Annotated in this window: 51 protein-coding genes, 1 tRNA gene and 1 rRNA gene (1 of these 53 cut by a window edge); 27 read left to right on the top strand and 26 right to left on the bottom strand. The window is 61.6% G+C overall.

Annotated elements, in window-relative coordinates:
- Nucleotides 1–86 (top strand): 5S ribosomal RNA (gene rrf, locus MK745_RS05275); the annotation flags it as partial.
- 116 nt (nucleotides 87–202) lie between these two features.
- Here the strand turns inward: rrf and hpaH are convergent.
- Genes hpaH through hpaE form a run of 3 tightly spaced genes read right to left on the bottom strand, consistent with a single transcriptional unit; the run spans nucleotide 203 to nucleotide 3,378 of the window.
- A complete protein-coding gene (gene hpaH, locus MK745_RS05270) occupies nucleotides 203–1,003 on the bottom strand; it encodes a 2-oxo-hept-4-ene-1,7-dioate hydratase (RefSeq protein WP_243612222.1) in 801 nt (266 codons plus the stop codon).
- Complete coding sequence (locus MK745_RS05265; protein WP_243612231.1) at nucleotides 1,000–1,857, bottom strand: fumarylacetoacetate hydrolase family protein; 858 nt, start codon at nucleotides 1,855–1,857, stop codon at nucleotides 1,000–1,002. The genes hpaH and MK745_RS05265 overlap by 4 nt, the downstream gene beginning before the upstream one ends.
- A 12-nt stretch (nucleotides 1,858–1,869) precedes the next feature.
- Nucleotides 1,870–3,378, bottom strand: coding sequence for a 5-carboxymethyl-2-hydroxymuconate semialdehyde dehydrogenase (gene hpaE / locus MK745_RS05260; protein ID WP_243612221.1), 1,509 nt, complete (start codon nucleotides 3,376–3,378; stop codon nucleotides 1,870–1,872).
- Between the two features lie 135 nt (nucleotides 3,379–3,513).
- On the opposite strand from hpaE, the gene MK745_RS05255 reads away from it, so the two are divergent.
- Both MK745_RS05255 and MK745_RS05250 read left to right on the top strand, forming a co-directional pair.
- On the top strand, nucleotides 3,514–3,891 hold the full coding sequence (locus tag MK745_RS05255) for a 5-carboxymethyl-2-hydroxymuconate Delta-isomerase (protein WP_243612230.1): 378 nt from the start codon (nucleotides 3,514–3,516) through the stop codon (nucleotides 3,889–3,891).
- A gap of 111 nt (nucleotides 3,892–4,002) precedes the next feature.
- Nucleotides 4,003–4,191 (top strand): DUF4229 domain-containing protein, encoded by a 189-nt coding sequence (locus MK745_RS05250; RefSeq protein WP_243612220.1) that lies wholly within the window; start codon nucleotides 4,003–4,005, stop codon nucleotides 4,189–4,191.
- Here MK745_RS05250 and MK745_RS05245 read toward each other — a convergent pair.
- Nucleotides 4,188–4,949: an alpha/beta fold hydrolase gene (locus MK745_RS05245; RefSeq protein ID WP_243612229.1), complete on the bottom strand. Its 762-nt coding sequence runs from the start codon at nucleotides 4,947–4,949 to the stop codon at nucleotides 4,188–4,190. The genes MK745_RS05250 and MK745_RS05245 overlap by 4 nt on opposite strands.
- Nucleotides 4,950–5,039: 90 nt before the next feature.
- Here MK745_RS05245 and MK745_RS05240 point away from each other — a divergent pair, with 90 nt between their 5' ends.
- Entirely contained in the window at nucleotides 5,040–5,414 is a 375-nt protein-coding gene (locus MK745_RS05240; protein WP_243612219.1) for a hypothetical protein, read from the top strand.
- Here the strand turns inward: MK745_RS05240 and MK745_RS05235 are convergent.
- Entirely contained in the window at nucleotides 5,371–6,210 is an 840-nt protein-coding gene (locus MK745_RS05235) for a DUF817 domain-containing protein (protein WP_243612228.1), read from the bottom strand. The two genes, MK745_RS05240 and MK745_RS05235, sit on opposite strands and share 44 nt — an antisense overlap.
- A gap of 191 nt (nucleotides 6,211–6,401) precedes the next feature.
- Complete coding sequence (gene glyA, locus MK745_RS05230; RefSeq protein WP_243612218.1) at nucleotides 6,402–7,694, bottom strand: serine hydroxymethyltransferase; 1,293 nt, start codon at nucleotides 7,692–7,694, stop codon at nucleotides 6,402–6,404.
- 178 nt (nucleotides 7,695–7,872) lie between these two features.
- Here glyA and MK745_RS05225 point away from each other — a divergent pair, with 178 nt between their 5' ends.
- On the top strand, nucleotides 7,873–8,634 hold the full coding sequence (locus tag MK745_RS05225; RefSeq protein WP_243612217.1) for an NAD kinase: 762 nt from the start codon (nucleotides 7,873–7,875) through the stop codon (nucleotides 8,632–8,634).
- Between the two features lie 290 nt (nucleotides 8,635–8,924).
- Here MK745_RS05225 and prpE read toward each other — a convergent pair whose 3' ends face one another.
- Nucleotides 8,925–10,817, bottom strand: a complete 1,893-nt coding sequence (gene prpE, locus MK745_RS05220) for a propionate-CoA ligase PrpE (RefSeq protein ID WP_243612216.1) — start codon at nucleotides 10,815–10,817, stop codon at nucleotides 8,925–8,927.
- 234 nt (nucleotides 10,818–11,051) lie between these two features.
- Nucleotides 11,052–13,331, bottom strand: coding sequence for an NADP-dependent malic enzyme (locus tag MK745_RS05215; RefSeq protein ID WP_243612215.1), 2,280 nt, complete (start codon nucleotides 13,329–13,331; stop codon nucleotides 11,052–11,054).
- A 149-nt stretch (nucleotides 13,332–13,480) separates the two neighbouring features.
- Between MK745_RS05215 and MK745_RS05210 the strand changes: the two genes are divergently transcribed.
- The 6 genes from MK745_RS05210 (at nucleotide 13,481) to MK745_RS05185 (ending at nucleotide 19,405) form a co-directional block, all read left to right on the top strand.
- Nucleotides 13,481–13,879 (top strand): cytidine deaminase, encoded by a 399-nt coding sequence (locus MK745_RS05210; protein ID WP_243612214.1) that lies wholly within the window; start codon nucleotides 13,481–13,483, stop codon nucleotides 13,877–13,879.
- 7 nt (nucleotides 13,880–13,886) lie between these two features.
- A complete protein-coding gene (locus MK745_RS05205) occupies nucleotides 13,887–15,191 on the top strand; it encodes a thymidine phosphorylase (RefSeq protein WP_243612227.1) in 1,305 nt (434 codons plus the stop codon).
- Nucleotides 15,191–16,390, top strand: a complete 1,200-nt coding sequence (locus tag MK745_RS05200; RefSeq protein WP_243612213.1) for a phosphopentomutase — start codon at nucleotides 15,191–15,193, stop codon at nucleotides 16,388–16,390. The genes MK745_RS05205 and MK745_RS05200 overlap by 1 nt, the downstream gene beginning before the upstream one ends.
- The gene (locus MK745_RS05195; RefSeq protein ID WP_243612212.1) at nucleotides 16,387–17,367 is read left to right on the top strand and encodes an adenosine deaminase; all 981 of its coding nucleotides are present in this window, start codon (nucleotides 16,387–16,389) and stop codon (nucleotides 17,365–17,367) included. Before MK745_RS05200 ends, MK745_RS05195 begins: the two co-directional genes overlap by 4 nt.
- A complete protein-coding gene (gene upp / locus MK745_RS05190) occupies nucleotides 17,364–17,996 on the top strand; it encodes a uracil phosphoribosyltransferase (RefSeq protein ID WP_243612226.1) in 633 nt (210 codons plus the stop codon). Before MK745_RS05195 ends, upp begins: the two co-directional genes overlap by 4 nt.
- A gap of 128 nt (nucleotides 17,997–18,124) precedes the next feature.
- The gene (locus tag MK745_RS05185) at nucleotides 18,125–19,405 is read left to right on the top strand and encodes an SPOR domain-containing protein (RefSeq protein WP_243612211.1); all 1,281 of its coding nucleotides are present in this window, start codon (nucleotides 18,125–18,127) and stop codon (nucleotides 19,403–19,405) included.
- A 29-nt stretch (nucleotides 19,406–19,434) separates the two neighbouring features.
- Here MK745_RS05185 and MK745_RS05180 read toward each other — a convergent pair whose 3' ends face one another.
- Nucleotides 19,435–20,451, bottom strand: a complete 1,017-nt coding sequence (locus MK745_RS05180) for a hypothetical protein (RefSeq protein WP_243612210.1) — start codon at nucleotides 20,449–20,451, stop codon at nucleotides 19,435–19,437.
- A gap of 259 nt (nucleotides 20,452–20,710) precedes the next feature.
- Between MK745_RS05180 and MK745_RS05175 the strand changes: the two genes are divergently transcribed.
- A complete protein-coding gene (locus tag MK745_RS05175) occupies nucleotides 20,711–21,199 on the top strand; it encodes an AAA family ATPase (protein ID WP_243612209.1) in 489 nt (162 codons plus the stop codon).
- 42 nt (nucleotides 21,200–21,241) lie between these two features.
- On the opposite strand, the gene MK745_RS05170 is transcribed toward MK745_RS05175, so the two are convergent.
- A complete protein-coding gene (locus tag MK745_RS05170; protein WP_243612208.1) occupies nucleotides 21,242–22,867 on the bottom strand; it encodes an AMP-binding protein in 1,626 nt (541 codons plus the stop codon).
- A 153-nt stretch (nucleotides 22,868–23,020) separates the two neighbouring features.
- Here MK745_RS05170 and MK745_RS05165 point away from each other — a divergent pair, with 153 nt between their 5' ends.
- On the top strand, nucleotides 23,021–23,887 hold the full coding sequence (locus MK745_RS05165; RefSeq protein ID WP_243612207.1) for a DMT family transporter: 867 nt from the start codon (nucleotides 23,021–23,023) through the stop codon (nucleotides 23,885–23,887).
- Nucleotides 23,888–24,055: 168 nt separating this feature from the next.
- A complete protein-coding gene (locus MK745_RS05160) occupies nucleotides 24,056–24,709 on the top strand; it encodes a Hint domain-containing protein (RefSeq protein WP_243612206.1) in 654 nt (217 codons plus the stop codon).
- A 76-nt stretch (nucleotides 24,710–24,785) separates the two neighbouring features.
- Here the strand turns inward: MK745_RS05160 and MK745_RS05155 are convergent, their stop codons facing one another.
- From MK745_RS05155 to MK745_RS05130, 6 genes are all read right to left on the bottom strand, one after another.
- Nucleotides 24,786–26,978, bottom strand: coding sequence for a 3-hydroxyacyl-CoA dehydrogenase NAD-binding domain-containing protein (locus tag MK745_RS05155; protein ID WP_243612205.1), 2,193 nt, complete (start codon nucleotides 26,976–26,978; stop codon nucleotides 24,786–24,788).
- 11 nt (nucleotides 26,979–26,989) lie between these two features.
- On the bottom strand, nucleotides 26,990–28,201 hold the full coding sequence (locus tag MK745_RS05150) for an acetyl-CoA C-acetyltransferase (protein WP_243612204.1): 1,212 nt from the start codon (nucleotides 28,199–28,201) through the stop codon (nucleotides 26,990–26,992).
- A 15-nt stretch (nucleotides 28,202–28,216) separates the two neighbouring features.
- Nucleotides 28,217–28,852, bottom strand: a complete 636-nt coding sequence (locus MK745_RS05145) for a glutathione S-transferase family protein (protein ID WP_243612203.1) — start codon at nucleotides 28,850–28,852, stop codon at nucleotides 28,217–28,219.
- 387 nt (nucleotides 28,853–29,239) lie between these two features.
- Nucleotides 29,240–31,015: an acyl-CoA dehydrogenase C-terminal domain-containing protein gene (locus MK745_RS05140; RefSeq protein ID WP_243612202.1), complete on the bottom strand. Its 1,776-nt coding sequence runs from the start codon at nucleotides 31,013–31,015 to the stop codon at nucleotides 29,240–29,242.
- 16 nt (nucleotides 31,016–31,031) lie between these two features.
- Nucleotides 31,032–31,433 (bottom strand): MerR family transcriptional regulator, encoded by a 402-nt coding sequence (locus tag MK745_RS05135; RefSeq protein ID WP_243612201.1) that lies wholly within the window; start codon nucleotides 31,431–31,433, stop codon nucleotides 31,032–31,034.
- A 258-nt stretch (nucleotides 31,434–31,691) separates the two neighbouring features.
- On the bottom strand, nucleotides 31,692–32,066 hold the full coding sequence (locus MK745_RS05130; protein ID WP_243612200.1) for a MerR family transcriptional regulator: 375 nt from the start codon (nucleotides 32,064–32,066) through the stop codon (nucleotides 31,692–31,694).
- Nucleotides 32,067–32,182: 116 nt separating this feature from the next.
- On the opposite strand from MK745_RS05130, the gene MK745_RS05125 reads away from it, so the two are divergent.
- From MK745_RS05125 to MK745_RS05115, 3 genes are read left to right on the top strand one after another with little or no spacing between them, the layout of a single operon-like run.
- Nucleotides 32,183–32,605 carry a PaaI family thioesterase gene (locus MK745_RS05125; RefSeq protein ID WP_243612199.1) on the top strand — a complete coding sequence of 141 codons (423 nt, stop codon included), beginning with the start codon at nucleotides 32,183–32,185 and terminating at the stop codon, nucleotides 32,603–32,605.
- On the top strand, nucleotides 32,605–33,117 hold the full coding sequence (locus MK745_RS05120; RefSeq protein WP_243612198.1) for a PaaI family thioesterase: 513 nt from the start codon (nucleotides 32,605–32,607) through the stop codon (nucleotides 33,115–33,117). The genes MK745_RS05125 and MK745_RS05120 overlap by 1 nt, the downstream gene beginning before the upstream one ends.
- A complete protein-coding gene (locus MK745_RS05115) occupies nucleotides 33,110–34,426 on the top strand; it encodes an MATE family efflux transporter (RefSeq protein WP_243612197.1) in 1,317 nt (438 codons plus the stop codon). Before MK745_RS05120 ends, MK745_RS05115 begins: the two co-directional genes overlap by 8 nt.
- A gap of 7 nt (nucleotides 34,427–34,433) precedes the next feature.
- On the opposite strand, the gene MK745_RS05110 is transcribed toward MK745_RS05115, so the two are convergent.
- Nucleotides 34,434–34,622 carry a DUF6324 family protein gene (locus MK745_RS05110; protein WP_243612196.1) on the bottom strand — a complete coding sequence of 63 codons (189 nt, stop codon included), beginning with the start codon at nucleotides 34,620–34,622 and terminating at the stop codon, nucleotides 34,434–34,436.
- Between the two features lie 150 nt (nucleotides 34,623–34,772).
- Between MK745_RS05110 and MK745_RS05105 the strand changes: the two genes are divergently transcribed.
- Nucleotides 34,773–34,849, top strand: a tRNA-His gene (locus tag MK745_RS05105).
- Between the two features lie 10 nt (nucleotides 34,850–34,859).
- Here the strand turns inward: MK745_RS05105 and MK745_RS05100 are convergent.
- Nucleotides 34,860–35,159 carry a DUF6476 family protein gene (locus MK745_RS05100; RefSeq protein WP_243612195.1) on the bottom strand — a complete coding sequence of 100 codons (300 nt, stop codon included), beginning with the start codon at nucleotides 35,157–35,159 and terminating at the stop codon, nucleotides 34,860–34,862.
- Between MK745_RS05100 and MK745_RS05095 the strand changes: the two genes are divergently transcribed.
- Complete coding sequence (locus MK745_RS05095) at nucleotides 35,158–36,183, top strand: RluA family pseudouridine synthase (protein ID WP_243612194.1); 1,026 nt, start codon at nucleotides 35,158–35,160, stop codon at nucleotides 36,181–36,183. The two genes, MK745_RS05100 and MK745_RS05095, sit on opposite strands and share 2 nt — an antisense overlap.
- Here MK745_RS05095 and MK745_RS05090 read toward each other — a convergent pair.
- Nucleotides 36,180–36,827: a DUF4386 domain-containing protein gene (locus tag MK745_RS05090; protein WP_243612193.1), complete on the bottom strand. Its 648-nt coding sequence runs from the start codon at nucleotides 36,825–36,827 to the stop codon at nucleotides 36,180–36,182. The two genes, MK745_RS05095 and MK745_RS05090, sit on opposite strands and share 4 nt — an antisense overlap.
- Nucleotides 36,828–37,101: 274 nt before the next feature.
- Here MK745_RS05090 and rpoH point away from each other — a divergent pair, with 274 nt between their 5' ends.
- The gene (rpoH, locus tag MK745_RS05085) at nucleotides 37,102–37,998 is read left to right on the top strand and encodes an RNA polymerase sigma factor RpoH (protein WP_243612192.1); all 897 of its coding nucleotides are present in this window, start codon (nucleotides 37,102–37,104) and stop codon (nucleotides 37,996–37,998) included.
- A gap of 377 nt (nucleotides 37,999–38,375) precedes the next feature.
- On the opposite strand, the gene MK745_RS05080 is transcribed toward rpoH, so the two are convergent.
- Nucleotides 38,376–38,714: a hypothetical protein gene (locus MK745_RS05080; RefSeq protein ID WP_243612191.1), complete on the bottom strand. Its 339-nt coding sequence runs from the start codon at nucleotides 38,712–38,714 to the stop codon at nucleotides 38,376–38,378.
- Nucleotides 38,715–38,724: 10 nt separating this feature from the next.
- Nucleotides 38,725–39,897, bottom strand: a complete 1,173-nt coding sequence (locus MK745_RS05075; protein WP_243612190.1) for a dipeptidase — start codon at nucleotides 39,895–39,897, stop codon at nucleotides 38,725–38,727.
- 100 nt (nucleotides 39,898–39,997) lie between these two features.
- Between MK745_RS05075 and MK745_RS05070 the strand changes: the two genes are divergently transcribed.
- Complete coding sequence (locus tag MK745_RS05070; protein ID WP_243612189.1) at nucleotides 39,998–40,267, top strand: DksA/TraR family C4-type zinc finger protein; 270 nt, start codon at nucleotides 39,998–40,000, stop codon at nucleotides 40,265–40,267.
- 244 nt (nucleotides 40,268–40,511) lie between these two features.
- Nucleotides 40,512–40,982, top strand: a complete 471-nt coding sequence (locus MK745_RS05065) for a VOC family protein (RefSeq protein ID WP_243612188.1) — start codon at nucleotides 40,512–40,514, stop codon at nucleotides 40,980–40,982.
- Here MK745_RS05065 and MK745_RS05060 read toward each other — a convergent pair.
- Both MK745_RS05060 and MK745_RS05055 read right to left on the bottom strand, forming a co-directional pair.
- On the bottom strand, nucleotides 40,979–41,455 hold the full coding sequence (locus MK745_RS05060) for a GNAT family N-acetyltransferase (RefSeq protein ID WP_243612187.1): 477 nt from the start codon (nucleotides 41,453–41,455) through the stop codon (nucleotides 40,979–40,981). The two genes, MK745_RS05065 and MK745_RS05060, sit on opposite strands and share 4 nt — an antisense overlap.
- Nucleotides 41,456–41,546: 91 nt before the next feature.
- Nucleotides 41,547–43,367: a M3 family oligoendopeptidase gene (locus MK745_RS05055; protein WP_243612186.1), complete on the bottom strand. Its 1,821-nt coding sequence runs from the start codon at nucleotides 43,365–43,367 to the stop codon at nucleotides 41,547–41,549.
- A 129-nt stretch (nucleotides 43,368–43,496) separates the two neighbouring features.
- Between MK745_RS05055 and MK745_RS05050 the strand changes: the two genes are divergently transcribed.
- Nucleotides 43,497–44,327, top strand: coding sequence for a fumarylacetoacetate hydrolase family protein (locus MK745_RS05050; RefSeq protein WP_243612185.1), 831 nt, complete (start codon nucleotides 43,497–43,499; stop codon nucleotides 44,325–44,327).
- Nucleotides 44,328–44,330: 3 nt separating this feature from the next.
- Here MK745_RS05050 and MK745_RS05045 read toward each other — a convergent pair whose 3' ends face one another.
- Nucleotides 44,331–44,756, bottom strand: a complete 426-nt coding sequence (locus MK745_RS05045; RefSeq protein WP_243612184.1) for a MarR family winged helix-turn-helix transcriptional regulator — start codon at nucleotides 44,754–44,756, stop codon at nucleotides 44,331–44,333.
- Between the two features lie 72 nt (nucleotides 44,757–44,828).
- On the opposite strand from MK745_RS05045, the gene MK745_RS05040 reads away from it, so the two are divergent.
- Nucleotides 44,829–45,269, top strand: a complete 441-nt coding sequence (locus MK745_RS05040) for a hypothetical protein (protein WP_243612183.1) — start codon at nucleotides 44,829–44,831, stop codon at nucleotides 45,267–45,269.
- A 108-nt stretch (nucleotides 45,270–45,377) separates the two neighbouring features.
- The gene (locus MK745_RS05035) at nucleotides 45,378–46,220 is read left to right on the top strand and encodes an isocitrate lyase/PEP mutase family protein (RefSeq protein ID WP_243612182.1); all 843 of its coding nucleotides are present in this window, start codon (nucleotides 45,378–45,380) and stop codon (nucleotides 46,218–46,220) included.
- A gap of 6 nt (nucleotides 46,221–46,226) precedes the next feature.
- Here MK745_RS05035 and MK745_RS05030 read toward each other — a convergent pair whose 3' ends face one another.
- Together MK745_RS05030 and MK745_RS05025 are read right to left on the bottom strand one after the other, a co-directional pair.
- Complete coding sequence (locus MK745_RS05030; protein WP_243612181.1) at nucleotides 46,227–47,192, bottom strand: alpha/beta fold hydrolase; 966 nt, start codon at nucleotides 47,190–47,192, stop codon at nucleotides 46,227–46,229.
- A gap of 8 nt (nucleotides 47,193–47,200) precedes the next feature.
- On the bottom strand, nucleotides 47,201–47,491 hold the full coding sequence (locus MK745_RS05025; protein WP_243612180.1) for an SCP2 sterol-binding domain-containing protein: 291 nt from the start codon (nucleotides 47,489–47,491) through the stop codon (nucleotides 47,201–47,203).
- A 127-nt stretch (nucleotides 47,492–47,618) separates the two neighbouring features.
- On the opposite strand from MK745_RS05025, the gene MK745_RS05020 reads away from it, so the two are divergent.
- Complete coding sequence (locus MK745_RS05020) at nucleotides 47,619–48,125, top strand: tetratricopeptide repeat protein (RefSeq protein ID WP_243612179.1); 507 nt, start codon at nucleotides 47,619–47,621, stop codon at nucleotides 48,123–48,125.
- Nucleotides 48,126–48,145: 20 nt separating this feature from the next.
- Nucleotides 48,146–48,532: the 5' end (the start) of a helicase-related protein gene (locus MK745_RS05015; protein WP_243612178.1), read on the top strand. It continues 2,406 nt past the right edge of the window; only the first 387 of its 2,793 coding nucleotides appear in the window; the start codon lies at nucleotides 48,146–48,148; its stop codon lies off the right edge, out of view.

The raw sequence follows: 48,532 nt of genomic DNA, 5'->3' as shown, positions 1-48,532 counted from the left end.
CGGTCCCATCCCGAACCCGGCCGTTAAGCACCGTCGCGCCGATGGTACTGCGTCTCAAGACGTGGGAGAGTAGGTCACCGCCAAACCTAGTAAGAACCAAATAACAAATTTGTACCTCTCTGAATGATGAAATCAGAATTGCTTCAAGCGCTCCTGACACGGAGCGCTTTTTTGCGTTTTCAGAGCCTTTCCAGACGCGTTTTCAGGAAAAACTGATCTCGACGGAGCCGAAATCTCCGAAATCAGCTGAGATTTGCGATCCGGGTGGGCATTCAATCGGGCGAATGAAGCTCCCGGCCAAGATGATATGTCCTGCTTCGATCTTCTGTCCGTATGCCGCCATGCGACGTGCAAGCCAGACGACGCTTTCCACTGGATCATTCAGCACACCGGCGCCGAGCCCTGTTTCTTCAACCTCGTTATTGCGGCTGACGATTGCGCCGATCCAGCGAAGATCAAGGGATGTGGGAGCAAAACGCTCTGTCCCGAGAACTACGCCGGCGTTTGCCGCGTTGTCGCTGATCGTGTCGAGCACGTTCCTAGACTGGCCTGTTGCGGGGTCTTTTCGAAGAATGCGCGTGTCGAGGATCTCAAGTGCAGGAGCAACCGCCTCGGTCGCCGCGAGGACGTCCTCACGGCCGATATCGTTTCCGGAGAGCGTGTCTTTCATAAGGAATGCGATCTCGGCTTCGATGCGCGGCTGAATGAAACGGCCGGCGGGCACGTCTTCACCTGATTGAAAGAGCATGTGGTCAAAGAGAATGCCGCTATCGGGAATATCGATCCCAAGAGCGTTCTGCATGGCTTTTGAGGTTAGGCCAATCTTCCAACCAATCACATTGCAACCAGCAGCACGTTTCTGAGCGTAGATTTCACCTTGGATCGCATAGGCATCATCCATGGTCATATTCGGATAACGTAAAGACAAGAGATCTATCTGGTGACCGCTGGCTTCGGCCTTTAGCAAGTCGGTCGCAGCGCGTTGATGCTCTTCAGGCGTCATATCTCGTCCTCCACGCCATTGCGCAGGCAGCCAAGGCCCTCGACCTTGATCTCAACCACATCCCCCGGTGCAAGGTAGCGCGGCGGATCGAAGCGCGCGCCGGCCCCGGTAGGCGTTCCTGTCACGATGATATCGCCAGGCTTAAGGGTCATGAACGTCGAGATATAGGCGATCTCTTCCCGGATTGGGAACATCATATTGGCGAGGTGATCGTCTTGGCGAAGCTCTCCGTTGACCCAGGTCTGAAGCCGCGCCTCATCGAGTTGTGCGGGATCCTTGAACGGGACGAGCCATGGCCCCATTGCGCCAGAGTGGTCCCAGTTCTTGCCTTGAGTGACATTGAACTTCGCATGGCGCACCCAGTCTCGGATCGTGCCCTCGTTACAGAGGGTCAGAGCCGCGATGTGGTCATATGCATCCTTGGGGTTGATGCGCCGGCCAGCCTTGCCGATGACGATGGCGACTTCGCCCTCGTAGTCGAGTGTGTGATTCTCGGGAGGGCGCACAAGATTCTGTTCGTGGCCGGTAAATCCGCTCGCGAAACGAGGGAATAGCGACATATGCTTTGGTTGTGCGCTCCCGTCTTTGTACTCGGCATTGCGGTCCGGAAAGTTCACTCCGACGCACAGAATGCGTTTCGCATTGGGAAGGGGCGCGCTGTAGGTGAATGTCCCCGGTGCGTGCGTGCGTTCTGCGTCCTTCGCGGCGTCTTGAAGCGCACTCCATCCATTCGCCTCGATGGCATCGAGCAGGGTTGGCCATTGAGGGAACCTTTTGCTCAGGTCTGAAAACCCGTATTCCCGGATCACGCCATAGTGCTGTTGATCCTTTGCGGTAACTGTTGCGATTTGGATCATCATCTCTCCTTACACGCCGAGACGCGGAATATGGTGGTCACCCATCGCGAATCCGATGTGTTTTTGCTCCATGTAGAATTCGAAGGACCAATCGCCTCCGTCGCGTCCGATCCCGCTTGCTTTGACGCCGCCAAAGGGAGTCGGTAGGTGTCGAACGTTCTCGGAGTTTACCCAGATCATTCCGGCCTCAAGTCTATCCGAGAAGCGCAGTGCGCGGGTCAGGTCATTGGTCCAAAGGTATCCGGTCAGCCCATACGGTGTATCATTGGCGATGCGCAGCGCCTCGTCTTCGTCTTTGAACGCGATTGAAGTCAGGACCGGTCCAAATATCTCTTCGCGCGCGATCCGCATGTCGTTCTTTGCGTCCGTAAAGAGCGTGGGTGGAACGAAGTATCCATCGCTCTTTATTGGTGCGCCGCCCGCTGCGATGGTCGCGCCGTCTTCCTTTGCAATATCGAAATAGGACGTGACCTTTGCGAAATGCTCTTCCCCGATGAGTGGGCCAATGACGGTTTGTGGGTCAAGGGGATGCCCGACTTGGATCGCGTTGACGCGTTCGATCAATCGAGCCTCAAAGTCTTCTCGGATACTCTCCTGAACGAGTAGTCTTGACGAAGAGGTGCAGCGTTCACCGTTGATGGAGTAGATCATGAAGGTCACCGCATCGAGGGCGCGGTCTAGGTCGGCGTCTTCAAAGACGATAACGGGGTTCTTTCCGCCCAGTTCAAGGTGCACACGCTTGAGCGTGTCGGCCCCCTGTTTTTGGATCAGGCTACCAGTACGGCTTTCACCGACGAAGGCAATGGCGCGAATATCTGGGTGCTCGCAGAGGGCCTTACCAGCATCCTCGCCAAAGCCATTCACCATGTTCCAGACCCCTGGCGGAAGACCGGCATCTTCTGCGATCTCGACAAGAAGGCGGGCCGAAAGAGGCGAGAGCTCAGCGGGCTTGTGCACAACCGTGCATCCCGCTGCCAAAGCGGGTGCGATCTTCCATGTCGAGAGCATGAAGGGCGTGTTCCAAGGTGTTATGACGCCGACCGGGCCGAGGGGCACACGGGTTGTGACATTCATCAGGGTCGGAGAGCGCAAGTTCTGCCCATCGCGCGCCGAGGTGACCTGATCTGCGAAGAACCGGAAGTTCTCAGCGCCGCGAATGGCGGCTTTGGACATGAAGCGCAGTGCTTGGCCGGTATCCCAGCACTCGCAAAGCGCTATTTCTTCGGCACGGGCTTCGATGCCGTCCGCGATCTTGAGAAGGATTTTCTTCCGTTCGAGAGCGGGCATGTCGCGCCACGCTGGAAAGGCCTCTTGCGCGGCCTTCGCGGCGGCGTCGATATCTGTCGCGTCTCCTCGTGCGACGTCGCAAATCACGCTCTTGTCGACCGGCGAATGGGTCGTGAAGGTGCCACCCGAACCCGCGCAGTCCTTACCGGCGATCCTGTTTTGGATGCCAGAGACGCGAAAGCGGTCCAGATGCGTTGCCAGATTCTCGAGGTTTTCTGCTAGGGTCGACATAAGGGTTTTCGCCTCTCCATGAAATTAGTTAATATGTTAAGTGATATTTCCGATTCCTGTCAACACTTCGGTAAGCACTGCTATCTCGTGGAGGGTTCGAGAGCTGCATGCTTGGATATGAATGAGGAGGCTGCGTTGCCACATTTCACGATAGAGTACTCCGCGAATCTTGACAGTGACCTAGATGTTTCCGCCTTCTGTGAGGTGATCCGGGCTGCGGCTGCAGAGATAGAGACCTTTCCGACAGCGGGTATTCGGGTCCGGGCGTTTCGCGCGGAGCATTTCGCCATCGCGGACGGGGATGGGAAACACGCCTTCATCGACATGTCGATCCGGTTGCGAGAGGGACGGACGCAGGATGTCATGGAGGATGCGACGGCGCGGATATTCGCGGCGGCTGAGGCGTTCGTGGCTCCAATCATGGCACAACGGTCGCTTGCCTTGTCGCTTGAGATGCGGGAGATCAACGCCTCTCTGTCGCCGAAGACGGGAACCATTCGGGATCATATCTAAGAACCGTCAAAAGGCATATGCGCGACATCCCTTTCTGACGTAGATCAAAGCGCATGTCGGCGAAGGGGATAATGATCGTTCGTGGAAACGCCCTAGCAAGAGGCCCGGACCATGTTTCGCCTATCCCTTATTTTGCACCTTTTCATCGGCTCTACCATTGCCGGCAGCGCGATGATCGCTGCCCTCACGATGGGGTACGATACGCTGACCCCCGTCATGTGGTCGGCGATCGCAGGGTTTATCGTGTCTTTTCCGCTCTCCTATCTGGTCGCGAAAAAGCTTTACGAAACCGGCGCTTAAGCCGCATCTAGCCAGGCCTTCAACGTCTGAATGAATTCGCGGGGTTTTTCGGCGTGAAGCCAGTGCCCCGCGCCAATGATCTTTGCAAAGCGTGCGTTCGGGAAAAGAGTGCGGATGGTCGCGCGGTGCTCCGATTTGACATAGTCGGATTCGGCCCCGCTCAGGAACAGGGTGGGGCCTTCATAGATTCCCGTTGTACCCGGCCAGCCAATGATCTTTGGCATCTCCTTCTCTAGAACATCGAGGTTGAGGAGCCATTTCTTGGTCTCAATATCAAGGGACTGCGTAAAGAAGCTTCGCAGTGCGGCCTCGTTCACATGTGCCTCAAGGGCTTTCATCGCATCAGAGCGTTTTTCGATCTTGGCAAGGTCGACGGCTTTCATTGCGGCAATGTGCTGGCTCTGATCATGGCTATAGGCGACGGGTGCGATATCCGCGACGACGAGGCGATTGACCAACTCAGGACGCGTGAGGGCAAGGACCATCGCCGCCTTACCACCCATTGAATGGCCAAGCACGTCCATCGGGCCGTCCTGCGCGGCGATCACTTCGGCGAGGTCGGCGGCCATGTCCTCGTAAGAATGCGTATCAAACCAAGGGCTTGCACCGTGATTGCGTTGATCGACCGCGATGACGCGGCGCGTTTGGGCCATGCGCTTGGAGATCGCCCCCCAGTTGCGTCCCGAGCCATAGAGGCCATGGACGATCAAAAGGTCGGGGAGGTCGGTGCGGCTTCCGTATTCGAGCGTGTTCAGCATGTATTGGAGATAGCAATTCGTCATCTCGCGCACCAGTCCTGTTGAGAGGTGCGAGTCGCTCGGCTAGGCTAGCGGAAGGGAGGATTTGGTGTGATTGACCCGGTGGAGATTCAACGCAAAAACGCGGCGCTTGCGAAACTTGCGGGCAAGAAGTTCTCTTTTGAACCCAAAGGTTTGGGCCATGCAATGCGCAAAGTGGGGCGGCGTCTTCCTGCAAAGATGCACGCTCATGCGCGTGCTTTGGTTGAGGCAGAACAGAAAGCCGGGCACCCAAAGATCCGTATGCAGCTCAAGGCCGAACCCGTGGAAAAGGCCTATGAAGCTTTGCACGGCGCGCTCGAGGCGCTTGATCCGGCGGATATGCGAAAGGGATTGATCCTGTCGACGCTCGGCATGGTGTCATTCCATGTGATTGCTGTTTTCACGCTTCTGATCGTGGTCCTTGTTTGGCAAGGCTTTCTGTGAGGGGTGGGGTATAGGGCTCTGGCGAGAGAGCATCGCGCAAGACCAGAGTCACCGTCACAAAACTCACGTAGAGCAAGAGATACCACGAGCCCATTTTGGCAAAACTCACCATCTCGCCAGCGCTTTGCCCGGTATAGAGCCATATGCGGGTCATGGTTCCGATGTTCTCGGCCAACCAAAGGAAACCACTCGAAAGAAACGCCGCGAGGGGCAGAGGCATCCAGTATCGGTTCAGGCCGATATGGAACCAGATGCGGGTGCGAGCATAAAGGAGGACGGTGGCTGCAAAAAGCGCGATGCGGATGTCGGGCAGGTAGTGATGTGCGAAGAAATTCACGTAAATCGCGACGGCCAGCGCAACCGTTGCGGCGAAGGGCGGATAGGGCGCGAACCGCATATCAAAAAGCCGGATCACGCGCGCCATGAAGGAGCCGACAGAGGCATACATGAAGCCCGAGAAGAGCGGCACTCCCCAGAGTTTGAAGAGCCCGTCTCCAGGGTAGGCCCAGCTTCCGGCATTGACCTTGAAGATCTCCATGGCGGTGCCGGTGATGTGAAACAACAGGATGACCCGTGCCTCGGCCCAGGATTCGAGTCGGAAGACCAGAAAGAGCCCCTGTAGCACCAGTGCGTAGATCAGAAGCGCATCATACCGCGCGATGGGCCAACCGTCATTCCAGAGACGGTCTGTGGCCAGCATGGCGATCAACAAGAGGCCACCGAACAAGGCGGCCCATCCCTGCTTCAGAACGAACATGAACAGTTCAGCGACGGCGAAGGGTAAACGTGCGCGCATCCAGTCGCCCAGAGTGCGCTCAATCGGTAAAGACTTAATTTCCATCACAGAACAGAAGCCGGACGCGCCAAGAAAGTCCAGCATTTCTCGCGCAACACGGAACCGGGACAAAAAACAACCGCCGTCAATGTCTCAGACGGCGGTTGCAGAAGTGTTAAAGCCGCGCGCGAGGCGCGTGCGCGGACCCGATATCAGAGGTTCGGGTAAAGCGGGAACTTGGCGCAGAGGGCTGCGACTTTGTCCTTCACCGCTTCTTCGACCGCGCTGTTGCCGTCTTCACCGTTAGCGGCGAGACCATCCACGACTTCTACGATCATGTCGGCGATTTGGCGGAACTCATCCTCTCCGAAGCCGCGGGTCGTGCCTGCGGGGGTGCCGAGACGGATGCCCGAGGTGACCATCGGTTTTTCCGGGTCAAAGGGGATGCCGTTCTTGTTGCAGGTGATATGCGCGCGGCCCAAGGCCTTCTCGGTCGCGTTGCCTTTGACGCCCTTGGGGCGCAGGTCGACGAGCATCACGTGTGTGTCGGTGCCGCCGGTGACGATGTCGAGGCCGCCTTTCATGAGCTGATCGGCGAGGGCCACTGCGTTGGCGCGCACCTGCTTCTGGTAGGCCTTGAACTCGGGGCGCAGCGCTTCGCCAAAGGCCACGGCCTTACCGGCGATGACATGCATGAGCGGGCCACCCTGGATGCCGGGGAAGATCGCGGAGTTGACCTTTTTCGCGATCTCTTCGTTGTTAGTCACGATCATGCCGCCACGCGGGCCACGGAGGGTCTTGTGGGTCGTGGTGGTGGCAACGTCGGCGTAGGGGAAGGGCGAGGGGTGTTCGCCTGCCGCGACGAGACCAGCAAAGTGAGCCATGTCGACCATCAGGTAGGCGCCGACCGAATCCGCGATCTCACGGAACTTGGCAAAGTCGATCTGGCGCGGGATGGCCGAGCCGCCCGCGATGATGAGCTTCGGCTTGTGCTCGTTTGCAAGCTCTTGCACCTGGTCGTAGTCGAGCAGGCTGTCCTGTTTGCGCACACCGTATTGGATCGCGTTGAACCATTTGCCCGACTGGTTTGGTTTCGCACCGTGAGTCAGGTGGCCGCCAGCGTCGAGGGACATGCCGAGGATGGTGTCGCCGGGCTGCAGCAGGGCGGTGAAGACGCCTTGGTTCGCCTGCGAGCCGGAGTTGGGCTGGACGTTGGCGAAGTCACAACCAAAGAGCTCTTTGGCGCGGTCGATGGCGAGGTTCTCGGCCACATCGACGTATTGGCAACCGCCATAGTAGCGGCGGCCCGGATAGCCTTCGGCATACTTGTTGGTCATGACCGAGCCCTGCGCTTCCATTACGGCGGCAGAGACGATGTTTTCCGAGGCGATCAGCTCGATCTCGTCGCGCTGGCGACCGAGTTCGTCGGTGATTGAGCCGAAGAGTTCGGGGTCGCGCGAGGCGAGGGATTCAGTGAAAAAGCCGGGGTCGCGAGTCGCGGTCATTTGGCAGTGCTCCAGATCAGAGAATGTCAGATGCCGAGTTCCTAAAGGAAACACCCCTTGGATAAAAGGCCCTTAAGCGACTTGTGGGCTTGTCTCTGCGACGGGGCTGGTGCAGGGGGTGGAGTTGTGATTGCATCGGGTACAGGACGTGCCGGATCGGAAACAAAGGATCGGAGACATGGGCAGAACGATTGCCTTTGTGGCAAGCGAAGCAGCGGTAGCGCAGGTGGCGCGGGCCGCCCTTGTCGCGCGCTATGGAGATTGCGCCCCGGAAGAGGCCGATGTGATCGTGGCGCTTGGTGGGGATGGGTTCATGCTTCAGACGCTGCATGGCTCGATCGGAATCGATACGCCGGTCTATGGGATGAACCGTGGCACAGTCGGGTTCCTTATGAACGAATATGGCGAGACGGATCTACTTGAGCGCCTTGCGGCTGCGGAGGAAGAGGTCATTAACCCGTTGCGCATGAAGGCGACCTGCGCGGATGGCACGGTCCATGAGGCTTTGGCGATCAACGAGGTTTCGCTTTTGCGGGCTGGTCCGCAGGCTGCGAAACTGCGGATCACGGTCGATGGGCGGCTGCGGATGGAGGCGCTCGTTTGTGACGGCGCGCTTCTGGCAACCCCTGCAGGATCAACAGCTTACAACTATTCTGCGCATGGGCCGATCCTGCCTATCGGGTCAGATGTGCTCGCCCTGACAGCGATTGCGCCGTTTCGACCGAGGCGCTGGCGTGGGGCGCTTTTGCCCAAGACGGCGCATGTGAGATTTGATGTGATTGATGCGGTGAAGCGGCCGGTGATGGCGGATGCGGATAGCCGGTCGGTGGAGGATGTGGTGTCGGTCGAGATCCATTCCGAGCCGAGCGTGCGGCATCGCCTGCTGTTCGATCCGGGCCATGGGCTCGAGGAACGGCTGATCCGCGAGCAATTCGTCTAACCCCTTATTTTATTGGGCGCGGCCAGGGCCGCGCGCAGGATTTCTCGTCATCGGCCCCTTCTCAGGGGCCGCTGCCTGCGGATTGCCTCCGGCGGGGGTATTTCTTGCAAGAGGAAGAGATAAAGGCCCCTTGGCGGGGTAAAACCGCGGGTCGGTATCACGTCGGTATTGCGTCGGTATTCCGTCGGTGCGGTTTGGGTGAAAGTCGGGGTTAAGGGGGCGTACGCCCTTACCAAAACGTAAAAAGGCCCCGCGCAGGGGCGGGGCCTTTCTCAAGGGGGGGCTGCGGGTCAGTCCTTGGCGTAGCCGATGGTCTGAAGCGCGTCCTTGATCTCGTCGAGGATGGCCGGGTCGTCGATCGTCGCGGGCATCTTGAAGGCGGTGCCATCGGCGATGTTGACCATGGTGCCACGCAGGATCTTGCCCGAGCGGGTTTTCGGCAGGCGATCCACCACCACGGCAAGTTTGAACGCGGCCACCGGGCCGATCTGATCGCGGACCATCTTGATCACGTCTTTGACCACGTCGTCATGGGCCTTGTCGGCACCTGCGTTGAGGCAGAGGAAGCCGACCGGCATTTGGCCCTTGAGTTGGTCCGTGACGCCGATCACGGCGCATTCGGCAACATCGGGGTGCGCGGCGAGCACTTCTTCCATGGCGCCGGTCGAGAGGCGGTGCCCTGCGACGTTGATGACGTCATCGGTGCGGGCCATGATGTAGACGTAGCCGTCCTCGTCCATCATGCCTGCATCGCCCGTCTCGTAGTAGCCGGGGAAATGCGACAGGTAGGATTTCTTGAACCGCTCTTCGGCGTTCCAGAGGTTCGGCAGGGTGCCCGGCGGCAGCGGCAGCTTGATCGCGATGGCGCCAAGTTCGCCCGCTTTCATCGGGTGGCCGCCTTCGTCGAGGATTTCGACCTCGTAGCCGGGCATCGGCACGGTGGGCGAGCCGAGCTTGATTGGCAACTCTTCAATACCAATCGGGTTGGCGGCAATGGCCCAGCCGGTTTCGGTCTGCCACCAGTGATCGACCACCGGCACGCCGAGTTGTTCCTGCGCCCAGACGATGGTGTCGGGATCGGCGCGTTCACCGGCGAGATAGACCGTCTTGAGGCCTGAAAGGTCATATTTCTTGACGAACTCGCCTTTGGGGTCTTCGCGTTTCACGGCGCGGAAGGCGGTCGGGGCGGTGAAGAAGCTTTTGACGTTATGCTCGGAGATCACGCGCCAGAAGGTGCCTGCGTCGGGGGTGCCGACGGGTTTGCCTTCGAAGACGATCGTGGTGTTGCCGTGGATCAACGGCGCGTAGCAGATATAGGAGTGGCCCACGACCCAGCCCACGTCCGAGGCGGCCCAGAAGACATCGCCGGGATCGACATTGTAGATGTTCTTCATGGTCCAGTTCAGCGCCACGAGTTGGCCCGCCGTGTGACGAATGACGCCTTTGGGCTGGCCGGTGGTGCCGGAGGTGTAGAGGATATAGGCGGGGTGATTGCCTTCGACCGGGACACATTCCGCCGGTTCCACACCGTATTGGAAACCGTGCCAGTTGTAGTCGCGACCCTCGACCAGTTCCGCGACTTCTTGTTCGCGTTGGAAGATCACGCAGAAATCGGGCTTGTGAGTGGATTGGTCGATGGCGGCATCGAGCAGCGGTTTGTAATGCACGACACGGCCCGGCTCGACCCCGCAGGAGGCGGCGATGATGGCCTTGGGCTTGGCATCGTCGATACGCACAGCGAGTTCGTGCGCGGCGAACCCGCCAAAGACAACAGAGTGCACCGCGCCAAGGCGGGCGCAGGCGAGCATCGCCTCGAGCGCTTCGGGCACCATCGGCATGTAAATGATGACGCGATCGCCCTTCTCAACGCCCTTGGCGCGCAGGGCTCCGGCGAGCATGGCAACACGGTTGCGCAGCTCGACATAGGAGATTTCGCGTTTGGTATGGGTGATCGGGCTGTCGTAGATGATTGCGGTCTGTTCACCGCGGCCATTTTCGACATGGCGGTCGACCGCATTGTAGCAGGTGTTGACCTTGGCGTCGGCGAACCATTCATAGAGGTGATCGCCCTTGTCGAAGAGCGCCTTCGAGGGGGCTTCGTCCCAATCGATCGCCTTGGCCGCGTCCATCCAGAACCCTTCCGGGTCTGTCTTCCAGGCGGCGTATACGTCTTTGTATGCCATGGTGTTCTCCTCCAAATACGTTGCAAAGGTGTTACGGGAGGGGAGTGGTTTGCGGCAAGTGCCTTTCGCGACGTCGCGTCAGATTATCGCGAATGTTTTGCAGTTTGGCGATTTTCTGCCTTGCAAATTTTGCAAACCCCGCCGGAAAGGGCGGGATATGCTGGAAATTTCGAGGATTTTGCAAAACTGCAAAGAGGCGGGCTGCAAAACCCACCTTTGGGGTGTGCCTTTGGATCAGCCGTAATGCGCAACCGGAGTCCCGGCGATGGCGGCCATGTTGAGGAGGCCGCGCGCTGTGATGCCGGGGGTGACCACGTGGGCGCGGTTGCCCATGCCCATCAGGATCGGTCCGACCTCGAGCCCGTCGGCGCGCATCTTGAGGATGTTGCGCACGCCCGAGGCGGCGTCGGCATGGGCGAAAACGAGCACGTTGGCCTGACCTTCCATGCGTGAGGCAGGGAAGACACGGGCGCGCAACTCGGGGTCGAGAGCGACGTCGACCGGCATCTCGCCCTCATAGGTGAAGTCGCGGGGACGTGAGTCGAGGATGGCAATCGCGTCGCGCAGGCGGCGGCCCGATCCTTCGGCTTGGTTGCCGAACTGGGATTGCGAGCAGAGCGCGATATTCGGCTCGATGCCAAAGCGGCGCACGTGGCGGGCGGCGCCGAGGATAATCTCGGCGAGCTGTTCCGGGGTCGGCAGTTGATGCACGTGGGTGTCGGCGATGAAGAGCGGGCCGTCCTCGAGGATCATCAGCGAGAGCGCGCCATGGGGGCGCAGGTCGCCCGCGCCGAGCACCTGATTGATGTAGCTCAGGTGCCAGCGGTATTCGCCGAACGTGCCGCAGATGAGGCTGTCGGCCTCGCCACGATGCACGGCAACGGCGCCAATGGCCGTGGTGTTGGTGCGCATGATGGCCTTGGCGAGATCCGGGGTCACGCCGCGGCGCTGCATGATCTCGTGGTAGGAGGTCCAGTAGTCGCGGTAGCGCGGGTCGTTCTCGGGGTTGACGATCTGGACATCCTTGTCGGGGCGGATGTCGAGGCCGATCCGTTCGCAGCGGGCTTCGATGACCTCGGGGCGGCCGATGAGGATCGGGGTCTCGGTGGTCTCCTCGAGGATCGCCTGAGCCGCGCGCAACACGCGTTCGTCTTCGCCCTCGGCAAAGATGATGCGGCGGGAGGCGGCGGTGGCGGATTGGAAGACGGGGCGCATGAGGAGCGCGGATTTGAACACCGATTGGTTGAGGCGGGCCTTGTAGGCTTCGATGTCGTCAATCGGGCGTGTGGCAACGCCAGAGGTCATGGCGGCGCTGGCCACGGCGGCGGAGACCACTCCGACGAGGCGGGGGTCAAAGGGTTTGGGGATGAGATAGTCGGCGCCGAAGGTCAGGTCTTCGCCCTTGTAGGCTGCGGCGGCCTCGGCGCTTGTTGTGGCGCGGGCAAGCTCGGCAATGCCCGCGACGCAGGCGAGGGACATGGCGTCGTTGATCTCGGTCGCGCCGACGTCGAGCGCGCCACGGAAGATGAAGGGGAAGCAGAGGACGTTGTTGACCTGGTTCGGGAAGTCGCTCCGCCCGGTGGCGATGATCGCGTCGGGGGCAACGGAACGGGCGAGGTCGGGCATGATCTCGGGTGTGGGGTTCGCGAGGGCAAAGATGATCGGGCGGTCGGTCATCTTGGCAACGTGGTCGGGCGTGAGGACGCCGGGACCGGAGAGACCGAGGAAGAGGTCCGCGCCGTCGATCACGTCATCGAGCGTGCGCAGGTCGGTCTTTTGCGCGAAGGCGGCCTTTTGCGGGTTCATATCCTCTCTGCGGCCTTCGTAGACGAGGCCATGAATGTCGCAGAGCCAGACATTTTCGCGTTTGACGCCGAGTTTCAGAAGCATGTTCAGGCAGGCGATGCCTGCTGCGCCGCCGCCGGTGGAGACGATCTTGATGTCCTCGAAGGACTTGCCCGCGACACGGAGCGCGTTGGTGGCTGCCGCGCCGACGACAATCGCGGTGCCGTGCTGGTCGTCATGAAAGACGGGGATGTTCATGCGTTCGCGGCAGATTTGCTCGACGATGAAACAGTCGGGGGCCTTGATGTCCTCGAGGTTGATCGCGCCGAAAGTCGGACCAAGGGCGCAGACGATATCGGCGAGTTTCTCGGGGTCGCTTTCATCCACCTCGATGTCGAAACAATCAATATTGGCGAATTTCTTGAAAAGAACGGCCTTGCCTTCCATCACCGGCTTGGAGGCCAGCGCGCCGATATTGCCAAGGCCGAGCACGGCGGTGCCGTTGGAAACCACGGCGACAAGGTTGCCGCGCGCGGTATAGCGGGAGGCGTTTGCGGGGTCGTCCTTGATCTCGAGGCAGGCTTCGGCAACGCCGGGCGAATAGGCGCGCGAGAGATCGCGGCCATTCGCCAAGGGCTTGGTTGCACGAATCTCGAGTTTTCCGGGCTTGGGGTGTTCGTGATAGAAAAGGGCCGCCTGACGCAGGCTCTCCTTGGTTGTGTCCGACATGTCTCCGCCTCCTGAGTCTCTATAGTTTAGCCTTAAACTATTTTTTCGCGGGTGGAAATGGGCGGTTTCCAGCCGCGGCGTGGCCTTGCAAATTCCGGCGCATCGCCGCAGTCTCTCGGCAGTGGTTTCAACAGTTGGGAGAGGGTGCCATGAGTCTTGAGAAAGCGGCGCGGGATGTGCGCGAGAACGCCTATGCGCCCTATTCCGATTTTCAGGTCGGCGCAGCGATCCGAAGCGAAAGCGGCGCGGTCTATGCGGGCTGCAATGTCGAGAATGTCGCGTATCCGCAAGGCACCTGTGCCGAGGCCGGGGCGATTGCGGCCATGGTGGCCTCAGGGGAAACCCGGCTAACAGAGGTCTATGTTATTGCCGACAGTCCGCACCCCGTCACGCCCTGTGGTGGGTGTCGTCAGAAGTTGGCCGAGTTCGGCACCGGCGAAGTCGTGGTGACGATGGCCACCCTTGAAGGCGTCGAAGAGCGCATGACCTTGGCAGAATTGCTGCCGGGTGCGTTCGGGCAGCATCATCTTGGGGACCAACAGGGCTGATCCGGGGATGGATGCGCGCGAGATCATAGCCTCCCTGCGTCGGGGCGAGGCACCAGGCGCGGCGGCGCTACGTTGGTTCGCTCAGGGGCTGGCGGATGGCACGGTGAGCGATGCACAGGCCGGGGCTTTTGCGATGGGCGTTTGCCTGCGGGGGCTGAGCGAAGGCGAGCGCGTGGCCCTGACCGAGGCAATGCGCGATAGCGGGCAACGCATGGATTGGAACCTGTCGGGGCCGGTTCTCGACAAACACTCAACGGGCGGCGTTGGCGATTGCGTGAGTCTCGTCCTTGCGCCGGCTCTGGCGGCTTGTGGTGCCTATGTGCCGATGATTTCGGGGCGGGGGCTTGGCCATACGGGTGGCACGCTCGACAAGATGGAGGCGATCCCCGGTCTTGTCACCGGGGTCAGCGAAGACCGGTTCCGCGCCATTGTGGGCGAGGTCGGGTGCGCCATTGTGAGCGCGACCGCGGATTTGGCCCCGGCGGACAAGCGGCTATACGCGGTGCGCGATGTGACGGCGACGGTCGAAAGCGTGGACCTCATCACGGCGTCGATCCTATCAAAGAAACTTGCGGCGGGGCTTGAGGGCTTGGTTCTCGACGTCAAATGCGGCTCGGGTGCATTCATGAAAACAGCTGACGAGGCGCGGGCGCTGGCCGAAGCCTTGGTCGCGACGGCGAATGGCGCGGGCTGTGCGACGCGGGCGGTGATTTCCGACATGAACGAGCCCCTTGCGCCGAGCCTTGGCAATGCGCTCGAGGTGGCCGAAAGCATGGAAGTCTTGTGTGAGGGCAAGCCGGGGCGGTTGCGCGATCTAACGGTGGTGCTTGGCGGGACGCTTCTTGAGCAGGGCGGGTTGGCCAAAGATGAAGAGTCTGGCGTGGCAAAGATGGCGGCGGCGATTGAGAGCGGCGCGGCGGCGGAAAGGTTCGCACAGATGGTCGCGTTGATGGGTGGCCCGCTACGGTTTGCCGAGGATTGGCGGCGCTTCCTGCCGGAGGCGACGGTGATCCGCGAGGTGGTCGCGCCAGAGGCCGGTTTTGTCACGGCGATGGATGGCGAGGCGCTTGGGCTTGCGGTTGTGCGCCTTGGCGGGGGAAGGCAGGTCGAGAGCGACGTGGTCGATCCGGCGGTCGGGATTTCAGACATGGTTCGCCTTGGGGCAAAGGTTGAGAAGGGCGCGCCGCTTTGCCGGGTGCATGCTGCGCGCGAGGAGGCCGCGGGCAGAGCCGCAGCGGCGGTATTGAGCGCGATCACCATCGGGGAAGAGGCGCCGGACGCGCAGGCGTTGATCCACGAAAGGATCGGCTGATGGCGCGGGCGTTTCTTGTCGTGATGGATAGCGTCGGGATCGGCGGCGCGCCGGACGCGGCGCGGTTTGCCAGCGGTGGTGTGCCGGATACCGGGGCAAACACACTTGGCCATATCGCCGAATGGTGCGCGCGGGAGCGTCCGGAGGGGCCGCTTCGCCTACCCGTCCTTGATCGTTTGGGGCTCGGCGCGGCGCTACGGCTGGCCAGCGGTCTGGAGGCGCCGGGTCTCGGGGTCGCGCCGGAGGGCCTTTGGGGCGCGGCGACCGAACAGGGGCCGGGCAAGGATACGCCCTCGGGGCATTGGGAATTGGCGGGGCTTCAGGTGCCGTGGGATTGGACCTATTTCCCCGAGACCGAGCCGTGTTTCCCAGAGGATATCATCGCGACGGTCTGTGAGGTGGCGGGTGTCGAGGGGGTGCTAGGCAATTGTCATGCGTCCGGCACGGAGATCATCGCGCGGCTCGGGGAGGAGCATATGCGCTCGGGCCTGCCGATCTGCTATACCAGCGCCGACAGCGTGTTCCAGATCGCGGCGCATGAAGAGCGGTTCGGATTGGAGCGGCTCTTGCGGCTTTGTGAAGAGATCGCGCCGATGTTGCACGCGCGCCGGGTTGGTCGGGTCATTGCGCGGCCCTTCGTGGGAAGCGCCGAAGAGGGGTTCACGCGCACGACCAACCGGAGGGACTATGCCGTGACGCCACCTGCGCCGGTCCTGCCCGATTGGGTCGCGGCGGCGGGGCGCGAGGTCTATGGGATTGGCAAGATCGGAGATATCTTTTCGATGCGGGGCATCTCGACCTGTGCCAAGGGAAGCGATGCGGCGCTTATGCGGGCGCTGGGCGAACGGGTCGAGGGGGCCGAGGACGGGAGCCTCACATTCGCGAATTTTGTCGAGTTTGACAGCCTCTATGGCCATCGGCGCGATCCGGCGGGCTATGCGGCGGCGCTTGAATGGTTCGATGGAGAGATCGGCACCGTGATTGCGGGGCTGCGTGAGGGCGACATGCTTCTCCTGAGCGCCGATCACGGCAATGATCCGACATGGGCCGGGACAGAGCATACGCGGGAGCGGGTGCCGGTCCTGTGTGCAGGGGTGGGCGCGGGGGCGCTGGGCCTGTTGGATTTCGCGGATGTGGCGGCGAGCGTGGCGGCGCATCTCGGCATTGAGGCGCGTGTTGAGGGGCGCTCGTTCCTATGAAGGATTTGCCCAAGGTCGAACTGCATCTGCATCACGAAGGCGCGGCCCCGCCGGACTTTATTCGGCGCTTGGCCGGGGAGCGGCATGTGGACCTGTCGCAGGCGTTTGACGCGCGTGGCGGCTATGCGTTCAAGGGGTTCCAGCATTTCTTGCAGGTCTATGAGGCGGCGACCAGTGTGCTCAAGACCCCAGAGGACTATGCGCGGCTCACAGCGGCGGTTCTTGAGGACCGGGCGGCGGAAGGTGTTGTCTATTGCGAGACATTCCTCAGTCCGGATTTCTGTGGTGGCGGCGATGTGGGGGCGTGGCGCGACTACTTGGCGGCCATCGTCGAGGCCGCGCGCGCGGCAGAGGCGCGGCATGGTATCTTGTGGCGCGGCGTGGTGACGGCGGTGCGCCATTTCGGCCCTGAACAAGCCAAGCGGCCTAGCCTATGTGCGGCAGAGACGGTGGGCGACTGGATCACCGGGTTCGGCATGGGCGGGGACGAGACCAAGGGGCAACAGGGCGATTTCGCCTGGGCCTTTGATCAGGCGCGAGAAGCGGGGCTTTGCCTAACGACCCACGCGGGCGAATTTGGCGGACCGGAAAGCGTCTGGCAGGCGTTGCGAGATCTCAACGTGGACCGGATCGGGCATGGCGTGCGGGCCATTGAAGATGCGCGGCTCGTCAGGGAATTGGCGGCACGTCAGGTCACGCTCGAAGTATGTCCGGGATCGAATGTGGCGCTGGGCCTGTACAAGGACTTTGCCGCCCATCCGATTGCCAGACTGCGCGAGGCGGGCGTCAAAATCACGGTTTCGACGGATGACCCGCCGTTTTTCCATACCAATCTGGTGCGGGAATATGACATGTTGGCCGAAAGCTTTGGTTGGGACGAATCCGATTTTCGCGCCCTTAATGAAACCGCTGCCGAAGCTGCCTTTTGCGACGCCGAGACGCGGGCGCGGATACATAAGAAACTGGAGAAAACCTGATGGATCACCTGACCGTCGTCGACCACCCGCTCGTACAGCACAAGCTTACCATCATGCGCCAGACCGATACTTCGACGGGCGAGTTCCGTCGCCTGCTGCGCGAGATCAGCCAGCTTCTGGCCTATGAGGTGACGCGCGAGTTGCCGATGACGACCAAGCGGATCAACACGCCGATGCAGGAAATGGACGCTCCGGTTCTCGCGGGGCGCAAGCTCGCGCTGGTGTCGATTCTGCGGGCGGGCAATGGGCTTCTCGACGGAATGCTCGAACTGATCCCTTCGGCGCGGGTCGGGTTCGTCGGGCTTTACCGCGATGAAGAGACGCTTGAGCCGGTGCAGTATTACTTCAAGGCTCCGAGCGAGTTGGACGAGCGCCTTGTAATCGCGGTCGATCCGATGCTGGCGACCGGGAATTCCTCGGCGGCGGCGATTGACCTTTTGAAGGAACAGGGCGCGAAAGATATCCGGTTCCTCTGTCTTCTCGCTGCACCCGAGGGGGTTGCGCGAATGAAGGAAGCGCATCCGGATGTGCCGATCGTGACCGCCTCGCTTGATGAGCGGCTGAACGAAAAAGGCTATATCCTGCCGGGGCTTGGCGATGCGGGTGACCGAATGTTCGGCACCAAGTAGGCCCAAAGCGCATCCATGGGGCCGGATCGAGGGGTTTGGCCCTGAAAGACAGGCCCGTTGCCCGCTATGGGTGGTTTACTCATATTGAGTTTTGCGGTTATGCTGGCCCCAGATATTGTGGGGGCACAATGAAACTGAGCAGAGCAATTGCGATTGCCGTTATTGCAGGTTCCTTGGGGCTCGGCGCTGCTGTCGAGGCCCAATCCCTGAAAAACGTGGATCAACCGAACGAGTTTCCGCCCGCGTCCTACAAGGCGCGGCAATATGTGGATAGCAAGGGCTGTGTCTATATTCGGGCCGGTGTTGACGGAAGCGTCACTTGGGTGCCGAGGATGAGCCGGGACCGCAAAGTGCTATGTGGGTTCAAGCCGACACAGGTTGCCGGGGCGAGCAAGCAACAGGCCGCACCGCGTCTTGATAAGAACGTTGTGACGCTCAAGGCGGCCAAACCCGAGCAGGGTGCACCGAAAGAGACCGCTGCGCCTGTGACAACTGCACGCGCCAAGCCGACTGCCGCGCCGACACCGCGTCCGGCGGCACCGGCGAAGCCTCGCGCCGTGGCGATTGCACCAGCGAAACCCGCCAAAGCGATGAAGCCCGCCACGAAACCGACTGCGAAACCTGCCAAGACGGTGAGTGCGCCTGCCACCAAGAAGCCGCGCCGCGATCTTGGCCAAGTGCCGCGCCGCGCTGGTGTGGCGTCGCCTTGCCGGGCTGGGGCCGGAACCTACAGAGGCATGGCCGTGCGCTGTGGACCGCAGTCCGAGCTGCCTTACACGCCGGGCACGGGCAACCCGACCGCGACGGCGCCGGTGATCAAGATTGACCGCCGAGGATCGTCCTATCAGGGGGCCGTGCCGGGGCAGGTCGTGCGCGAAGGTGAGGTTGGTCCGGATGTGCGCGTTGTGCCGCGTCATATCTATGAGAACCGCAAATACGCCATGGTGCAGGTGGAGCCGCCTGAAGGGTATGTTCGAGTGTTCGAAGATGGCCGTCTTAACCCGCATCGCGGAGAACAGACGTTTGGCGGCAAGGCGCGGATGGACCAGATTTGGCATGCGGGTGTGCCGCATGAGCTTCGTCGCGGAGAGGCCGGAACGTCGATGGTCGTCTCGAGCAAAGGTGCGGCCCCGGTCGTGTCGACCAAGAGCAGCCCGCGCCGCAAGGCGCTTCGCATTGGTGGGCAGGGCTATGTCAAAGTCGCGACCTATACTGATTACACCGCCGCCCAGAGCGCGGCGCGCAAGGTGCGGGCGCTGGGCATGCCGGTGCGGATCGGCACCTATGAGTCCAAGGGCGTGACCCGGCGCATGGTGTTGGCGGGCCCTTATGGCGATGCCGAGCGCGCAGGAAGCGCGTTGGCCAAGGTGCGCGGGGCCGGGTTCGGGTCTGCCGTGCTGCGCAAGTAAGCCAATTGTGGAGCTGGGGAGGGACGGTGCTAGCCGCCGCAAATCCCCTGAAGCGCCACCCAATCTCCATCTGATAGCACGGGCCTTGGCGAGGTCTCGAAGGGATCGGCCTCGATCAGGGGGAGGGTGCTTTCGCCTGATGGGTCGAGCGCATAGGCATAGGGTGTCGATTTCACTTCAAACTTCGTGAACAAGCCGAGCAAGGTTTCGGACTCGGGGCGCGGTGGCGTGGCCAGGGCCATTTCTTCGGCATGGGCGCGCAGCGTGTTCTCCGGCAACGCGCCGGTGGTCAGCAGGCGCAGCGTTGTCAGGGGGCCGTGCGCTTCGAGCAGGAGGCGTAGGGGATCGCGGGCAGCGGCATCGGCTTTGGCGGCGAGCACGTAGCCCGCGGCCACGTCCGGCTCTTCGTAGTCTTCGACGATGGCGCGGTTGAGAAGGATGGTGCCGCCGGGCAGTGGCAGGGTTTCCCGCACGCCGCCACGCAACACACCCAGACGGGGCACGTCGAGCCTCTCAGCCAGACGCGCCAGCGCGGGCGTGGCGAGAAGCCCGCGGCAGGGTTCCCCCGTCAGCCGCGTCATTTCGCGTTCGAGTTCTTGGCCGATCTCGATGCGCTTGGCGTCCGGCACAACGCTCAACGTGTGATCGAGGAGCGCGCCCGGCAGCCAGAATACCGCCAGCGCCGCCACAGAGGCAATGGACGCGCTCAGCGTCACGAGGCGGAGCCGTCCGGGGCGCGGGCGGCGGCGGTCGATGGCGGCGCGGAGGCTCTCGATAGCCTCGATCATATGCGCCTCGCTTTCGTCGAGCTCGAGGGTTTCGCCGGGATCACCGTCGGGCGCATAAATCGCTGGGCGTTTCCCTTTGTTGAGGCGCGAGACAGCAGGCAGGGACCAATGCGCAAGCGGGCGGTCCTGAAGATCGGAGATCGTCAGGGTGGCCTCGCCGATAGAGATGATGACATCCCGGCGCTGGGCATCGGGCGCAGCACGCCAGAGGCCAGAGGCCTCGAGCCGTTCGAATTTTGTCAGGGCCGTCTTGGTCATGGATGTCGCGCGGGCTGCTCTGCCTCTTGGAAGGCCAAAGGATAGCACGGGCCGGGGCCGGGCGGCAACGCAGAGCGGGATTTACATGCGAGGTTTTGACGGCTAGGGAGCGGACATGTGGACCTCTGTTGTGAAGACGCACCTGCGCGCTTTGGCGCGAATTACGGTCCCGGCCTGAACTGCCGGGCCGGGCTGTCGTCTGCAATTTTTTTCACGTGCCAAGTTCAGAGAGCCGGTGCACGCAACAAAGGTGTTCTTCATGTTTTCAAATGACCCAACCCTACACATGATTTGCGGCAAGATCGCTGCTGGCAAATCGACGTTGTGCGCCGAGTTGGCGCAGGCACCGGGGCATGTGCGCTTGTCTGAAGATGCGTGGCTTGCGGCGCTCTACGGCGAAGAGATGAGCAGTTTGCAGGACTACGTGCGCTATGCCGCGCGGCTACGTGCCGTGGTCGGGCCGCATGTGGCGGCGCTCTTGCGGGAAGGGGTGTCGGTGGTGCTCGACTTTCAGGCCAATACGCGGCAGGCGCGGGATTGGATGCGCGGAATCCTCGACGAAAGCGGCGCGACGCATGTGATGCATGTGCTTGATGTGCCGGACGAGGTCTGTCTCGCGCGGCTAGCAGCGCGCAATGCGGCGGGCGGGCATGAGTTCGCCCCGAGCGAAGCGCAGTTTCGTGAGATCTCGCGGTATTTCACCGTGCCGACGCCGGAGGAAGGCTTTGCGATCCAGTGGCATGATTAGGGGGCGGCCCAAGCGGCTGTTCCCGCTTGGGCGCTCTGGCAATCAGAGGGTTTTCGCCTGCTCGCGCAGTTCGAATTTCTGAATCTTGCCGGTCGAGGTTTTGGGAAGTTCTTGGAACACGACCTTTTTCGGGGTCTTGAACCCGGCGAGTTTTTGACGGGCGAAGGCGATGATCTCGGCTTCGCTCACCTCTTTGCCCGGCAGGAGTTCGACAAAGGCGCAGGGGACTTCGCCCCATTTCTCGTCCGGTTTGGCGACGACGGCGGCGAGCGAGATGGCCGTGTGGCCCATCAGGACGCCTTCGACCTCGACCGAGGAGATGTTCTCGCCGCCTGAAATGATGACGTCCTTGGCGCGGTCGGCGATCTGCACGTAGGTGTCGGGGTGATGCACAGCGATATCGCCGGAATGGAACACGCCGCCCTCGAAGGCCTCGGCCGTGGCTTCGGGGTTCTTGTAGTAGCCCTTCATGACGCCGTTGCCGCGGAACATGATCTCGCCCTGTGCGACGCCGTCGCGGGGGATGTCGTTGAGGTGCGAGTCGGTGACGCGGAGTTCCTCGATACAGGGCATCGGCACGCCCTGACGCGATTTCACAGCGGCGCGTTCGTCGCCTTGGAGCGGATCCCACTTCGCCTGCCATGTGCATTCGGTGGCGGGGCCGTAAACCTCGGTCAGACCGTAGACATGGGTGATATTAAAGCCGAAATTCTCGATCGCCTTGAGGGTCGCGGGGGCAGGGGGCGCACCGGCGGTGAAGACTTCGACGGTATGGTCGAAGGTGCGGCGTTCCTCGTCGAGCGCGTTGACGATCATGTTGAGGACGATGGGCGCGCCGCCAAAGTGGGTCACGCCTTCGTAGTGGATCGCGTTGTAGATCGCCTGCGCAGTGATATCGCGGCAGCAAACAATGGTGCCACCAAGAAGCGGCATCATCCAGCTATGGCACCAGCCGTTGCAATGAAACAGCGGCACGATGGTGAGGTAGGTCGGGTGCAGCACCATGCGCCAGCTCACGACCTGGGCCATGGTGTTCAGGTAGGCGCCGCGGTGGTGATAGACGACGCCCTTGGGGCGGCCCGTGGTGCCGGAGGTGTAGTTGAGAGCGAGGCTTTCCCATTCGTCTTCGGGCATGATCCAGTCGAAGTCTGGATCGCCGGAGGCGAGGAGGTCTTCGTAGGTCATATGTTTGCCAGACGCGTGCCAGCCGTCGAAATCATCGGCGACCTCAATGATCTTGGGGCCGTCCCCGTCCATTTTGGCAATCGCGGCTTCGGCCACGTCGAGAAATTGCGGATCGACAAGCACCGCCTTGGCCCCGCCATGTTCAAAGATATAGGCGACGGTATCGACATCGAGGCGGATGTTGATGGCATTGAGGACCGCGCCGCAGGCGGGGACGCCGAAATGCGCCTCTACATGGGCGGGCAGGTTCGGCAGGATCGAGGCGACGACGTTGCCGGGTTCGATCCCGAGCTTCACGAGGCCCGAGGCGAGGCGGGTGCAGCGTTCATAGTGCTCGGCGTAGGTTGTGCGGTGTTTGCCATAGACCACCGCGAGGTGATCCGGCCAGACATCGCGCGCGCGTTTGAGATGTGTCAGCGGTGTCAGCGGCGCGTAGTTCGCGGCGCATTTGTCGAGCCCGGTTTCATCGGCCATCCATCCCATCGGAGCCTCCTCCCTTGATTCCTCGGTGGTTTGTCGGTTTTACGACAGAACCGTGCGACGATGGTAGTTCGTAATGCTACGTAGGCGCGCCTTGAGGGAGAGAAAATACCGATGGATGGGGCAGGGAACAGACCGCTTGCAGCGGCGTCGGCGATGTTGGTCGCGATGGCCGTGATCGGTTTTGTCGATACGTTCATTGGCGAGATATCCCAGACGGTTGGCCTCTGGCAGTTTCATGCGATGCGCTCGGCCTTTATGATGCCGCTTCTGATCTTGATGCCGGTCTTTGGGCTTGGCGTGTTGCGGCCCCGGCGATGGCGGCGGGTTCTGGCGCGGTCGCTGGTGCTTTCGACCTCGATGATGCTCTACTTCGGGGCGCTCGGACTGATGCCGGTGGCGCAGGCACTGGCGGGGATGTTCACCTCACCGATCTTTGTCCTGCTCATTAATGTCGCGGTGATGGGGCAGCGGATCGGGATCTGGCGCAGTGGGGCGGTGTTGCTTGGCTTTGCGGGAATCCTCCTTGTGTTGCAGCCGGGGACCGCCGGGTTCGGCCCGGCCATGGTCATGCCGGTGGCGGCGGGGTTCTTCTATGCCGTCTCCGCCATCGCGACGCGGAGTTGGTGCGACGGAGAAAGCGCGGTGACGCTTCTTGGGGCGAATATGGCGATGCTCGGGGTGATCGGCCTAGTCGTCGCACTTGGGCTGTCGGTCTGGGGCGGGGGGAGCACGGGGTTCCTTTTGCGTGGCTGGACGTGGGACGTTGGCGCGGCGCTGCCGTGGATCGTGCTTCAGGCGGTCTGCTCGCTTGGGGCGGTGTTCCTGATCGTCCGGGCCTACCAGATGGATATCCCGACCAACGTGGCGGTGTTCGAATACGCCGTGATGGGGTTCGGCCCGGTCTTTGCGTGGCTGCTTTGGGGGCAGGGGCTTGGGATCTGGCAGATCGCGGGAATCGCGCTCATCGTGGTGGCGGGACTCGTGATCGCGTTGCGTTCGGGCGAGGCGCAGCCGGGCTAGCCGGAGGATTTCCGGCGGTGCCGGAAACGAAAACGCGGTATTTCCGAGGGATTATTTCGCGAAATGGAAACAATGCCGCAAAAGGACCGCTTTTCGGACCAACAGGTTCCATAGAGATTTAAGCAAATCCTATCCAGCGAACGCCAATCGCCAAACTGTGAGGGAAAGATGTTTGGATGGGTGACTTCTGGGCCGGATGCTGTTCGGTCGGGACGCGCGAAGGCGCAGTATGAAGATCCGGTGCTGAACGGCGCCGGGTGTGGATTGATTGAGGGCACGACCGTGGCGACGCAGGATGGCTGGCGCGCGGTGGAGACCTTGCGCAAGGGCGAGAGCCTTCTGACATTTGACGGCGGCGCGCAGCAGGTGATTGCCGTGATCCGGGATCAGATCTGGGGCGGGATCGGCGTTTGCCCAAAGCACCTCTGGCCGCTGCACGTGCCACAAGGGGTGATTGGCAATGGCCGGGAGATGCTGGTGATGCCGCATCAGGGCGTGTTGATCGAATCCGATGAAATCCTCGACCAATGGGGCGATCCGTTCGCCGTGATCCCGGCGGCGGCGCTTGAAGTGCTGGATGGGGTCGAACGTCAGGAACCTTATGGCACTGTCGAGGTCGTGTTGCCGATCTTCGAAGAAGACCAAATGATTTTTACCGACCAAGGTGCCTTGTCATTTTGCCAGGCACATTGGGGGGTGAGCGTGGGATATATCCCCAAACATGGCGCGGCGCATAACTACAATATGCTGCCACTCACGGTTGCGGCGCGTCTTCTGGAGGAGAGCTACATGCCGGATAATGTCGATTACGGCATGGCCTGAGCAAACCACATCCCGCGAAACTGAAAACGCCCGGTCCTGAGAACCGGGCGTTTTCGTTTGTTATAGGCTGTTGGCCTCAGGCTGCGGCAGCCTTGGGGCCAAAGCGGCCATAGAAGCTCTGGTTCTTGTCGGCCATCTCGCGCAGGAGCGGCGGGCAGGCGAAACGGTCGCCGAACTTCGCCTGAAGCGCATCGCACTGTTCAGCGGCCCAAGGCGCACCAACGATGTCGAGCCAGGAGAAGGGACCACCGGACCACGGCATGAAGCCCCAGCCGAGGATCGCGCCGACATCGCCTTCGCGGATATCTTCGAGCACGCCAGCCTCGAGCGCACGGACGGCCTCGAGCACCTGCGAGAAGATCAGGCGGTGCTGCACTTCGGTCAGCTCGGGCTGGTCGTCAGCCATCGGGAACTTCTCGTTGAAGCCCTCCCAGTAGCCAAGGCGTTTGCCCTTCTCGTCATAGTCGAAGAAACCAGCCTTGGATTTGCGGCCCAAGCGGCCTTCGTCGACCATCCAGAAGGTCACGTCATCGGCAATCGACTTCGGATAGGCATCGCCCATCGCTTCCATCGTCGCCTTGGCGATCTTTGCGCCGAGGTCGAGGGAGGTCTCATCGACAAGCTGGATCGGGCCAACGGGGAAGCCGAGAAGCTGGGCCGCGTGGTCGATCAGCGGACGCGACACGCCTTCGCCTGCCATCATCACGCCCTCATTGATGTAAGGAATGATGCAGCGGTTGGCATAGAAGAAGCGGTCATCGTTGACGACGATCGGTGTCTTGCGGATCTGGCGCACGTAGTCGAGCGCCTTGGCCACGGCGCGATCACCGGTTTCCTTGCCCTTGATGATCTCGACAAGCGCCATCTTCTCGACCGGCGAGAAGAAGTGGATGCCGATGAACTGATCCGCGCGCACAGACGCCTTGGCCAGCCCGGTGATCGGCAGGGTCGAGGTATTGGAGGCAAAGATTGCATCCTCAGGGATGATCGCCTCTACCTTCTTGGTCATCTCGGCCTTGACCTTGGTGTCTTCGAACACGGCCTCGATGATGAGGTCCACGTCCTTGAGCGCATCAAGGTCAGTGGTGGCGTTGATCTTGGCCAGAAGCGCCTCTTTCTTTTCGGGTGTCGCTTTCTTGCGGGCGATGCCCTTGTCCATGAAGCTTTCCGAGTAGGCCTTGCCGCGGTCTGCGGCTTCCTGGTTCTGGTCGATAAGGACCACATCCATGCCTGCCTTGGCCGAGACCAGCGCGATGCCCGCGCCCATCATGCCTGCGCCAAGAACACCGATCTTCTTGACCCGTTGATCGGGCACATCGGGGCGGTTCGCGCCTTTCTCGAGCGCTTCTTTGTTGACGAAGAGCGACCGGATCATGGCCGAGGAGGACGGGTTCATCAGCACGTGGGTGAACCAGCGCGCCTCGATCTTGAGAGCGGTGTCGAAGGGCACCTGCGCGCCTTCATAAACGGCCGACAGAAGTGCTTTGGCCGCCGGGTAGACGCCCCAGGTGTTGCCGTTGACCATGGCGTTGGCGCCAACAAAGGTCATATAGCCAGCGGGATGATAGGGATCGCCGCCGGGCATCTTGTAGCCCTTTTCGTCCCAAGGCTTGACGATCTTCGGCTCTGACAGCACCCATTCGCGAGCGGCGGCCATCGGGTCTTCGCTCACTTCGTCGATGATGCCTGCGGACTTGGCTTTCTTTGGCTCGACCATCTTGCCCTGAAGCAGGAACGGCGAGGCCGCCATGGCGCCCATCTTGCGCACAAAGCGCGTCGTGCCACCGGCGCCGGGGAAGATCCCGACCATGATTTCCGGCAGGCCGATGCGGGCCTTGGGGTTGTCGGCGGCGAAGATGCGGTGACAGGCCAGCGGCAGTTCGAGGCCAATACCCGCGGCGGTGCCGGGAAGGATACAAGCGACGGGTTTGCCGCCCTTGTTGGTCTTCGGATCCATGCCGGCGCGTTCGATTTTGCGCAGCAGGGTATGCATCTGCATGATGCCGTCGAAGAGGCCCTTGGCCGGGTCGTCGCCCGCCTGTTCCTTCATCACGGCGAGGAGGTTGAGATCCATGCCGCCTGCAAAGGAGCCTTCTTTGCCCGAGGTGATGATGATGCCTTTCACGGCGTCATCGGCCATCGCCTTGTCGAAACAGGCTTCGAGTTCCTCGAGGCCGACAAAAGACATGACATTCATGGATTTGCCGGGCACGTCCCAAGTAATGGTGGCGATGCCGTCGGCGTCGGTCGCGTAGTGGAATTCGGTCATCTTGTCTCTCCTTACACGCGTTCGATGATGGTGGCTGCGCCCATGCCGGACGCGATGCAGAGGGTGGCGAGGCCGACTTCCTTGTCCGAGCGCTCAAGCTCGTCCAGAAGCGTGCCGATGATGATCGCGCCGGTCGCACCGAGCGGGTGGCCCATGGCGATGGAGCCGCCGTTGACGTTGACGAGGGACGGATCGACATCAAACGCCTGCTGGAAGCGCAACACGACCGAGGCAAAGGCCTCGTTGACCTCGAACAGGTCGATGTCGGAGATCGCCATGCCGCTATCGGCGAGGATCTTCTGGGTCGCGGGCACGGGGCCGGTCAGCATGATTGTCGGATCGGTGCCGATCTTGCAGGTCTGACGGATGCGGGCGCGCGGCTTGAGGCCGTATTTCTTGCCGAATTCCGCGTTGCCGATCAGAACGCCAGCCGAGCCATCCACGATGCCCGAGGAGTTCCCGGCGTGGTGGATGTGGTTGATCTTGTCGAGATGGGGGTATTTCATCATCGCGATCTTGTCGAACCCGGGCATGACTTCGCCCATTTCGGCGAAGGAGGCCTTGAGGCTGCCAAGCGCCTGCATGTCGGTGCCGGGGCGCATGTATTCGTCATTGTCGAGAATGGTCAGGCCGTTCACATCCGTCACCGGCACGATGGATTTCTCGAACCGGTTGTCGGCCCAGGCCGCGGCGGCGCGGTTCTGGGATTCGACCGCGAGCGCGTCGGCCATATCACGGGTAAAGCCATATTCCGTCGCGATGATGTCGGCGGAGATGCCTTGCGGGACGAAGTAATGTTCCATGGCGACGGTCGGGTCGACGGCAACGGCAGCACCGTCCGAGCCCATCGGCACGCGGCCCATCATCTCCACGCCACCGGCGATATACGCCTCGCCCGCGCCACCGCGCACCTGGTTGGCGGCGAGGTTCACGGCTTCCATGCCCGAAGCACAGAAGCGGTTGATGGCAAGGCCGGGGATCGATTCATCGAGGTCGGAGGCGAGCACGGCGGTCCGTGCAAGGCAGCCACCCTGTTCCTTGACCTGGGTGACATTGCCCCAGATCACGTCCTCGACCGCGTGACCGTCAAGGCCGTTGCGGGATTTCAGCGCGTTCAGCACCGTGGCGGAGAGGCGCACGGAGGTCACCTCGTGCAGGGCGCCATCCTTGCGGCCCTTGCCGCGCGGGGTGCGCACGGCGTCATAGATATAGGCTTCGGTCATCGTGGGTCTCCTTTCTCAAGCCCGGTCCGCGGGGGATCCGGGCATCAGGTCGTAGGGGTGTTTCCACCCCGGCGTTTGTTGAATATTGGTCAGCCAGCGGTCGATGTTCGGCCATTGGGCGCGATCAAAGCCGAAGGGCTCGGGATAGAAGAGGTAGCCGCAGCAGGAGAGGTCGGCGTTGGTCATGCCGTCGCCGACAATCCAGTCGCGGCCCTCGAGATGGGCGTCGAGCGTCTTGTAGGCAGCCTTGAGGCGGCCTTGCATGAAGCCGATGACCTCGGCCGGGCGCTTGTCCTCGGGCAGGAAGTTCATCAGGAAACGGGTCATACCGGCCTGCGACGAGAGCTTGTGGTTGTCCCAGAGAACCCAGCGCAGGATCTCGCGGCGCTCCTCGGCGTTGGCCCCGCCGAACTTGCCGGATTTCTCGCTCACGTAGTCCTGAATCACGCCGGATTGCGACAGGGTCAGGTCGCCGTCTTCGAGGATCGGCGCTTCACCCATCACGTTTTTCTCGAGGAATTCCGGGCTGCGATTGATGCCGGAAAAGAAATCTACGAAGACCGGCTCCCAGTCGAGGCCGGAGAGTTCCAGCGCCAGCGCCGCCTTATAGGCATTGCCGCTTTCGCCGAAGCAGTGAAGTTTGATGGTCATGGCGTCCTCCCAGTCGTCCTTGCCGCGTGTGATCCGTGTCGGGCAGCGGGGGTTTCACACCCCCGCACCCCCGTGGAGTATTTTTTCAGAGAAGAAGGGGGGCGGTTTTACCGGGCATTAAGGTTAACGCGCCACCTTCTGTCTTGCGGTACAGGCTGGAGAGCCGATGACCGCCAGAGGAGAAGCTCCGTCGTCCCGCCCGGGTGCGTCCGAGACAGACCGCGGCCGGATGGCGGAGTGGACCTCCCCTGTCTTCTTCTCTGGAAAAATACTCAAATACGCCGACCGTGCCAGATGCGAAAACCTGTCGGGTCGGGGGGCAGTCTCCTTCTTTTCTTGCAAAGGCGAGGGCGGGGAGGTCCCCGCCCGTGCCAGTTCGTGTCTTGCTCAGAACGCCTCGGCGTCGAGCCCCATAACGGTGTCGGCACCAGACTGGATGCGCGCGAGGTGCATCGCGGTCGCGGGCAGGCGACGGGCCATGTAATAGCGTCCCGTGGTCAGCTTCGTCTCATAGAACGCTGCGTCGTCCGTGCCAGCGGCCAGCGCGGCGTTGGAGGCCTTGGCCATCTTCGCCCACATCAGCCCGAGGCAGACATGCCCGAAGAGGTGCATGAAGTCATAGGAACCTGCGAGCGCGTTGTTGGGGTTCTTCATGCCGTTTTGCATGAAATACATCCCCGCGGCCTGAAGATCCTTGGAGGCTGCTTTGAGCGGTTCGATGAAGTCTTTGAGACCCTCGTCGTCGCTGTTTTCCTTGCAGAAATCTTTGACCATCTCGAAGAAGGCCATGACGTGCTTGCCGCCATCCTGGCCGAGTTTGCGGCCCACGAGGTCAAGCGCCTGAACGCCGTTTGCGCCTTCGTAGATCATCGCGATCCGGGCGTCGCGGGTGAACTGCGACATGCCGTGCTCTTCGATATAGCCGTGGCCGCCATAGACCTGCTGGGCCAGCACGGTCATGTCATAGCCTTCGTCGGTCAGGAAGCCCTTGATGACCGGGGTCATCAGAGAGATCAGGCCGTCGGCGTCCTTGTCGTCTTTGCGGTGGGCCGCGTCGATCAGAGTCGCCCCCCAGAGAATGAAGGCGCGCGCGCCCTCGGCAAAGCTCTTCTGATCCATCAGCGAGCGACGGATGTCAGGATGCACGATCAGCGGATCGGCGGGGCCGTCAGGGTTCTTCGTACCGGTCACATCGCGGCCTTGCAGGCGGTCCTTGGCGTAGTCAACTGCGTTCTGATAGGCAACTTCGGCTTGCGACAAGCCCTGCATACCAACACCGATCCGGGCCTCGTTCATCATGGTGAACATGGCGCGCATACCTTTGTGCTCTTCGCCGAGCAGATAGCCTTCCGCTTCGTCGTAGTTCAGCACGCAGGTCGAGTTGCCGTGGATGCCCATTTTCTCTTCGATATTGCCGACCGAGACGCCATTGCGGGCACCGACGTTGCCATCGTCATCGACAAGGAACTTGGGCACGATGAAGAGCGAGACGCCCTTGATGCCCTCGGGGCCACCGGGGATTTTGGCGAGGACGAGGTGCACGACGTTGTCGGACATGTCGTGGTCACCAGCCGAGATAAAGATCTTCTGGCCGGAAATCTTGTAGCTGCCGTCACCCTGCGGTTCGGCCTTGGTCCGCATCAGGCCGAGGTCGGTGCCGCAATGGGGTTCGGTCAGGTTCATGGTGCCGGTCCACTCGCAGGACACCATCTTAGGCAGCCATTTGGCCTTTTGGTCATCGGTGCCGTGGGCGAGGACGGCCGACGCGGCGCCGTGCGTGAGACCCTGATACATGGTGAAGGCCTGGTTCGCCGAGGAGAACATCTCGCCGACGGCAGTGCCGAGCACGTAGGGCATGTTCTGCCCGCCGTATTCCTCGGGCATGTCGAGGCCGGTCCAACCGCCTTCTTTGACCTGCTCGAAGGCGTCCTTGAACCCTGTCGGGGTATAGACGACGCCGTTTTCAAGACGGCAGCCCTCGGTGTCTCCGACCACATTCAGCGGTGCAAGCACTTCGGAGGTCAGTTTGCCGGCTTCCTCGAGCACGGCATTCGTGAAGTCGCTTTCCAGCTCCTCATAGCCGGGGATATCGGATCCGGAGACGTTCAGCACATCGTGCAGAACGAACTGCATGTCTTTCACGGGGGCTCTATATGTCGGCATCAGATCTCTTCCCTTATTACTCTGCTGCTTTTTTCGTATTGCTCATCGAGGCGATGACTTTCTCACCCCATTTGAGCTGTTCCTTGAGGTCGTCGATGGCCTCGTTCAACTCGTCGCGTTGTTCCACCATGTCCTGAAGCCGCGCTTGGGCGACTTCATAGGTGCGCTGGAGTTGGGTCGCCTGCTGGTCGCCCATGTCATAGAGGTCGAGCAGCTGGCGGATTTCTTCGAGCGAGAAACCAAAGCGCTTGCCGCGCAGGATCAGCTTGAGCCGAGCGCGGTCGCGCTTGGTGAATAGGCGCTTCTGGCCTTCGCGGATCGGGAACAGGAGTTCCTTGGCCTCATAAAAACGCAAGGTGCGCGGCGTGACATCATAGGCGTCGCACATCTCGCGAATGGTCATTGTTGCATCGTGCATGGCGGTACCCCTGAGCTTGGCGTTCGTCATGATATTTGGTGTCTGAGCGCCGGGTTACAATGTTGCTTGACGTTAACGTAACTGTAACGCCGCGTCACTTCCAAAGTTGACGTGGCGTTTGTGAAGGTAAAGTGACAAATCTCGGAAAATAACGGAAATCTGACGTGGCGTCGCGACCGGACGAGCGAGAAGGCGCGCATGAAAAAGCCCCGGTCGCGGGGCGACGGGGCTTGCCTGAAGCGGGAACGTTTGTGCGGATCAGAGGGCTTTGAGAGCGGTTTCCGTCACGTTGCGCAGGGATTTCAGCTCGTGCATGGCTTCCTCGAGTTGGCTTTTTTGTTCCTCGAGTTCTGCGAACTGCCGGTCGGCCATCTCGATGAAGGCGCGCATCTGGGCCTCGGTGCCTTCCTGTTCGTAGATCAGGAGCCATTGGCGGATGTCTTCGAGCTTGATGCCGAATCTGCGGCCGCGCATGATCAGGGTCATGCGAGCGATCTCACGCGGACCGAAGTAGCGCGAACGGCCTTCGCGCTCTGGCTGAAGCAGTTCGATATACTCGTAATAGCGCAGGGTGCGGGGCGTCACATCAAAGCGCGCGCACATTTCCTTAAAGCTCAATCGGGTTTCGGACATTTCGCGTTTCTCCCTCCGCCGGAAACTTAGGACGCTGCGTGAGAAGGTGCAACCGCCCCCTTGCCGCGCCTGCGAAATAGGGATCATAGTCGGGGGTAAGTGACAAGGAGTGAAAAATGGACTCGGCAAAGATCAAGATGGCGGAACAGTTCATCAACCTTGTGCCGCACTGTAAGGCGCTGGGCATGAAGCTCACCTTGATCGAGGATGGCGTGGCAGAGATGGCGCTTGCCTATGACAAGAAGCTTGTTGGCGATCCGGAGACGGGGGTGCTGCATGGCGGCGCGATCTCGGCATTGATGGATACCTGTTGCGGCACGGCGGCGATGAGCCATCCGTCCTCGCCCGCAGGCACGGCGACCATCGACCTGCGGATCGACTACATGCGTGCGGCGACACCGGGGCAGGATGTGACAACGCGGGCCGAGTGCTATCATATCACGCGGTCCGTGGCCTTTGTGCGGGCGACGGCCTTTGACGACGACAAAAGCCGCCCAGTGGCCACGGCCTCGGGCGCCTTCACGGTGGAGAGGCAATAATGGCAATTAAGACACCCGAACCCGTGCAAATCGTAAAGCAACGCCGGGATGCGGCGCTTAGCGCCTTGGTGCATGGGGTGCCCTATGTGCAGTTCCTTGGAATCGAGTTCGACCGGCGCGGCGATGAGCTGACGGCGGTGATGCCCTATGATGATGGGCTGATCGGGAACCCGATGATTCAAGCGTTGCATGGCGGCGCGATCGCGGGGTTTCTCGAGGTGACGGCAGTGATCGGGCTTGCATGGTCTGTGCTTTGGGAAGAGCTCGAAAACGGCGAGATGAACATCGAGGACATCACCGCCGGGCAAATCCCGCGCATGCCCAAGACCATTGATTTCAACGTCGACTATCTCCGGTCCGGCCTGCCGCGCGATTCCTATGCGCGGGCGCGGGTCAACCGGTCGGGGCGGCGCTATGCCAGCGTTCATGTCGAAGCTTGGCAGGATCAGCGCGCGCGCCTCTTCGCGCAGGCGACAGGGCATTTCCTGATGCCGCCGCGCGACAATGGCTAGGGTTGGTGCGGTCACGCATCGACGCGTTCTCGCCACCGCCATCCCCATCGTGATCTCCAACGCGACCGTGCCAATCCTTGGCGCGGTCGATACCGGTGTAGTGGGTCAATTGGGCGAGGCGGCGCCGATCGGTGCGGTGGGAATTGGCGCCGTGATCCTGACGGGGATCTATTGGCTCTTCGGGTTTCTGCGCATGGGCACGACGGGTCTCACGTCACAAGCCTATGGCGCCGGACGGGCCGGGGAAGTGTCGGCCATGCTCACCCGCGCGCTGATGATTGGCTTGGCGGCGGGGGCGGGGATCATCCTGTTACAGCTGCCACTGTTCTGGCTTGGGTTCTATCTCTCTCCGGCGAGCGCGGAGGTCGAGGGTCTGGCGCGCGACTACCTTGCGATCCGGGTCTGGAGCGGACCAGCGGCGATTGCACTTTACGGGGTCAATGGCTGGCTCATCGCGCTTGAGCGGACGCGGGCCGTCCTTCTGTTGCAGATATGGATGAACGGGCTCAACATCCTTCTTGATCTGTGGTTTGTGCTTGGCCTCGGCTGGGGCGTCGAGGGGGTTGCTATTGCGACCTTCCTTGCGGAATGGAGCGGTCTGGCCTTTGGTCTCTGGCTTTGCCGGGATGCGTTCCGGCAACCTGCGTGGCGCGATTGGGGGCGGGTGTTCGACGCAGTGCGTCTGCGCGAGGTGATGGCGGTCAATACCGACATCATGCTGCGCTCGCTCATGCTTCAGGCGATCTTCATGTCCTTCCTGTTCCTCGGGGCACGGTTTGGCGATGTAACGCTCGCCGCGAACCAGGTGTTGATGCAATTCCTCGCCATCTCAGCTCATGCGCTTGACGGGTTCGCCTTTGCCGCCGAGGCCATCGTCGGTCAGGCGCTTGGGGCGCGTGATCGGGCGACGCTGCGGCGGGGGGCATGGCTTGCGAGCCTGTGGAGCACGATCATCGTTCTGGGCGTGTCGGTCTTCTATCTTGTCGCGGGCGGGTGGCTCATCGACCTTCTGACCACGGCGCCAGAGGTTCGGGCCGAGGCGCGGCGTTATCTGCCGGAGGTGGCGCTGGCGCCGCTTCTCGGAGTGGGGGCGTTCATGCTCGACGGGATATTCATCGGCGCGACACGCACGCGCGACATGCGCAACATGATGGCGCTTTCACTAGTGATCTACGTGGTCGCGGCGATGGCCCTGATCCCAGTGTTTGACAATCACGGGCTCTGGCTTGCGCTATTGGTTTCGTTCGTGGCGCGGGGCTTGACGCTCGGGATGCGCTATCCGGCGCTCGAGCGCGCGGCAGAGGTCTAAGCGGTCTTCAGCCCGAGATTTTGCGCGCCGTCGCTGCGGCGGCCCGGATTTCCTCGGCGATCTCCTCGGCCTCGTCGGGCGAGAAATCCATCGGAATTTCGAGTCCGTCGGCTTCGATGAAGATCCGCACAAAGCCTTGGTCGGTTGGGCCGATCTGAAGGTTGGCTTCGATGTCGCGTTCGGTATTAATGCCCATGACGGTTCTCCTCGTGGCTGGCTTTTCGCCTATCGTGAAGCGCGTCGCTTGGCAAGATGGCACCGGGGGAGGGCTGCCTCGAGGAGCGGGCCAAAAAATCGCGATTCCAGACTTGCAATCGCCGGGCGCTGACGATAAATCCGCCCCAGTGCCGCCTTAGCTCAGTTGGTTAGAGCGCCTGATTGTGGATCAGGAGGTCCCCCGTTCGAGCCGGGGAGGTGGTACCACTCTTCTTTCTCAGGGTTTGTTGATCGCGATGCTCTGGCGCAAGGTGCCGGTAAGTTGGTCGTAGATCAGGATGCGGTTGTCGTCGGTTACGACGGCCCACCAGCCTTCGCCAATGGTCAGTGCCGTGGCGGTCACGCCTTCGGGCAGCGTGATCTCGGAGGGCATTGTCGGTCCGGTCTCATTGAGGCGGATGACAATCAGGGCGACAACCACTAGAAGACCGACAATCATGATCCCTGTCAGCCCTGTCACGAGCAGGCGCAGGAATCGCAAGTTTGCCGGTTCAATCGGCTCGGGAGTCTCGTTCATGGCCTCATCCCTCGTCTCGTTCCGGATCCATGAGGACCCGCCCAAGCGCCTTGATAAGGCGCTTTCGCGCGATGTTCCAGAAGAAGCGGCGCTCTCGCGCACACGGCTGGCGCGTCTGTTGGGCGAGGGGGCGGTGCTGCTCAACGGGGTGGTGACGGAAGATGCAAAGGCCAAGGTCGCAGAGGGCGACCTCGTGGAGATTACCGTGCCGGTTGCCGATGAGAGCCATATCGGGCCAGAGGATATCCCGCTTGAGGTCATCTATGAGGATGCGGACCTTATCGTGATCAATAAGCCCGCGGGCATGGTCGTGCACCCTGCGCCGGGCACGCCGAACGGCACGTTGGTCAATGCGCTCTTGCATCACTGCGGCGATAGTCTTTCGGGCGTCGGTGGAGTGCAGCGGCCGGGGATTGTGCACCGCATCGACAAGGAGACCTCTGGTCTTCTCGTGGTCGCGAAATCGGATCGCGCGCATCAGGGGCTTGCGGCGCAGTTCGAGAAGCACACGGTTGAGCGCTATTACAACGCGGTCGTCTATGGCGTGCCGGATGCCAATGACCCACGTCTGCGCGGTGTGAAGGGGGTCAGCTTTGAAAGCGGCAACATCATGCGGATCACCACGCAGCTTGCGCGGCACAAGACCGACCGTCAGAAACAGGCTGTGCTGTTTCATGGCGGGCGGCATGCGGTGACGCGGGCGCGGATTGTCGAAGCCTTTGGCGCGCCAGGGGTTGCGGCATTGGTGGAGTGCTGGCTTGAGACGGGGCGGACGCATCAGATCCGGGTTCACATGGCCCATGCGGGACACGGGTTGATCGGGGATCCGGTCTATGGCGGACGGCGCAAGCTCTCGGAAAAGGCGCTTTCGCCGGATGGGATCGCGGCGGCCAAAGGGTTCGCTCGTCAAGCGTTGCATGCTGCGGTGCTTGGGTTCGAGCATCCGGTCACGGGCGAGATGATGCGCTTTGAGGCGGCGTTGCCTGAAGATATGACCGCTTTGATCGCTGCGCTACGCGGTTAGGCCCGCGCGCCGCGACCGAACAAGAGCCAGAGCGCGAGGCTTGTTTCCGCGACAACAGGGATCAGGTAGGCCGGTTGCATCAGCGTGTTCAGGTCAGGCGCGAAGAACCGAGTTAGACTGCCGACAAGATAGACAAGACCAGAGGCAGCGATGCCAAACGGGAGCCAGCGTGGTGGGCGGCGCGTGGCGTGCAAGAGCCAAGCCATCACGAAGCAGTTGAGTGCGAAGAAGATCAGCCCGAGGTCATAGCCTGCTGCGTGGCGAGCGATGAGGGGCAGGGGATGGGCCACCTCGGGCGCGGGCCAGACCAGCAGAGCATTTGCGACAAGGATCGCCGCCTGAATGAGGCGCAAGAAGGTTGCGGTGATCGCGGCGGGGCGATGCACGCATTGCAACATGCGCAGAAAGACGAAGGCGACGGCGATATCAAACGCGGCCATCGTGAGGTCAAACCCCACCGAAAGACGAAACCTTAGGGTCTCGCGTCCGAGAGCGGCCGCCGTAGCAGCACCATCGCTCCAGTCTATGAGGGGGCCGCGGAGGGCGACCTCGCCGGTCAGGCCGAGGAGAATGATGCCGAGATAGAGCACCCCGGCGAGTCGGGCGAGGCGTGCAAAGGCGGGGTTGGTCATCGGATCGTCCATCTGTTCTGCGCGTCAGAAGTATAGCGCGCGGGGGTTTGAGAGAGAAATGACGTTGATTTTAGGCGGTTCTGTGTGTTTGCGCACATGGAGGGTGCAATAAGGCGGTGCTTATGGAAATACAGCACACAAGCGCGTGAGACTGTGGTAATCTTTGTGACAAAGCGACAGGAACGCCCTCATATCGCGTTCAGAAATTGATGGGCCGGCGCTTGAAAGGTTGTTAGCGCCAACCTATCTCGATGTTAAGCCCTATAACATTGGAGGGGGACACGACATGAGCAACTATGCAAATCTACCGGCACCGACGCCGGAAGGCGGTCTGAACCGCTACATGCAGGAAATCCGCAAATTCCCGCTCTTGGAGCCGGAAGAAGAATACATGCTGGCCAAGGCTTGGGTCGAGCAGGAAGATACGGAAGCCGCACATAAAATGGTGACCAGCCACCTGCGCCTCGCAGCGAAGATCGCCATGGGGTATCGCGGTTATGGTTTGCCGCAGGCCGAGGTGATCTCGGAGGCCAATGTGGGTCTGATGCAGGCGGTAAAGCGGTTTGACCCGGAAAAAGGGTTCCGCCTTGCGACCTATGCGATGTGGTGGATCCGGGCGAGCATTCAGGAATACATTCTGCGGTCCTGGAGCCTTGTGAAGCTTGGCACGACCTCGGCTCAGAAGAAGCTCTTCTTTAACCTGCGCAAGGCGAAGGCGCGGATCGGCGCGCTTGAAGAAGGTGATATGCGCCCCGAGAACGTCAAGCGTATCGCGCATGATCTTGGTGTCACCGAGGAAGAAGTGATCTCGATGAACCGCCGCATGAGCGGTGGGGATGCGTCGCTTAATGCCCAGATCGGCACCGAGGGCGAAGGCACGATGGAGTGGCAGGACTGGCTTGAAGATGAAGACGCCGACCAAGCTGCCGATTACGAAGCCCGCGACGAGCTTGAGGCGCGTCGGGCGCTTCTTGCAGAGGCGATGGATGTGCTCAACGATCGCGAGAAGGACATCCTTGCGCAGCGACGCCTGGCGGACAAGCCGGTGACCCTCGAAGAGCTGAGCGGCCAGTATGACGTGAGCCGGGAGCGTATTCGCCAGATCGAGGTGCGTGCCTTTGAGAAGCTTCAGAAGCGGATGCGGTCGCTTGCGGCAGAACAAGGGCTTTTGACCTCGGCCTGATCGACGCCCCCCCTTTGAAAACAGGAAAGGCGGTGCCCCCAAAGGGCGCCGCCTTTTTCGCGTGATGCGGGGCGTGCTGGCGAAGGCTGGCGGGCTGCGGAATTGATGTGGTTTGGAAAACCGGGCTGGCACGAGCGGCTGGCACAAGAGAATTGCCCATCTGAGCGATGGTTTGGCTGGCTGGAGACATTGGGTGGCTGTTGCGTGCTGTCTGGCGTGCCCGGAGGCTGGCGAGATGGCTTGCTGTAGCGGCCTGATGAGTCTGGCTTGCTGCAATTCTTGAGACCGTCCTACAGCGAGTCGCAGCCGCGCGCAAGGAAAATTGTTTGATTTCAAATAGTTGATTGATTTTGTCGGGAGTTTGCGGCGCGCGCCGTCTAGCCTTCCCAAGGTGGCGGCACGGGCATGCCGTCCACCCGCACCTCGCCTTCTTCGTTGTCGAGCACCACGGGGCAGTCAAACAGGGTCAGCGTCGGGCGGGCGCCGAAGCGGCCTTCCATCCAGTCGGCCCAGCCCTCATTGAACCAGGCCTCGGCATCTTCGCGGCTATCGAATTCATAGATCCCGTCACCGCCGGCCTCGTTGTTGAGATAATATTTGCGGCGCAATCCCTTGACCTTGTGAAAGATCTTTGTCGACTCGAGCGACTGAGCTGTCACCAGATCTCGGGGGCGTTTGCCCCCGGGCAGCGGGATTTGAACCAGGGCGATGATCATGGCGCACCCGTCAATTCAGGCGCGCGCGCAAGACGCGGATCATGTTGTCGCCCATGACCTTGCGGATCTGTGCTTCGCTTACGCCGATATCCATCAGCGCCTGGGTCAGCGCGGCCAATTCGGATGTGTCGAAGGCAGTCGCGACCGAGCCGTCGAAATCCGAGCCGAGCGAGACATGATCCTCGCCCACGAGGTCAATGGCGGCCTTGATGGTCTTGGCGACTCCGGCGGGGCTATCGTCGCAGGTCACGTCGGCCCAGTAGCCAATACCGATCACGCCCCCGGAAGCGGCGATGCGTTGCATCAGGTCGTCCTCGTAGTTGCGCTTGACCGGACAGTTGTTGCGGATGCCTGTATGGCTCACGACGATGGGAATGTCGGTCATGGCCAGCACATCCTCGGCGACCTGTGGGCTCGAATGGGCGATGTCGAGGATGAGGCCTCTATCGACCACGGCTTGCACCAGTTCACGGCCAAACTCGGTCAGGCCATGATTGCCGTCGCCATGCAGTGAACCGCCGATGGCGTTGTCGAAGAAGTGTTGCAGCGCAATCAGACGATAGCCCGCGTCCTGAAGCCCTTGCAGGTTCTCAAACTTGCCTTCGAGCGGATGCGCGCCTTCGATCCCGAGGATGCCTCCCACCACGTCCTTGCCCTGAGCGCGCGCGGCGAGAAGGGCGTCGAGATCTGTCTCGGATTTGATGATACGCAGTTTGCCGTCGGAGTTTTCTTGGAAATCATGCAATTTCTCGGCTTGGTAGAGGGCGCGTTCATAAAGAGAGGTCCATGTGCGCATTGGCCAAAGCTGCCCGACGGCGAGAAGGGTGATGTTGTCCATGGCGTCGGTTTCGTTGTGCTCGTAGTTTTGGCCAGCGGGGGATTTCGTCACGGCGGTAAAGACTTGCACCGCGACATTTCCCTCGATCAGCCGCGGGATATCCACCTGTCCCCGTGAGCCGCGCTCTAGCAGATCGCGCTTCCACAGAAGGCTGTCGGCGTGCCAATCCCCGATGATCAGGGTCTCGTGCAGCGCCTGTGCCGCAGGCGTCACCGGATAGGGATCGTGCGCGGCCACAGCGTTGCGTTGTTCTTCGACATATGCCGGGGCAAAAGTGACAAAAGCGATGATGGCGATGAGGCATAGCAGCAAAAGCCTGCCGAGCCATTTTCCGAACGTGCGCATGGGGTCCTCCGTTTTCGGGGAGGGTAGGCGGCGTGGAGATTCGCGCAAAGGGTGACGTGACGGGATTGCGGCGGTAGGATCGGGGCGAAAGGAGACCGCCATGGCCGGAGGATGGGCGCGCGACGGCGCGGTGAGCGAGCAGATCGAAGCGACGATCAGCGACGAGCTTCAGCGGATGAAGGCAAGAAAAACCCCTGTGGGAGAAAGCCTTACCCATTGCGCCGAATGTGAGGAAGAAATTCCCCAGAAGCGGCGCGAGGCCATACCGGGTGTGAAGCTTTGTATTGAGTGCCAAGAGGAACGCGACGGTGCGTTCAAGGCACGGGGCGGGATCAATCGGCGCGGTTCCAAGGATAGTCAGCTCAAGTAACGGCGCTGCGACTCGAGAGGTTAATGCCTTCAGGGGCGGTCGGTATCACGTCGGTATTATGTCGGTATTGCGTCTGTATCGACCTCGGAAATCACATCGTGAATGCATCGTGCGGAGGTAAGATTCCTTTCATCGAGATCGGTGCGGACATGTTGGAAACTCCGGGTGCGGGTCGTGGGGGCTTTTCTCCGGTGAGAGGCTCGGCGATAGTCTCGCTCGCGAAACAGGACGACAGGAGGCCCCGATGGCCGAGAGAGATTTCAAGGTGCGCGCCCTTGGCGAGATTGCCATCCGCTGTGTGGACCAACCGGCGATGATCGCTTTTTACCGGGATGTGATCGGGCTTGAGCCGATGAATGACCCGGAGACAAGCCCGATCGCGTTTCTAAAGATCGCCGAGGGGTTTGCCGGGCATACAACGATCCTTGCCTTGTTCCGGCATGACATCGAAGCCGCGGGGCGGACCCGAGGAAGCACCGAGCCGCCTGCAACCGGGCCGGGATCATCGCTGCATCACATTGCCCTTACCGTGCCTTGGGAAGAGCAAGAGGCGGTCATGGCGTGGTATGAGTCGCTTGGGCGGGAATATAACGTCGAGTATTTCGACTGGGTCGGCTGGCGCGGGGTGTTTACCTTTGATCCCGATGGCAACACTGTCGAGCTTGTCGCACAAGACCCGACTTGGCACGCGCCCACAGAGGGCGGCACGGCCTAGGGGCGGGGCATGGTGAGCCGCATGATGTATTGCGGCCCCGCCGCACCACCGAGGTAATCGGCGCCCGTGTCTTCAAAGCCGCTCTTGAGGTAGACCGTCTTGGCGCGCGGGTTGCGGTGGTTCACGGTCAGGTAGCAGGCCGCTGCCACCGGGTAGTGCTCTGGCAGGTAGCTCGCGAGTGCGCGGCAGGCGAAGGTTGCGATGCCGCGCCCCTGTGCGCGGGTGTCGACCGAGAACATGCGCAACCCGATGGTGCCGGTTTCGGCAAAATCATGCGCGTCCGCATAGGCGCGGTCGATGGCGAAGAAGCCAACGACCTTGCCGTCTTCAAGGATCATATGCCCATCACGATCCGGCCCGCCCATGGCCATGACCTCGGGCGGGGGGCTTGCAAAGACCTGTTGGTCGGGTGGCAGATGGATATCTGCGACGAGATCAGTGCGGTCCGGGGGAAGGGGGGCGAGGGTGATCATGTGCCTATTCCGGTCAGAGGGGCGCGTTTGATGCACAGGTTGGTTTGGTGGGTTGAAAACCCACCCTACCGAGTGCGGCCGCAGGCGGGATTCACCCCTCCATCGCCTCCAACTCGTCGATCATGTCGGAGATCATGCTGAGGCCTTTGTCCCAGAATTTCGGATCGGACGCGTCGAGGCCGAAGGGCGCGAGCAGCTCCTTATGGTGTTTGGAGCCACCCGCCTTGAGCATGTCGAAATACTTGTCCTCAAACCCTTCGCCGCCCTCGGCATAGACTGCGTAGAGCGCGTTCACGAGGCCGTCGCCAAAGGCGTAGGCATAGACGTAGAAGGGCGAGTGGACGAAATGGGGGATGTAGGCCCAGTAGGTCTCATACCCGTCCATGAAATCAAACGCCGGGCCGAGGGATTCCGCCTGCACCGACATCCAGAGGGCGTTGATATCCTCGGGCGTCAGTTCGCTTTCGCGGCGGGCGGCGTGGAGCTTGCATTCGAAATCGTAAAAGGCGATCTGACGCACCACGGTGTTGATCATGTCCTCGACCTTGCCGGCGAGAAGCACTTTGCGCTGTTCCTTGGTCTCGGCGTTGTCGAGCATTTTGCGGAAGGTCAGCATCTCGCCAAAGACCGAGGCGGTTTCGGCCAAGGTCAGCGGCGTGGAGGAGAGCATTTCGCCCTGATCGGCGGCGAGCACCTGATGCACGCCATGGCCGAGTTCATGGGCGAGAGTCATCACGTCGCGCGGTTTGCCGAGGTAGTTCAGCATCACATAGGGGTGCACATTGGTGACGGTCGGATGGGCAAAGGCGCCGGGGGCCTTGCCGGGTTTGACGCCTGCGTCGATCCAGCCCTTGGTAAAGAACGGCTCGGCAATCTCGCCCATGCGGGGATCAAAGGCGTTGTAGGCGTCCATGACCAGCTTGCGTGCCTCGTCCCAGCCCACAGTCTTGGTTTCTTCCATCGGCAGCGGCGCGTTGCGGTCCCAGACCTGCATGCGGTCGAGGCCGAGCCATTTGCGTTTCAACTCGTAATAGCGGTGCGAGAGTTTCGGATAGGCCGCGACCACGGCGTCGCGCAGCGCATCGACCACTTCGGGCTCTACATCGTTGGAGAGGTGGCGGCCGGTCTGAGCCGTCGGCATCTTGCGCCAGCGGTCGACGACCTCTTTTTCTTTGGCGGCGGTGTTGTGGACGCGGGAGAAGATCTTGATGTTTTCGGCGAACACACGGGCCAACTCGCGCGCGGCCATCTCACGCTTGGCGCGGTCCTGTTCGGTGAGGTAGTTGAGGGTCGTCTCGATGCCGACCTCTTCGCCTTCCATCTCGAAGGTGAGGCCCGCGATGGTCTCATCGAAGAGGCGCTCCCACGCATCGCCGACCACGCCGAGATCGTGGAGGAATTTCTCCAACTCATCCGAGAGCTGATAAGGCTTCATGGCGCGGATGCGGTCGAAGACAGGCTTGTAGCGGGCAAGCTCGGCATTGGCGGCAAAGGCGGCGGCGAGCGCGTCATCTTCGATCCGGTTCAGCTCGAGTGTGAAAAAGACCAGCGGCGTGGTGAAATTCGTCAGCTTTTCCTGACAGTTCGACATGAACTGTGCGCGTTCGGCGTCGGTTGTCAGTTGGTAGTAGCGCAGACCCGCGTAGGACATGATGCGTCCCGCGACCTGATTGATCTTCTCGTTGCGCAGCACGCAGGTCAGGAGGGCATCGGCGTCGAGGCTTGCCAGCTTGCCTTCGTAATCGGCGGCAAAGGCGGCGCATTCCTTCTCAAGAAAGGCCATGTCGGCCTCAAGTTCCGGCGCGTCGGGGGAGGTATAGAGGTCGCTCAGATCCCATTCGGGCAGGTTGCCAAGGCCATCGGAGCCGGAAGTGGCGTTTGCGTCGCGCACGGGAAAGGGAAGGTTGAGCATGGATCGCCTCTGGTTTGTTGGGTCTGTTGGGAGAAGAGATAGGCAGAGGGGGCGGGCAGGTGCAAGGGGCGCGCTTCAATTCCTCGCGGGCTTGGGCTAGGTCTTGGGCAAACGACTAGGGAGAGAGCGATGAAATTCCTGCGCTATGGTGAGATGGGGGCAGAAAAGCCCGGTGTGTTGGATGGGGAGGGCCGGCTTCGGGACTTGTCCGGTGTGGTGGAGGATCTGGCGGGGGATGTGCTGGCCGATCTGCCGCAGGTGGACCCCGAGAACCTGCCGCTTGTTGAAGGCGATCCGCGCATTGGGGCGCCCGTGGGGGGGGTGGGCAAGTTCATGTGTATCGGGCTCAACTATTCCGACCATGCAGCGGAAGCGGGGATGGACCTGCCGAAGGAGCCGATCTTGTTCATGAAGGCGACGAGCGCGATCTGCGGGCCGAACGATACGGTACGCCTGCCGCGCGGGTCGGAGAAGAGCGACTGGGAGGTGGAGCTTGCGGTGGTGATCGGCAAGCCTGCGAAATATGTCAGTGAAGCCGAAGCGCTTGATCACGTGGCGGGCTATTGCGTGGCCAATGATGTGTCCGAGCGCGCCTTTCAGACCGAGCGCGGTGGGCAATGGACCAAGGGCAAGAGTCCGGACACGTTCGGGCCATTGGGGCCGTGGCTTGTCACGCCGGACGAGGCGGGCGATCCGCAGAATCTTGGGCTATGGCTCGACGTGAACGGCGAGCGGCGGCAGACGGGCAGCACCAAGGCGATGGTCTTTGGCGTGGCGGAGGTGATTTCCTACCTGAGCCAGATGATGACGCTTCAGCCCGGCGACGTGATCGCGACGGGAACGCCTCCGGGGGTCGGTATGGGGATGACACCGCCGGTCTACCTTCGGGATGGCGACGTGATGGAGCTTGGCGTCGAGGGCCTTGGGGCGCAGCGCACGCCGGTTGTCGCGGATAGCTGAGATTTAGCGTGCGGCGGCAATGATGCGCCGCATGAGGGCGAGGAACTGAACTTGTTCCTCGGTCGAAAGAGGGGCGAGCGCAGCGGTGTTTTCCGCCAGCGCCGCCTCGGTCGCGGGGGCCTCGAGGGCGCGGGCGTGGTCGGTCAGCCAGACCCGTTGCACACGCCCGTCTGTCGCGTCCTTCAGCCGGGTGATGAGCCCGTCGCGCTCCATCCGAGCGAGCGTGTTGGCCATGGTCGCCTGTTCGATGTCGAGCCGTTCGACCAGTTGCTTTTGCGTCAGCCCGTCTTCTTCCCAGAGTTCCAGAAGCGCCGGGAAGGTGCCGATGGTCAGGCCAAGCGGCTTGATCCGCGCGGCGAGGCCACGGGCGAAGACGCGGGCGAGATGATTGACGAGATAGCCCGCCGAGTGATCCTTGGAAAATGTCATGGGGGTTTCTAGCACTTGAATAGCCTGCTATGCAATTATATATAGCAAGCTATGTTGATTGGGAGAGACGACATGATGACACGGATACACGCAGGGGCGGGCGCGGTGGCGCTTGGGATGATTTCGGTTTTCTGGCTTTCGACGGTCTCGGTCGAACTCATGGCAGATGCGGCGCGCATTGCACAGGTCAAGCATATGATTTTATGGGGATTCCTTGTCCTCGTGCCAGCGATGGCGCTGGTGGGCGGGACGGGATTTCGGCTTGGTCAAAAGCTGCGCGGGCCGGTTGTCGAGAAGAAACGCAGACGGATGCCGTTCATCGCGGCGAACGGCCTTTTGATTCTCGTGCCATCTGCGTTCTTCCTTGCGGCCAAGGCGCAGGCGGGAGCCTTCGATACGGCGTTCTATGGGGTGCAGGCGCTCGAGCTTGTTGCGGGGGCAGTCAATATCGCGCTGCTCGGGGCGAATATGCGCGATGGGCTTCGGCTCGCGGCGCGGCGGCGAAATCTTTGAGAGATTTCAGGCTGTCTTCTTTTTGAAGATATCCGGCGGGTGAAAATTTGTTCCGCTTTCGTTCTTTTGTCTGTAGGGTGATGCGTGACAGGAGAGGGAGGGCGTCAGATGGGCGAACAAGAGGCGAAATACGAACGCTTGAGGGCGCTGCATGCGCGGGAGGGCGCGTTTGTCATTCCAAATGCTTGGGACGCGGGATCGGCGCGTTTGTTGAGCGGGCTGGGGTTCGAGGCGTTGGCGACAACGAGCGCGGGCTATGCGTTTTCCAAGGGCAAGCGCGATTCCTTTGCAGCACTCAGCCGGGCGGAAATCCTTGCCAATGCCGGTGAGATCGTGGCGGCGACGGGATTGCCGGTATCGGCGGACCTTGAGGATGGGTTCGGGGAAGCGCCCGAGGACTGCGCCGAAACGATTCACGCCGCCGCCCGGTTTGGCCTTGTGGGCGGGTCGATCGAAGATGCGACAGGCGATCCGAGCGACCCGATCTATGACATGGGGCTGGCTGTGGCGCGCGTTGAGGCCGCTGCGGAGGCGGCGCGGGGTTTGCCGTTTCTCCTGACGGCGCGCGCAGAGAACTTTCTTTGGGAGCGGCCCGACCTTGATGACACGATTGCGCGATTGCAGGCGTTTTCCGAGGCGGGTGCGGATGTGCTCTATGCGCCGGGGCTGCCGGATATCGCAGCGATCCGGACGGTCTGTGCGGCGGTGGACAAGCCGGTGAATGTCGTGATGGGCCTGACGGGGCCGCGCTATTCGGTGGCTGAACTGGCCGAGGCGGGCGTCAAGCGGGTCAGTGTTGGCGGATCGTTTGCGCGCGCGGCGCTGGGCGGATTGATGCGCGCGGCGGAGGAGGTCAGGACACAGGGCACGTTCGACTATGCCGAAGATGCATTGCCCGGCGCGGTTATCAGTGCGGCGATGGATCAGGGGAGAGCCGGGGATCGGCGCTAGGCCGGATCAGGCGGTTTGCCGTGCCGCCTTGTGGCGCGCGAGGTGCGCGTCGAAGAAGGCGGCGCAGTCGGCATGGACCTTGTCGCGGATGGCGGGCAGTTCCATGAGCACCTCGTGTTCGGCGCCGTCGATCACCACCAATTTCCCATTTGGCCAGCCCGCCATGCGGTCCTTGATGGCTTCCGGGTCGACGATTTTCTCGTCGGTGCCGAGGAAGGTCAGGCAGGGCATGTCAGGTGCGGGACGGGCGGCAAGGGTGCGCATTTCCATCAGCGCCTCGTTCAGCCAGTGCAGGCTTGGCCCGCCGAGGGCCATGTCGGGGACTTGGCGCATCTGTTCCTGCATGTAGGTGTACATGTCGGGATCGTGCGTGAGGCTATTGCCTTCGAAGGGTTCGGCGAGGACATAGGTCTCGGCCTTGGTGCCGGGGGCGAGGCGGGTGCCTGCGCCGACGCGGCGGCCTGTCCAGCTTAGCGCCCAGGCGGCAGGACGCATGACCGAGGACATCTGGATGCCCCACATCGGGGCGCTGAAGGCGGCGGCGTTGACCGGCAGGCCGGACATGACCGCGCGCAGCCCGATGCAGCCGCCCATGGAGTGGCCGATCAGGAACCACGGTTTCGGCATCTCAAGCGCCTCAAGCGCCGAGAGCATCGCCGCAACATCGTGTTGGTAATCGGGGAACTGATCGACATAGCCCGCGTCGCGGTCGTCGATCAGGCGATCGGCCAGACCCTGACCGCGCCAGTCGATGGCGGCCATGGCATAGCCCTGCGCAGCAAAGTCCGCGGCGGAGCGGCCGTATTTCTCGATATATTCGGTGCGGCCCGGAAACATCAGGACCGTGCCCTTGGCATCGGGTTTTTGCCAATGGGCGACGCGAATACGCACCCCGTCCGAGGTCTTCAGCCAAACCGCGGCGCCAGTCTCGGGACCGTCGGCCACATTGGCGTGAAAGGGGGCGGGGTGCATGTCTCGCATCAGCTCAGGACCGTGCCGAGCTGCATTGCCTTGCCCATATCGCCATCGACGGTGAGCTTGCCCGACATGAAGGCGGCGGTGGGGTTGGTGTCACCTTCGAGGATCGACTGGAAGGTTTCGGCGTCGGCGGTGAGGGTCACGTCGGCCTCGTCATCGGCGGCGCGGGCGCCGTCGGAATCGATCATCACGGCGCCTTCGCCGTCGATCACGAATTTGGCCGTGCCGTCAAAGCCGCCATCGCCAAGTTTTTCGTTCAGGGCCGCCACTGCGGCAGTCACGATATCGCTCATTGGTCCTCTAGTCCTTTTTCCTGGGGCGGGGCCTCTGGCATTTTGGCCGCCGCGCTCTAATATACATACTGTTATGGGTATCCTACGTCGCTTTCTCAAACCTATCGTTGCGGCAACTTTTGGCGCAATGGTCTTTTTGCAATCTGGCCCGGTGCGTGCCGCCGAGCTTGAAACGCTTATGCAACGGTTGCGTGACGCGGATCCTACCGAAGCGGACAAGATTGTGCGCGAGATCGAGCTTGAATGGAGCAAATCCGGCTCGGCCAGTGCGGATTTCCTGCTCAAACGCGGGCGTGCCGCGCTCGAGCGCAAGGAGGTCGAGGCGGCGATTGATCACCTGAGCGCGCTTGTCGACCATGCGCCGGGATTTGCCGAAGGGTATGTGACGCGGGCGGCGGCCTATTTCGAGGCCGGGCTTTATGGTCCCGCGCTGAGCGATCTTGAACAGGCGTTGGCCCTCAACCCCGACCATTTCGGCGCATTGATCGGATTGGGGTCGATCTTTGAGATGCTGGAGCGGCATGAAGACGCCTGGGAGGCCTATCGTCTCGTCAGGGCTATACATCCGACACATCCCAAGGTTACAGAGGCGCTCGACAGACTCGAGCCGCTGGTCAAGGGCCAGACTCTCTAACGCAATAACGGAATGAGCCGATGTCCCTAGAGCGGCGGATCATGGCGGTGCTCGGGCCGACCAATACCGGAAAGACGCACTATGCCATCGAGCGGATGCTCGGGTATCGCACGGGGGTCATCGGCCTGCCGCTGCGTCTCTTGGCGCGCGAGGTCTACGACCGGATCGTGGCCATTCGCGGGCCGTCTGTCGTGGCGCTTGTCACCGGTGAGGAACGGATCGTGCCGCCGCGCACGCAGTATTGGGTCTGCACGGTAGAGGCGATGCCCGAGGGGATGGGCACGGATTTCCTTGCCGTGGACGAGATTCAGCTTTGCGCCGATCCGGAGCGCGGGCATGTGTTTACCGACCGCCTACTCAGGGCACGGGGCACCCATGAGACGCTTTTCCTTGGCTCGGACACGATG

This window comes from Shimia aestuarii, assembly GCF_022814865.1.
Lineage (GTDB): Bacteria > Pseudomonadota > Alphaproteobacteria > Rhodobacterales > Rhodobacteraceae > Shimia > Shimia aestuarii_A.
This window is presented reverse-complemented; position numbering and strand designations above follow the sequence as displayed.

Coding starts and splice junctions, on each gene's coding strand:
- MK745_RS05090 (WP_243612193.1), bottom strand. CDS start 36,827: ATGGACGATCCGATGACCAACCCCGCCTTTGCACGCCTCGCCCGACTC.
- MK745_RS05250 (WP_243612220.1), top strand. CDS start 4,003: ATGTTTCGCCTATCCCTTATTTTGCACCTTTTCATCGGCTCTACCATT.
- MK745_RS05035 (WP_243612182.1), top strand. CDS start 45,378: ATGGGCGAACAAGAGGCGAAATACGAACGCTTGAGGGCGCTGCATGCG.
- MK745_RS05025 (WP_243612180.1), bottom strand. CDS start 47,491: ATGAGCGATATCGTGACTGCCGCAGTGGCGGCCCTGAACGAAAAACTT.
- MK745_RS05200 (WP_243612213.1), top strand. CDS start 15,191: ATGGCGCGGGCGTTTCTTGTCGTGATGGATAGCGTCGGGATCGGCGGC.
- MK745_RS05245 (WP_243612229.1), bottom strand. CDS start 4,949: ATGCTGAACACGCTCGAATACGGAAGCCGCACCGACCTCCCCGACCTT.
- MK745_RS05040 (WP_243612183.1), top strand. CDS start 44,829: ATGATGACACGGATACACGCAGGGGCGGGCGCGGTGGCGCTTGGGATG.
- MK745_RS05055 (WP_243612186.1), bottom strand. CDS start 43,367: ATGCTCAACCTTCCCTTTCCCGTGCGCGACGCAAACGCCACTTCCGGC.
- MK745_RS05135 (WP_243612201.1), bottom strand. CDS start 31,433: ATGCACGATGCAACAATGACCATTCGCGAGATGTGCGACGCCTATGAT.
- MK745_RS05080 (WP_243612191.1), bottom strand. CDS start 38,714: ATGATCATCGCCCTGGTTCAAATCCCGCTGCCCGGGGGCAAACGCCCC.
- MK745_RS05155 (WP_243612205.1), bottom strand. CDS start 26,978: ATGACCGAATTCCACTACGCGACCGACGCCGACGGCATCGCCACCATT.
- prpE (WP_243612216.1), bottom strand. CDS start 10,817: ATGGCATACAAAGACGTATACGCCGCCTGGAAGACAGACCCGGAAGGG.
- MK745_RS05045 (WP_243612184.1), bottom strand. CDS start 44,756: ATGACATTTTCCAAGGATCACTCGGCGGGCTATCTCGTCAATCATCTC.
- hpaH (WP_243612222.1), bottom strand. CDS start 1,003: ATGACGCCTGAAGAGCATCAACGCGCTGCGACCGACTTGCTAAAGGCC.
- MK745_RS05225 (WP_243612217.1), top strand. CDS start 7,873: ATGGGCAGAACGATTGCCTTTGTGGCAAGCGAAGCAGCGGTAGCGCAG.
- MK745_RS05060 (WP_243612187.1), bottom strand. CDS start 41,455: ATGATCACCCTCGCCCCCCTTCCCCCGGACCGCACTGATCTCGTCGCA.
- MK745_RS05165 (WP_243612207.1), top strand. CDS start 23,021: ATGTTGGTCGCGATGGCCGTGATCGGTTTTGTCGATACGTTCATTGGC.
- MK745_RS05075 (WP_243612190.1), bottom strand. CDS start 39,897: ATGCGCACGTTCGGAAAATGGCTCGGCAGGCTTTTGCTGCTATGCCTC.
- MK745_RS05140 (WP_243612202.1), bottom strand. CDS start 31,015: ATGCCGACATATAGAGCCCCCGTGAAAGACATGCAGTTCGTTCTGCAC.
- MK745_RS05095 (WP_243612194.1), top strand. CDS start 35,158: ATGGCCTCATCCCTCGTCTCGTTCCGGATCCATGAGGACCCGCCCAAG.
- MK745_RS05030 (WP_243612181.1), bottom strand. CDS start 47,192: ATGCACCCCGCCCCCTTTCACGCCAATGTGGCCGACGGTCCCGAGACT.
- MK745_RS05160 (WP_243612206.1), top strand. CDS start 24,056: ATGTTTGGATGGGTGACTTCTGGGCCGGATGCTGTTCGGTCGGGACGC.
- MK745_RS05180 (WP_243612210.1), bottom strand. CDS start 20,451: ATGACCAAGACGGCCCTGACAAAATTCGAACGGCTCGAGGCCTCTGGC.
- MK745_RS05020 (WP_243612179.1), top strand. CDS start 47,619: ATGGTCTTTTTGCAATCTGGCCCGGTGCGTGCCGCCGAGCTTGAAACG.
- MK745_RS05185 (WP_243612211.1), top strand. CDS start 18,125: ATGAAACTGAGCAGAGCAATTGCGATTGCCGTTATTGCAGGTTCCTTG.
- MK745_RS05145 (WP_243612203.1), bottom strand. CDS start 28,852: ATGACCATCAAACTTCACTGCTTCGGCGAAAGCGGCAATGCCTATAAG.
- MK745_RS05195 (WP_243612212.1), top strand. CDS start 16,387: ATGAAGGATTTGCCCAAGGTCGAACTGCATCTGCATCACGAAGGCGCG.
- MK745_RS05170 (WP_243612208.1), bottom strand. CDS start 22,867: ATGGGATGGATGGCCGATGAAACCGGGCTCGACAAATGCGCCGCGAAC.
- MK745_RS05205 (WP_243612227.1), top strand. CDS start 13,887: ATGGATGCGCGCGAGATCATAGCCTCCCTGCGTCGGGGCGAGGCACCA.
- MK745_RS05100 (WP_243612195.1), bottom strand. CDS start 35,159: ATGAACGAGACTCCCGAGCCGATTGAACCGGCAAACTTGCGATTCCTG.
- MK745_RS05120 (WP_243612198.1), top strand. CDS start 32,605: ATGGCAATTAAGACACCCGAACCCGTGCAAATCGTAAAGCAACGCCGG.
- rpoH (WP_243612192.1), top strand. CDS start 37,102: ATGAGCAACTATGCAAATCTACCGGCACCGACGCCGGAAGGCGGTCTG.
- MK745_RS05065 (WP_243612188.1), top strand. CDS start 40,512: ATGGCCGAGAGAGATTTCAAGGTGCGCGCCCTTGGCGAGATTGCCATC.
- MK745_RS05215 (WP_243612215.1), bottom strand. CDS start 13,331: ATGTCGGACACAACCAAGGAGAGCCTGCGTCAGGCGGCCCTTTTCTAT.
- MK745_RS05050 (WP_243612185.1), top strand. CDS start 43,497: ATGAAATTCCTGCGCTATGGTGAGATGGGGGCAGAAAAGCCCGGTGTG.
- MK745_RS05125 (WP_243612199.1), top strand. CDS start 32,183: ATGGACTCGGCAAAGATCAAGATGGCGGAACAGTTCATCAACCTTGTG.
- MK745_RS05150 (WP_243612204.1), bottom strand. CDS start 28,201: ATGACCGAAGCCTATATCTATGACGCCGTGCGCACCCCGCGCGGCAAG.
- MK745_RS05130 (WP_243612200.1), bottom strand. CDS start 32,066: ATGTCCGAAACCCGATTGAGCTTTAAGGAAATGTGCGCGCGCTTTGAT.
- MK745_RS05110 (WP_243612196.1), bottom strand. CDS start 34,622: ATGGGCATTAATACCGAACGCGACATCGAAGCCAACCTTCAGATCGGC.
- MK745_RS05115 (WP_243612197.1), top strand. CDS start 33,110: ATGGCTAGGGTTGGTGCGGTCACGCATCGACGCGTTCTCGCCACCGCC.
- MK745_RS05210 (WP_243612214.1), top strand. CDS start 13,481: ATGAGTCTTGAGAAAGCGGCGCGGGATGTGCGCGAGAACGCCTATGCG.
- hpaE (WP_243612221.1), bottom strand. CDS start 3,378: ATGTCGACCCTAGCAGAAAACCTCGAGAATCTGGCAACGCATCTGGAC.
- MK745_RS05235 (WP_243612228.1), bottom strand. CDS start 6,210: ATGCGCGCACGTTTACCCTTCGCCGTCGCTGAACTGTTCATGTTCGTT.
- MK745_RS05070 (WP_243612189.1), top strand. CDS start 39,998: ATGGCCGGAGGATGGGCGCGCGACGGCGCGGTGAGCGAGCAGATCGAA.
- MK745_RS05175 (WP_243612209.1), top strand. CDS start 20,711: ATGTTTTCAAATGACCCAACCCTACACATGATTTGCGGCAAGATCGCT.
- glyA (WP_243612218.1), bottom strand. CDS start 7,694: ATGACCGCGACTCGCGACCCCGGCTTTTTCACTGAATCCCTCGCCTCG.